The 57671-nt window shown below is 36.8% G+C and carries 60 protein-coding genes and 2 riboswitches (1 of these 62 running past the window's edge); of the genes, 53 read left to right on the forward strand and 7 right to left on the reverse strand.

The window, feature by feature from the left end; translation table 11 throughout:
• From B4D49_RS01015 to ribE, 10 genes are all read left to right on the forward strand, one after another.
• Positions 1 to 541 (forward strand): bifunctional ornithine acetyltransferase/N-acetylglutamate synthase (locus B4D49_RS01015; protein ID WP_286782914.1); only part of this gene is annotated, 541 nt, incomplete at its 5' end.
• A 12-nt stretch (positions 542 to 553) separates the two neighbouring features.
• Entirely contained in the window at positions 554 to 1288 is a 735-nt protein-coding gene (argB, locus tag B4D49_RS01020) for an acetylglutamate kinase (RefSeq protein ID WP_286782915.1), read from the forward strand.
• Between the two features lie 25 nt (positions 1289 to 1313).
• Positions 1314 to 2444 carry an acetylornithine transaminase gene (locus B4D49_RS01025; RefSeq protein ID WP_286782916.1) on the forward strand — a complete coding sequence of 377 codons (1131 nt, stop codon included), beginning with the start codon at positions 1314 to 1316 and terminating at the stop codon, positions 2442 to 2444.
• A 124-nt stretch (positions 2445 to 2568) separates the two neighbouring features.
• Positions 2569 to 3126 (forward strand): NAD(P)H-dependent oxidoreductase, encoded by a 558-nt coding sequence (locus B4D49_RS01030; RefSeq protein WP_286782917.1) that lies wholly within the window; start codon positions 2569 to 2571, stop codon positions 3124 to 3126.
• Between the two features lie 214 nt (positions 3127 to 3340).
• On the forward strand, positions 3341 to 3556 hold the full coding sequence (locus B4D49_RS01035; RefSeq protein WP_286782918.1) for a helix-turn-helix transcriptional regulator: 216 nt from the start codon (positions 3341 to 3343) through the stop codon (positions 3554 to 3556).
• Between the two features lie 114 nt (positions 3557 to 3670).
• Positions 3671 to 4318 (forward strand): DUF3169 family protein, encoded by a 648-nt coding sequence (locus tag B4D49_RS01040; RefSeq protein WP_286782919.1) that lies wholly within the window; start codon positions 3671 to 3673, stop codon positions 4316 to 4318.
• Positions 4319 to 4371: 53 nt separating this feature from the next.
• Positions 4372 to 4625, forward strand: a riboswitch (FMN riboswitch).
• Positions 4626 to 4833: 208 nt separating this feature from the next.
• Positions 4834 to 5889 carry a bifunctional diaminohydroxyphosphoribosylaminopyrimidine deaminase/5-amino-6-(5-phosphoribosylamino)uracil reductase RibD gene (ribD, locus tag B4D49_RS01045; RefSeq protein ID WP_132868934.1) on the forward strand — a complete coding sequence of 352 codons (1056 nt, stop codon included), beginning with the start codon at positions 4834 to 4836 and terminating at the stop codon, positions 5887 to 5889.
• Positions 5889 to 6491 carry a riboflavin synthase gene (locus B4D49_RS01050; protein WP_132868928.1) on the forward strand — a complete coding sequence of 201 codons (603 nt, stop codon included), beginning with the start codon at positions 5889 to 5891 and terminating at the stop codon, positions 6489 to 6491. The genes ribD and B4D49_RS01050 overlap by 1 nt, the downstream gene beginning before the upstream one ends.
• Positions 6492 to 7670, forward strand: coding sequence for a GTP cyclohydrolase II (ribA, locus tag B4D49_RS01055; RefSeq protein WP_132868927.1), 1179 nt, complete (start codon positions 6492 to 6494; stop codon positions 7668 to 7670).
• 11 nt (positions 7671 to 7681) lie between these two features.
• On the forward strand, positions 7682 to 8143 hold the full coding sequence (gene ribE, locus B4D49_RS01060) for a 6,7-dimethyl-8-ribityllumazine synthase (RefSeq protein ID WP_286782920.1): 462 nt from the start codon (positions 7682 to 7684) through the stop codon (positions 8141 to 8143).
• A 69-nt stretch (positions 8144 to 8212) separates the two neighbouring features.
• On the opposite strand, the gene thiT is transcribed toward ribE, so the two are convergent.
• The 4 genes from thiT to nrdH form a co-directional block, all read right to left on the reverse strand.
• Positions 8213 to 8779 carry an energy-coupled thiamine transporter ThiT gene (gene thiT, locus B4D49_RS01065; RefSeq protein WP_286782921.1) on the reverse strand — a complete coding sequence of 189 codons (567 nt, stop codon included), beginning with the start codon at positions 8777 to 8779 and terminating at the stop codon, positions 8213 to 8215.
• Between the two features lie 69 nt (positions 8780 to 8848).
• A riboswitch (TPP riboswitch) is annotated at positions 8849 to 8946 on the reverse strand.
• A gap of 99 nt (positions 8947 to 9045) precedes the next feature.
• The gene (gene nrdF / locus B4D49_RS01070; protein WP_158913385.1) at positions 9046 to 10008 is read right to left on the reverse strand and encodes a class 1b ribonucleoside-diphosphate reductase subunit beta; all 963 of its coding nucleotides are present in this window, start codon (positions 10006 to 10008) and stop codon (positions 9046 to 9048) included.
• A gap of 228 nt (positions 10009 to 10236) precedes the next feature.
• On the reverse strand, positions 10237 to 12396 hold the full coding sequence (gene nrdE, locus B4D49_RS01075; protein ID WP_286782922.1) for a class 1b ribonucleoside-diphosphate reductase subunit alpha: 2160 nt from the start codon (positions 12394 to 12396) through the stop codon (positions 10237 to 10239).
• Positions 12397 to 12465: 69 nt separating this feature from the next.
• Positions 12466 to 12693, reverse strand: coding sequence for a glutaredoxin-like protein NrdH (gene nrdH, locus B4D49_RS01080; protein ID WP_074481950.1), 228 nt, complete (start codon positions 12691 to 12693; stop codon positions 12466 to 12468).
• Between the two features lie 283 nt (positions 12694 to 12976).
• Here nrdH and acnA point away from each other — a divergent pair, with 283 nt between their 5' ends.
• The 8 genes from acnA to B4D49_RS01120 all read left to right on the forward strand — a co-directional run bounded on the left by acnA (position 12977) and on the right by B4D49_RS01120 (position 24678).
• Positions 12977 to 15640 carry an aconitate hydratase AcnA gene (gene acnA, locus B4D49_RS01085; protein ID WP_286782923.1) on the forward strand — a complete coding sequence of 888 codons (2664 nt, stop codon included), beginning with the start codon at positions 12977 to 12979 and terminating at the stop codon, positions 15638 to 15640.
• A gap of 3 nt (positions 15641 to 15643) precedes the next feature.
• Positions 15644 to 16762 carry a citrate synthase gene (locus B4D49_RS01090; RefSeq protein WP_132869353.1) on the forward strand — a complete coding sequence of 373 codons (1119 nt, stop codon included), beginning with the start codon at positions 15644 to 15646 and terminating at the stop codon, positions 16760 to 16762.
• Between the two features lie 30 nt (positions 16763 to 16792).
• Complete coding sequence (gene icd, locus B4D49_RS01095; protein WP_286782924.1) at positions 16793 to 17968, forward strand: NADP-dependent isocitrate dehydrogenase; 1176 nt, start codon at positions 16793 to 16795, stop codon at positions 17966 to 17968.
• 77 nt (positions 17969 to 18045) lie between these two features.
• Entirely contained in the window at positions 18046 to 18846 is an 801-nt protein-coding gene (locus B4D49_RS01100; protein WP_286782925.1) for a putative ABC transporter permease, read from the forward strand.
• Positions 18847 to 19065: 219 nt separating this feature from the next.
• Positions 19066 to 19329, forward strand: a complete 264-nt coding sequence (locus B4D49_RS01105) for a phosphocarrier protein HPr (protein WP_003064009.1) — start codon at positions 19066 to 19068, stop codon at positions 19327 to 19329.
• A 4-nt stretch (positions 19330 to 19333) separates the two neighbouring features.
• Positions 19334 to 21067, forward strand: coding sequence for a phosphoenolpyruvate--protein phosphotransferase (gene ptsP, locus B4D49_RS01110; RefSeq protein ID WP_132869356.1), 1734 nt, complete (start codon positions 19334 to 19336; stop codon positions 21065 to 21067).
• A gap of 351 nt (positions 21068 to 21418) precedes the next feature.
• Entirely contained in the window at positions 21419 to 22849 is a 1431-nt protein-coding gene (locus B4D49_RS01115; RefSeq protein ID WP_132869854.1) for an NADP-dependent glyceraldehyde-3-phosphate dehydrogenase, read from the forward strand.
• A gap of 185 nt (positions 22850 to 23034) precedes the next feature.
• The gene (locus B4D49_RS01120; RefSeq protein ID WP_199544333.1) at positions 23035 to 24678 is read left to right on the forward strand and encodes a phosphoenolpyruvate carboxykinase (ATP); all 1644 of its coding nucleotides are present in this window, start codon (positions 23035 to 23037) and stop codon (positions 24676 to 24678) included.
• 409 nt (positions 24679 to 25087) lie between these two features.
• Here B4D49_RS01120 and B4D49_RS01125 read toward each other — a convergent pair whose 3' ends face one another.
• The gene (locus B4D49_RS01125; RefSeq protein WP_286782926.1) at positions 25088 to 26173 is read right to left on the reverse strand and encodes a DEAD/DEAH box helicase; all 1086 of its coding nucleotides are present in this window, start codon (positions 26171 to 26173) and stop codon (positions 25088 to 25090) included.
• 154 nt (positions 26174 to 26327) lie between these two features.
• On the opposite strand from B4D49_RS01125, the gene udk reads away from it, so the two are divergent.
• The 9 genes from udk (at position 26328) to B4D49_RS01170 (ending at position 34823) form a co-directional block, all read left to right on the forward strand.
• A complete protein-coding gene (gene udk, locus B4D49_RS01130) occupies positions 26328 to 26960 on the forward strand; it encodes a uridine kinase (protein ID WP_074481959.1) in 633 nt (210 codons plus the stop codon).
• Positions 26961 to 27267: 307 nt separating this feature from the next.
• Positions 27268 to 28833, forward strand: coding sequence for a 2-isopropylmalate synthase (locus B4D49_RS01135; RefSeq protein WP_132868959.1), 1566 nt, complete (start codon positions 27268 to 27270; stop codon positions 28831 to 28833).
• A 48-nt stretch (positions 28834 to 28881) separates the two neighbouring features.
• On the forward strand, positions 28882 to 29919 hold the full coding sequence (leuB, locus tag B4D49_RS01140; RefSeq protein ID WP_132868960.1) for a 3-isopropylmalate dehydrogenase: 1038 nt from the start codon (positions 28882 to 28884) through the stop codon (positions 29917 to 29919).
• A complete protein-coding gene (locus B4D49_RS01145; RefSeq protein ID WP_132868961.1) occupies positions 29916 to 30194 on the forward strand; it encodes a DUF1294 domain-containing protein in 279 nt (92 codons plus the stop codon). Before leuB ends, B4D49_RS01145 begins: the two co-directional genes overlap by 4 nt.
• A gap of 37 nt (positions 30195 to 30231) precedes the next feature.
• The gene (gene leuC / locus B4D49_RS01150; RefSeq protein WP_132868962.1) at positions 30232 to 31620 is read left to right on the forward strand and encodes a 3-isopropylmalate dehydratase large subunit; all 1389 of its coding nucleotides are present in this window, start codon (positions 30232 to 30234) and stop codon (positions 31618 to 31620) included.
• Positions 31621 to 31632: 12 nt separating this feature from the next.
• The gene (gene leuD, locus B4D49_RS01155) at positions 31633 to 32223 is read left to right on the forward strand and encodes a 3-isopropylmalate dehydratase small subunit (protein ID WP_132868963.1); all 591 of its coding nucleotides are present in this window, start codon (positions 31633 to 31635) and stop codon (positions 32221 to 32223) included.
• A gap of 140 nt (positions 32224 to 32363) precedes the next feature.
• Complete coding sequence (locus tag B4D49_RS01160) at positions 32364 to 32861, forward strand: GAF domain-containing protein (protein ID WP_132868969.1); 498 nt, start codon at positions 32364 to 32366, stop codon at positions 32859 to 32861.
• A complete protein-coding gene (dnaX, locus tag B4D49_RS01165; RefSeq protein WP_132868964.1) occupies positions 32861 to 34540 on the forward strand; it encodes a DNA polymerase III subunit gamma/tau in 1680 nt (559 codons plus the stop codon). The genes B4D49_RS01160 and dnaX overlap by 1 nt, the downstream gene beginning before the upstream one ends.
• A gap of 88 nt (positions 34541 to 34628) precedes the next feature.
• On the forward strand, positions 34629 to 34823 hold the full coding sequence (locus B4D49_RS01170; RefSeq protein WP_074481966.1) for a DUF3272 family protein: 195 nt from the start codon (positions 34629 to 34631) through the stop codon (positions 34821 to 34823).
• Here the strand turns inward: B4D49_RS01170 and birA are convergent.
• Positions 34804 to 35736 carry a bifunctional biotin--[acetyl-CoA-carboxylase] ligase/biotin operon repressor BirA gene (birA, locus tag B4D49_RS01175; RefSeq protein WP_132868965.1) on the reverse strand — a complete coding sequence of 311 codons (933 nt, stop codon included), beginning with the start codon at positions 35734 to 35736 and terminating at the stop codon, positions 34804 to 34806. The genes B4D49_RS01170 and birA overlap by 20 nt on opposite strands.
• 384 nt (positions 35737 to 36120) lie before the next feature.
• On the opposite strand from birA, the gene metK reads away from it, so the two are divergent.
• From metK to B4D49_RS01195, 4 genes are all read left to right on the forward strand, one after another.
• Positions 36121 to 37311 (forward strand): methionine adenosyltransferase, encoded by a 1191-nt coding sequence (metK, locus tag B4D49_RS01180; protein WP_286782927.1) that lies wholly within the window; start codon positions 36121 to 36123, stop codon positions 37309 to 37311.
• Positions 37312 to 37426: 115 nt separating this feature from the next.
• Positions 37427 to 38266 carry an AraC family transcriptional regulator gene (locus B4D49_RS01185; RefSeq protein WP_286782928.1) on the forward strand — a complete coding sequence of 280 codons (840 nt, stop codon included), beginning with the start codon at positions 37427 to 37429 and terminating at the stop codon, positions 38264 to 38266.
• Between the two features lie 326 nt (positions 38267 to 38592).
• Positions 38593 to 38775: a hypothetical protein gene (locus B4D49_RS01190; protein WP_286782929.1), complete on the forward strand. Its 183-nt coding sequence runs from the start codon at positions 38593 to 38595 to the stop codon at positions 38773 to 38775.
• Between the two features lie 20 nt (positions 38776 to 38795).
• Complete coding sequence (locus B4D49_RS01195; RefSeq protein WP_286782930.1) at positions 38796 to 39290, forward strand: modification methylase Sau96I; 495 nt, start codon at positions 38796 to 38798, stop codon at positions 39288 to 39290.
• 239 nt (positions 39291 to 39529) lie between these two features.
• Here B4D49_RS01195 and B4D49_RS01200 read toward each other — a convergent pair whose 3' ends face one another.
• Complete coding sequence (locus B4D49_RS01200) at positions 39530 to 40000, reverse strand: hypothetical protein (RefSeq protein ID WP_286782931.1); 471 nt, start codon at positions 39998 to 40000, stop codon at positions 39530 to 39532.
• A gap of 158 nt (positions 40001 to 40158) precedes the next feature.
• On the opposite strand from B4D49_RS01200, the gene B4D49_RS01205 reads away from it, so the two are divergent.
• From B4D49_RS01205 to B4D49_RS01310, 22 genes are all read left to right on the forward strand, one after another.
• Positions 40159 to 41655: a primase C-terminal domain-containing protein gene (locus B4D49_RS01205; RefSeq protein WP_286782932.1), complete on the forward strand. Its 1497-nt coding sequence runs from the start codon at positions 40159 to 40161 to the stop codon at positions 41653 to 41655.
• 148 nt (positions 41656 to 41803) lie between these two features.
• The gene (locus B4D49_RS01210) at positions 41804 to 41977 is read left to right on the forward strand and encodes a hypothetical protein (RefSeq protein WP_286782933.1); all 174 of its coding nucleotides are present in this window, start codon (positions 41804 to 41806) and stop codon (positions 41975 to 41977) included.
• A gap of 10 nt (positions 41978 to 41987) precedes the next feature.
• A complete protein-coding gene (locus tag B4D49_RS01215) occupies positions 41988 to 42191 on the forward strand; it encodes a hypothetical protein (RefSeq protein WP_111698748.1) in 204 nt (67 codons plus the stop codon).
• Between the two features lie 182 nt (positions 42192 to 42373).
• Positions 42374 to 42790: a hypothetical protein gene (locus B4D49_RS01220; RefSeq protein ID WP_286782934.1), complete on the forward strand. Its 417-nt coding sequence runs from the start codon at positions 42374 to 42376 to the stop codon at positions 42788 to 42790.
• Positions 42783 to 43211, forward strand: a complete 429-nt coding sequence (locus B4D49_RS01225) for a thioredoxin family protein (protein WP_286782935.1) — start codon at positions 42783 to 42785, stop codon at positions 43209 to 43211. Before B4D49_RS01220 ends, B4D49_RS01225 begins: the two co-directional genes overlap by 8 nt.
• Positions 43204 to 43386 (forward strand): hypothetical protein, encoded by a 183-nt coding sequence (locus B4D49_RS01230; RefSeq protein WP_286782936.1) that lies wholly within the window; start codon positions 43204 to 43206, stop codon positions 43384 to 43386. Before B4D49_RS01225 ends, B4D49_RS01230 begins: the two co-directional genes overlap by 8 nt.
• 14 nt (positions 43387 to 43400) lie before the next feature.
• Positions 43401 to 43676, forward strand: coding sequence for a hypothetical protein (locus B4D49_RS01235; protein ID WP_286782937.1), 276 nt, complete (start codon positions 43401 to 43403; stop codon positions 43674 to 43676).
• 90 nt (positions 43677 to 43766) lie between these two features.
• Positions 43767 to 43946 carry a hypothetical protein gene (locus tag B4D49_RS01240; RefSeq protein WP_286782938.1) on the forward strand — a complete coding sequence of 60 codons (180 nt, stop codon included), beginning with the start codon at positions 43767 to 43769 and terminating at the stop codon, positions 43944 to 43946.
• 15 nt (positions 43947 to 43961) lie between these two features.
• Positions 43962 to 44306: a hypothetical protein gene (locus B4D49_RS01245; RefSeq protein ID WP_074656623.1), complete on the forward strand. Its 345-nt coding sequence runs from the start codon at positions 43962 to 43964 to the stop codon at positions 44304 to 44306.
• A gap of 17 nt (positions 44307 to 44323) precedes the next feature.
• Positions 44324 to 44557 carry a hypothetical protein gene (locus B4D49_RS01250; protein ID WP_041973093.1) on the forward strand — a complete coding sequence of 78 codons (234 nt, stop codon included), beginning with the start codon at positions 44324 to 44326 and terminating at the stop codon, positions 44555 to 44557.
• The gene (locus B4D49_RS01255) at positions 44544 to 44879 is read left to right on the forward strand and encodes a hypothetical protein (RefSeq protein ID WP_286782939.1); all 336 of its coding nucleotides are present in this window, start codon (positions 44544 to 44546) and stop codon (positions 44877 to 44879) included. The genes B4D49_RS01250 and B4D49_RS01255 overlap by 14 nt, the downstream gene beginning before the upstream one ends.
• Before the next feature lie 550 nt (positions 44880 to 45429).
• A complete protein-coding gene (locus B4D49_RS01260) occupies positions 45430 to 46443 on the forward strand; it encodes a hypothetical protein (RefSeq protein WP_286782940.1) in 1014 nt (337 codons plus the stop codon).
• A gap of 23 nt (positions 46444 to 46466) precedes the next feature.
• The gene (locus B4D49_RS01265) at positions 46467 to 47300 is read left to right on the forward strand and encodes a hypothetical protein (RefSeq protein WP_286782941.1); all 834 of its coding nucleotides are present in this window, start codon (positions 46467 to 46469) and stop codon (positions 47298 to 47300) included.
• A 145-nt stretch (positions 47301 to 47445) separates the two neighbouring features.
• Positions 47446 to 47730: a hypothetical protein gene (locus B4D49_RS01270; RefSeq protein WP_286782942.1), complete on the forward strand. Its 285-nt coding sequence runs from the start codon at positions 47446 to 47448 to the stop codon at positions 47728 to 47730.
• 430 nt (positions 47731 to 48160) lie between these two features.
• Complete coding sequence (locus B4D49_RS01275) at positions 48161 to 48499, forward strand: hypothetical protein (RefSeq protein ID WP_286782943.1); 339 nt, start codon at positions 48161 to 48163, stop codon at positions 48497 to 48499.
• Positions 48492 to 48836 (forward strand): hypothetical protein, encoded by a 345-nt coding sequence (locus B4D49_RS01280; RefSeq protein ID WP_286782944.1) that lies wholly within the window; start codon positions 48492 to 48494, stop codon positions 48834 to 48836. Before B4D49_RS01275 ends, B4D49_RS01280 begins: the two co-directional genes overlap by 8 nt.
• A gap of 2 nt (positions 48837 to 48838) precedes the next feature.
• A complete protein-coding gene (locus B4D49_RS01285) occupies positions 48839 to 49624 on the forward strand; it encodes a DNA/RNA non-specific endonuclease (protein WP_286782945.1) in 786 nt (261 codons plus the stop codon).
• Positions 49625 to 49651: 27 nt separating this feature from the next.
• Positions 49652 to 50113 carry a hypothetical protein gene (locus B4D49_RS01290; RefSeq protein WP_286782946.1) on the forward strand — a complete coding sequence of 154 codons (462 nt, stop codon included), beginning with the start codon at positions 49652 to 49654 and terminating at the stop codon, positions 50111 to 50113.
• A 10-nt stretch (positions 50114 to 50123) separates the two neighbouring features.
• Positions 50124 to 50687: a hypothetical protein gene (locus B4D49_RS01295; RefSeq protein WP_286782947.1), complete on the forward strand. Its 564-nt coding sequence runs from the start codon at positions 50124 to 50126 to the stop codon at positions 50685 to 50687.
• Between the two features lie 20 nt (positions 50688 to 50707).
• Entirely contained in the window at positions 50708 to 53074 is a 2367-nt protein-coding gene (mobP2, locus tag B4D49_RS01300; protein ID WP_286782948.1) for a MobP2 family relaxase, read from the forward strand.
• A 120-nt stretch (positions 53075 to 53194) separates the two neighbouring features.
• Positions 53195 to 53458, forward strand: coding sequence for a hypothetical protein (locus B4D49_RS01305; protein WP_286782949.1), 264 nt, complete (start codon positions 53195 to 53197; stop codon positions 53456 to 53458).
• Between the two features lie 15 nt (positions 53459 to 53473).
• Positions 53474 to 57671, forward strand: the 5' portion of a protein-coding gene (locus B4D49_RS01310) for a PBECR4 domain-containing protein (RefSeq protein ID WP_286782950.1). Its footprint extends 1298 nt past the window's final position; only the first 4198 of its 5496 coding nucleotides appear in the window; the start codon lies at positions 53474 to 53476; the stop codon falls past the right edge of the window.

The following is a 57671-nucleotide window of genomic DNA, read 5'->3' on the forward strand; positions in this document are numbered from 1 at the left end:
TGGTGATACATCAACAAATGATATGGTTCTTGTCATGTCAAATGGTTGTACTTTGAACGAAGAAATTTTGCCAAATACACCTGAATTTGATAAATTCTCAGCCATGCTTAATTATGTCATGCAAGAATTGGCTAAAATGATTGCTAAAGATGGTGAAGGGGCAAGCAAACTCATTGAAGTAAAAGTCAAAAATGCTCCAAATGCCCTTGATGCCCGTATGATGGCTAAAAGTGTTGTGGGTTCAAGCCTTGTTAAGACGGCTATTTTTGGTGAAGACCCTAACTGGGGACGTATTCTAGCAGCAGTTGGTTATGCAGGGGTTGATGTTCCTGTTGATAATATTGACATTTTCCTTGGCGATGTTCCAGTCATGCTAAAATCAAGTCCCGTTGAATTTGAAGCAGAAGAAATGCAAGATGTTATGCACGAAGATGAGATTACTATCACGGTTGATTTGCATGCAGGTGAAGCACAAGGAAAAGCATGGGGCTGCGATTTGTCATATGATTATGTGAAAATCAATGCTCTCTATCGTACATAAAAGGATGAGACCATGAAAAATACTATTGTGATTAAAATTGGAGGAGTTGCTAGTCAACACCTTTCACAAGATTTTATTAATCAAGTCAAAGACTGGAAAGATAATGGTAAGAAAGTTGTTATCGTACACGGTGGTGGCTATGCCATTAATAAATTGATGGAAGATAATCATGTTCCAGTTAAAAAAATCAATGGGCTTCGTGTAACAAGTCAAGCTGATATGAGATTAGTTAGCTATGCACTTTTAAATATGGTTGGTCACAATTTGACTAAAAAATTGAACCAATCGTCTGTTGATAGTATTCAACTTTTATCAGGACTTAAGCGTGTGGTTAAAGCTGACTTCCTTGATAAACATACCTATGGCTATGTTGGTGATGTGTCTCATATTCAAACGCCGATTTTAGAGCAAATGCTCGATAATCATATGTTGCCAGTTTTGGCTTCTATTGGTTATTCTGAACAAGGCGAAATGCTCAATATCAACGCTGATTATTTGGCAACGGCAGTCGCTGTAGCTTTGGAAGCTGAGAAATTGGTCCTTATGACTGACGTTAAAGGCGTCTTGGAAAATGGAGCTGTGCTAGATAGTTTAACATCGACAGAATTTCAAGAGAAAATTGATCAAGGCATTATCACTGGTGGCATGATTCCAAAAATTGAATCAGCTGTCAATACCGTTTTAGCAGGTGTTGGTGAAGTATTGATTGGCGACAATCTTGTAACAGGAACTTCAATCATCAGCTGAAACTTAATGTAAATGGGAGAAAGAAATGACGAAACTATTTCAAAATTATAAACGTGCAGCAATTGAATTTGTCAAAGCTGAGGGAAATTATCTTTTTGACCAAGATGGGGAAAAGTATCTAGATTTCTCCACTGGAATTGGAGTCACAAATCTAGGATTTCACCCACAAGTTAAGGCAGCTTTGCAAAAACAATCTGAACAAATCTGGCACACACCTAACTTGTATCTTAATTCTTTACAAGAAGAAGTAGCTGGCAAATTAATCGGCGATAAAGATTATCTCGCCTTCTTTGCCAATAGCGGTGCTGAAGCCAATGAAGCTGCCATTAAAATCGCTCGTAAAGCAACTGGCAAACAAGAAATCATTACTTTTGTCAATTCTTTCCATGGACGTACCTTTGGATCAATGTCAGCAACAGGTCAAGATAAAATCAAAATTGGTTTTGGTGACGGTGTGCCACACTTTAGCTATGCTATTTACAATGATTTAGATAGTGTTAAAAGTATGGTGACTGATGACACAGCAGCTGTCATGTTAGAGTTGGTTCAAGGGGAATCAGGTGTTCGACCTGCTGATAAGGATTTTGTGACAGCTTTGAGCAATTTCTGTCAAGAAACAGGAATTCTTCTAATCGTTGATGAAGTGCAAACTGGTATGGGACGTACTGGTAAGCTCTTCTCATTTGAGCATTATGGTATTGAACCAGATATTTTCACTTTGGCAAAAGGTCTTGGAAATGGTGTGCCAGTGGGTGCGATGATTGCTAAGGAAAAACTCGGTTCAGCTTTCTCATATGGTAGTCACGGGTCAACTTTTGGTGGTAATAAATTAGTCATGTCAGCAGCCTCAAGCGTACTGGATATTATGCTGGCTGACGGTTTCTTACCACAAGCACTTGATAACGGAAACTACTTGCAAGCTGAATTGAAAAAAGCTTTAGCAGGAAATGCTAAAGTGGCTGATATTCGTGGTTTGGGTTACATGATTGGTATTGAAACGACTGAAAATCTTGGTGAATTGGTTGAAAAAGCGCGTGACAAAGGATTAGTTGTTTTAACAGCTGGTACTAATGTTATCCGTCTTTTACCCCCATTGACTTTGACAAAAGAGCAAATTGACCAAGGTGTCGCTATTTTAAAAGATGTTTTTGCTTAAAGAGAAAGAAGCTGAGATAATGAGCTCAGCTTCATTTATTTGTGCTGTCTAGTTAGAAGAGACGTTGGTTGACAAATTATGTTAAAATGTATATAATTTTCTGAAAATAAAAAGAGGTGTAAATATGTCTAAAAAAGTTCTTGTTGTTTCAGGACATCCTGATTTGAAAAATGATTCTTTAGCTAATAAAACTATTTTAAAAGAAATTAAAAAGCTCTACCCAGGAGTTGAATTGGATATTTTGAGTAATTTATATCCTGATTATCAGATTGATGTGGCAGCTGAACAAGACAAACTTCGTTGGGCGGATGTCATTGTCTTTCAATATCCTTTGTACTGGTATATGACACCATCATTGATGAATAAATGGATTGAGAAAGTGTTTGTACACGGTTTTTCTCATGGTTCAAATGGTGATGCATTAAAAGGGAAAGTTTTGATTGCATCATTGACGACAGGAGCTGGTGAAGCGGCCTATAGTGCTGAAGCTGGAACGACAATTGAAGACCTTTTGGCACCGATTCGTTTGACTGCGAAATTGACGCAGCTTAACTTTGTTGGTCATATTGTCACACATGGTGTGTCGTATTCACTACGCGAGGATGCGGATAAAGCACAAGAGTTGATTGAAAAATCACAAGAACATGCTCAAAAATTGGTTGAAATGATTAAAAGTTTGTAGGAAATAAAGACTCGGTTTTATTAACTGAGTCTTTATTTGACAAACATATTATCAATTATGACAAAAATATTTTTATTTTTGACAAATATACTTGTCAAAAATAAAAAACGATGCTATAATCAAATCAACAAAAGGGAAAAGGAGAAAAAAGACTTGATCGGAAGAAGAAATCAAAAAATAAGTAGTAGTGTTAGTTACTAGAATGGAGGGTATTTTGGTCTTAAAGAATCGTCTTAAAGAATTGCGTGCACGTGAGGGGTTAAATCAAACTCAATTAGCGAAACTAGCTAGGGTTTCTAGACAAACCATTAGTCTCCTAGAGCGTAACGAATATACACCGTCAGTGATTATTGCTCTACGCATTGCACACATATTTAATGAACCTGTCGAAAATGTTTTTAGTCTTGATGAAGAGGGAGAAGAAGAATGAAAAAGCAAAACAATTAACAACTAAACAACGTATCCTAATGTACCTCGGAATTGCCATAACGAGTGCACTTGTAGGTGGGCTTACTGGTTTTTTGGTGTTGGTTTTGGTGATAACGTGTTAACGTTTAATTATGATACTTTTATGGTTTTGGCTTATGGGATTACTACTATTTCAATTGTTGTCACATTATGGTTCATGTATCAAGCAAATCATTACCATAATCGTTATGAAAGCATGGGTGATGATGCTGATGAAGATGATAATTATGAGATTTATCGCAAGACATTTAAAAATTTAGAGTTTGCAACAATTTTCTACAATGCCTCAGCAGCCTTAATTCTCCTTTCAATATTTGGTGATGTTTACGGTTTCCATGATAGAATTGTTAGCGGTGCTGCCCTTAATTTTACAGCATATGTAAAAGATATCATTTTCCTAGTTCTGCTAATTATTTTCCAAGTGATGATATTTAAATTAACTCAAAAAATTCGTCACTACAAATTATCAGCTATGCCAACAATTAAAGAAGTAAAAGAATTTGCTTACTCTTATGATGAAGGTGAACTTCAAGCAAATTATGAACAAGCTTTCTTAATTGTTTTCAATCTGAACCAATTTTTACCAATTGTTTATGTGATTCTATACATTTTAGCAATTGTGAGCTCTATTGATGTTATGTCAGGTTTTGTCGTTACGACAGTAATCTATCTCTACATTAACCTTGCGAACATTCGTTTTGTTAATAAATATTTCAGAAAATAAGAAAAATGATTGACAGTGTTTTTAAATCGTGCTAATCTAAGAAAGAATTGAATAGTTTTCTTCGGGGCAGGGTGTGATTCCCGACCGACGGTAATGTTGTCTCGTTGATTGCTATTTGCTTTTATTCATTGTTGACGCCTTTTGCTTAACACCCGTTATGTCTGCGAGGAGTCGCCTAAACTAAAAGCAAATCATCAATCAACTTTGTTTGGTCTGACATGCAGATGAGAGAGCTAAGTCCGTGAGCGCAAGCTGATCTGGTGAGATTCCAGAACCGACAGTATAGTCTGGATGAGAGAAGAAGTTGATAGAGTATCAAAGAGTGAGTCTCTTACTTTTTGGAATACTTTTTTAGTTGTCTTTAATTGCCTCGTAGTGTATTGCTACGAGGTTTTTGATTACAATTATTGTTTTTTGGTGTTGCTTGATGCAACGGTAAAAATGAATTATCCCGATGAAAATTGCTTTAGCTAAGCTTGTTTTTCTTGGGATTTTTTGTTGGAAAGGAGGCTTATATGCACGAAGCTTATATGGCACAAGCAATTGCAGAAGCTAGAAATGGCTTTAGGCAGACCTATACCAATCCTTTGGTTGGTGCGGTCATCGTTAAAGATAATCGTGTGATTGCTCGTGGAGCGCATTTGCAGTATGGTCATGAACATGCTGAGAAAAATGCAATTTTACATTGTGAAGCCCCTGAAGAACTGCTCAATTCAACACTCTATGTAACGTTAGAACCTTGTCATCATCGAGGAAAACAACCGCCTTGTACACAGGCAATCCTGGATTCTGGCATCAAAAAGGTCGTGGTTGGACAACTTGATCCCAATCCTTTGGTTGCTGGAAAGGGGTTGGCCTTTTTAAGAGAACAAGGGATTGAGGTTATTACTGGTATTTTGGAAAATGAGGCACGCGCACTCAATCCGCATTATAATTTCTATCATGAATACAAGCGCCCCTATGTGGTTTTGAAACAAGCGGTGAGCTTGGATGGGAAAATTGCGGTGCTTGGCAAACGAACTGCCTTGACTGATGATGAAACCAACCGTTTTGTTCATGATGAGCGAGATGACTACAAAGCCATTTTGGTTGGTGCTGACACGGTTTTGATTGATAATCCGAGATTACTGGGAGCAGGGACAAGTTTGTATCCGCCAGTACGTGTGATTTTGGATGAAGCAGGACGCATTTTTGACAAACGAGAGTTACAAATTTTTAAAAATCAATCAGCGCCAGTTTACATTTTTAGTAGGCGACAAGTTGCGAATTTGCCTGCGCATATCACGGTCATATCTTTAGATGATTTTTCCATTGCTAACATTTTGCAGGCGCTTTATGAGAAAAAGATTCAGTCTGTTTATGTCGAGGGCGGAGCGCAGGTTCATGATGCGTTTTTAGCGAGCGATTTATGGGATGAACTCATTTCTTACGTGACCCCTAAGGTGATTGGTGGCAATGGCAGAGCTGCTATAGCAAGTTCTCGTCAGGTTGAACAAGTTTACGATTTGCAGGATTTTTCAGTTCAAACAATTGGCACTAATCTGCGTTTGTCAGTCAAAAGGAGGTTGTGATGTTTACAGGATTAATTCAAGAACAAGGGCGCATTAGTCGAATGGTTAAACACCAGCATAATATTAAATTAACTTGCAAAGCATCTCGAAAATTGCTAGCAGATTATAAAATTGGTGATAGTATGGCAATCAATGGTGTCTGTCTAACTTGCGTAGCAAAAGCAGGTGATATGTTTACGGTAGATATCATGCCAGAAACCTTTAGACGAACAATTTTCTCAACTTGTCGTATTGGTGATTTGGTCAATTTAGAGCTGGCAATGTCTGCTAATGCTCGTTTTGAAGGGCACCTTGTGACAGGACATGTTGATAGCGTTGCGACACTTGTTCAAAAAGAAAGTGATGAAAATGCTATTGTACTTAGTTTTGCTTTTCCAAAAGAATTGGAAGGTCAAATCGTGGGTCAGGGGTCAATCGCAGTTAATGGTGTTAGTTTGACGGTGGTCTTTGTCAAGTCAGGACAATTTAGCGTGTCTTTAATTCCACATACAGCTAAAGCAACGAATCTGGCTCAGCTTAAAAAAGGTGATAAGGTCAATATTGAGACAGATATTTTAGCCAAATACATGCAAGCACAAATGGCAAAAATGGGAGGACAATAAATGTTTAAGGATGTTGAAAAAGCACTTGCTGATTTAAAAGCAGGTAAATTAATTGTAGTGGTTGATGATGATGACCGCGAAGCAGAAGGAGACTTGGTCGGTTTAGCAGAATTGGTAACTCCAGAAAATGTGAATTTTATGACAGCGCACGCGCGTGGCTTGATTTGCGCACCAGTATCAAAACGTATTGCTAAGCATTTGGAACTATCTCCAATGTCAGAAGAAACCACTGATGCACACGGCACAGCCTTCACTATTAGTGTCGACCACAAGGAGACATCAACGGGTATTTCAGCATTTGATCGTGCTAAAACTATTCAAGCTTTGGCATCACAAAGTAGTAAAGCTAGCGATTTTCATCGCCCTGGGCATATGTTTCCTTTAGTGGGACGAAGTGGCGGTGTTTTGCAACGTCGAGGGCACACCGAAGCTAGTCTTGATTTGGCGCGTTTAGCTGGTGGTAGTGAGGCAGCCTATATTTGTGAAATTTTAAAAGAAGATGGCACTATGGCCCGTAAGACTGATTTATACACGTATGCTGAGAAATGGAATTTGACCATGATTGAAGTGGGTGATATTGCCCGTTATGTGAGTTTTCAAGACAGCCCAAAGGTAAAGTTGCCATCGGCTTATGGTGATTTTGAGTTGCGCTTGTTTGAAGATGAAGAACATCGTGAGCACGTTTTGTTGTCAAAGGGGGGGTTAACAAGCGATGAGCCACTTTTATTGCGTTTGCACTCAGAATGTTTGACAGGAGATGTTTTTGGTTCTTTACGTTGTGATTGTGGTGAGCAATTACATGCAGCAATGAACCAAATTGATAAAGTTGGGCGCGGAGCTATTTTGTACCTTCGACAAGAGGGACGTGGCATTGGACTTAAAAACAAACTTAAGGCTTACCAGTTGCAAGAAGAAGGTATGGATACCTATGATGCCAACCTTGAACTTGGTTTTGCACCAGATGAGCGCGATTATCAAATTGCGGCAGATATTCTATCATTTTTGAACATTAAGCAAATCAAGTTATTGACTAACAATCCTGACAAGTTAGAGCAACTTGAAAAATCTGGCGTTGAGATTGTTGAACGCTTGCCTTTGCAGATGCCGGCTCATCAAGAAAATCGTGCTTATTTGCAAACCAAACAAGAAAAATTTCATCATTTACTACATATCGTATAAGGAGAAAAATCATGACAACATTTGAAGGAAAATTTATCGGAAAAGACTTAAAAATTGCTATTGTAGTCGCACGTTTTAATGAATTTATCACCTCAAAATTATTGGGAGGTGCCATGGATGGTTTGATTCGCAACGAAGTAGCTGAAGAAGATATTGATGTTTATTGGGTCCCAGGTGCTTTTGAGATTCCATTCATGACCAAAAAAATTGTTGCGACTGGCAAATACGATGGAGTTATCACACTCGGAAGTGTTATCCGTGGGTCAACTAGTCATTATGACCTTGTTTGTAATGAAGTGGCAAAAGGTGTTGGTCAAATCAATCTTACGAGTGATATTCCAGTCATGTTTGGCGTGGTTACGACAGAAGATATCGAACAAGCTATCGAACGCTCAGGTTCAAAAGCTGGAAATAAAGGTAGCGAATGCGCACAAGGTGTACTTGAAATGATTAATTTGGCAAAACAAATTTAATTTAAAGACATGACAAAAGCTAAGGCAAGTAGCCTTAGCTTTTGTAGTGTTACGCTTAAAGAGGAATAGTTATTTTTTTACCAAGAAAAGTTTTCCTTGTGTTGGTATGATAATAGCAAGTGCTAAAATGACGAAAATCAAAGTCAATAGTCCAGCTGTTCCGTTGACGGTAAATGAATACCAGTAGGGAGACATGTCTTTTGGAGCATAGCTTCCCCAGAAGATAAAGCCTGCTACATAATGCCAGAAATAGCGGACGAAAACAGCAAGTATCGCACCGATAGTTGAGTAAATTAAAGCGCGTCCCTTGTTATCTTTAGAAAGAGCATTTTGAAATGGTGCAGATAGAAAACCAGCTAATCCCATCGAGATAAAGGCGATAATGTATTCAATAATAACTTGTGATAAAGCCAAGTACCAAACTTTTCCTAAAATGAAATGAAGTAATCCCCAAATCAAACTAGCCAAAGTTCCATATTTTGGACCACGTCTTAGAGCAAAGAGAACGACAGGGACAGTACCAAATGAAGGGGTGAACCAACTAGCAAAATCTGGGATATAAGATAAGGCCATGGCAAAAGCAGCAACAAGTGCAGTCTCAATTAAAGCAGACAATTGAGAATTCTTTGACGACATAAAAAGCTCCTTCTAATACAAAGGAGCTTTTTACTGATAATATGTTCAATGCGATTTCAAACAAGTTTAAAAAAGTCATGTCACAATCCCTACGCTCGTCCTAACGAGATCAGGTTATCAGGATTTCGCAAATGCGATCTCAGCCAGAGGCACTCCTTTGTGAAATATATTTGCTTATAGTCTAGCATGAACGAAAGTTTCTTGTCAAGACAGTTTGCAATAATTTTTTGAAAATTCTAATTTGTTTTCGAAAATTTTTGAAAATGCTAATCAAGACCATAATTGTAATCATCATCTTGCATAGCTTCGACAGAACCAAGAAGGTAGCCGTTTCCAACCTGACTAAAGAAGTCGTGATTAGAAGTACCAGTTGAGATACCATTCATGACGATTGGATTGACATCATTAGCGGTATCAGGAAATAGCGGATCTTGGCCTAAGTTCATAAGAGCTTTATTAGCGTTGTAGCGTAAGAAAGTCAGAACTTCTTCGGTCCAGCCTACTTCGTCATAGAGTGTTTTAGTATAATTTTCTTCATTTTCATAAAGTTGGTAAAGTAAATCATACATCCAGTCACGCAATTCTTCTTGTTCTTCTTCGGATAATTCATTGAAACCAAGCTGGAATTTATATCCAATGTAAGTGCCATGAACAGATTCATCACGGATAATTAATTTGATAATTTCAGCGACATTTGCCAATTTATTGTTACCAAGATAATAAAGAGGGGTGAAAAATCCAGAATAGAAGAGAAAGGTTTCAAGGAAAGTTGAAGCAACTTTTTTTTGCAGAGCAGTACCATTTTCATAAATATCATTAATGATTTTAGCTTTTTTCTGCAAATATTCGTTGTTATTTGTCCATTCAAAAATGGCTTCAATCTCTGATTTTGTATTCAGGGTTGAAAAAATAGAAGAGTAAGATTTGGCATGGACTGACTCCATGAATTGAATATTGTTGAGAACAGCTTCTTCATGAGGTGTTCTGACATCTGCACGAATAGCTTCAACACCAGATTCTGATTGCATGGTATCAAGAAGAGTTAAGCCACCAAATACCTTACCAACCAAATCTTTTTCTTGGTCTGAGAGTTTACGCCAGTCATCTAAATCATTTGAGAGAGGAATACGCGTATCAAGCCAGAATTGTTCTGTTAATTTTTCCCAAGTTGATTTATCAATGACATCTTCAATCTCATTCCAATTAATGGCTTTATAATATGTAGTCATGTTTCTGATTTCTCCTAAGAGTAGTTATAAGAAAGCTAGCCAGAAGACTGGCGCTTCAATTGAAGTTCTTTAAGTTGTACCGGTTCATGTCGTCACATAGCAGTTATCACACAAAACCAAATGACTCGATACTAGTCATTTGATGAAGTTGGTAAGTGAACTAGGGAATCCGCCATAGCGGTTGCCGTCTTGTTATTAGGTCCTTTAGGACCAATAACAAGTGTTCAGTTAAATCACACAGCTTTCACATTGGTTTGAACCGACTTCTTCACCGTCATCAGTGAAGGTACGGATGTAATAAATAGATTTAAGGCCTTTATTAAAAGCGTAATGACGCAAGATAGACAGGTCACGAGTGGTTTGTTTACTTTGCAATTTCCATTCATAGAGTCCTTCTGGAATATCGCTGCGTAAGAACAAGGTGAGTGATAACCCTTGGTCGACGTGCTCGGTAGCTGCGGCATAAACATCAATGACTTTTCGCATATCCATATCATAAGCAGATGTGTAGTAAGGAATTGTATCTGTCGACAAACCAGCAGCAGGGTAATATATCTTACCAATTTTCTTTTCTTGACGTTCTTCAATACGTTGCGTAATTGGATGAAGTGACGCAGAAACATCATTGATATAAGAAATAGAACCATTTGGAGCAACTGCTAAACGATTTTGGTGATAGAGCCCGTCTGCTATGATAGCATCACGAAGCTCAGCCCAATCTTTACCACTAGGGATAAAATGATCTGCAAAAAGTTCTTTCACGCGATCAGATTTTGGTACAAATTCACCTGTGATGTATTTATCAAAGTAACTTCCGTCCGCGTATTTTGACTTTTCAAATCCTACAAATGTCTGCTTGCGTTCGCGGGCAATCTGATTAGATTCGACTAATGTCCAGTAATTGAGCAACATGAAATAGATGTTTGTAAATTCAATAGATTCCGGACTTCCATAGTGAATATGGTTTTGAGCTAGGTAGGTGTGAAGTCCCATAGCACCAAGTCCAAAGGTATGAGCTTGTTCATTCCCATGCTTGATTGTTGGCACAGCTTCAATTGATGACGTATCTGAAACAAAAGTTAGAGCGCGTGTCATAGCTTTAATAGAGCGACCAAAATCTGGAGAAGTCATCATATTAACGATGTTAGTTGAACCCAAATTACATGAAATATCTGTTCCCATTTTGACAAATTCTTGGGCATCATTGATAATGCTTGGTTTTTGAACCTGAAGAACTTCAGAACATAGGTTTGACATGATGATTTTACCATCGATTGGATTAGTACGGTTAGCTGTGTCAATGTTAATTACATAAGGATAACCAGATTCTTGTTGGAGTTTTGAAATTTCAGTTTCCAAATCACGCGCTTTAATCTTAGTTTTGACAATATTAGGATTTGCAACCATTTTGTCGTATTCTGCTGTGATGTCCACGTAGCTGTAAGGAACACCGTACTCACGCTCAACACTATATGGGCTGAAGAGATACATGTCTTCATTTTTGCGAGCTAGTTCGTAGAATTTATCAGGAACGGTGATTCCAAGTGACAGTGTTTTGACACGCACTTTTTCATCAGCGTTTTCTTTTTTAGTAGATAAGAAAGCCATGATATCTGGGTGGAAAACATCCAGGTAAACCGCACCGGCACCTTGGCGTTGACCAAGTTGGTTAGAATATGAAAAGCTATCTTCAAAGAGTTTCATGACTGGTACCACACCAGATGCTGCACCTTCATATCCTTTAATAGGAGCTCCAGCCTCACGCAAATTTGAAAGGCTAATACCAACACCGCCTCCGATTCTTGATAATTGCAGAGCTGAGTTGATGGAACGTCCAATAGCGTTCATGTCATCAGTAACTGAAATTAGGAAACACGATACAAATTCTCCTCGTCGACTACGGCCTGCATTCAAGAAAGAAGGAGTAGCTGGTTGGTAACGCTGGTTAATCATTTCAGTGGCTAAATCACGAGCTAATGTCTCATTGCCATTGGCAAAATAGAGTGCATTAAAAAGGACACGGTCTTCGATGCTTTCAAGGTATTGACTACCGTCGTTTGTTTTTAATGCATATTGCTGGTAAAACTTGTAGGCTGCCATGAATGATTTGAAGCGGAAATTGTGAGATCTTAATTCTTCAGATAATGATTCAATGAACTCTGGTGAATAGTTACTGATGAATTCAGCTTCAATGTAGTCATTTGTGATTAAGTAGCTGATTTTTTCTGAAATGTTCTTGAAAGTCATTGTATTGGGAATGACATTTTCAGAAAAGAAGGCTTTCAGAGCTTCTTTATCTTTATTTAAGGGGATTTGTCCATTGACTGGACGGTTAATTTCATTATTAAGGCGAAAGTATGATACATCGCCGAGATTTTTAAGACTCATAAAGTAAGATACCAAGCTCGTTTGTCGGGCAAGGTAATTCCTTTCTAATTAAAGATGGAAGTAGTGTAGTTAAACAATTTCTTTTAACTTACTTGGTTGAAAGCCAGAGAATACGATATCGCCGGCTTTGATAACTGGAGCAGCAGTGAAACCAAGGCTTTTAACGTAATCAATCATGTCTGGACGCTCATCGATATTAATTTCTTGGAAATCAGCCCCCTCTTTTTCTAAAAGCTTTTTGGTCATTTTGCATTGCATGCAATTATTTTTTGAAAAAAGTGTAATTTTGTTAGCCATTAGGCTTTCCTCCATAAATCGATATCTTTTTTTAATTCAATGTTTAATTAGAATAACCAAAATTTACCAAAAAAGCAAACAAAAAGGCTTACAAAAACACAACATATAGTACCTTGTTGCTGAAAGCGATACAAAATGTAGTGATATCAAGCGTTTTTGGAAAACGACCAACAAGGTGACAAGTTGTGTCAGAAAACCTAACATATACCTGTAAATTAATGTTGACAAAATTTTCTGAATTTTGTATAATTAAAACACCATAATTATAATCGGGGGTCCGTACATGACAGAGTTCTTATCTAAATTTTCTTTCAAAGAGAATGACTATTCTTACCTTAATCTTGAAGAAGCCGTTTCTCATTATGGAGGAAATATCAAAAGAATCCCTTACACTATTCGTATATTACTTGAAAGTTTACTCAGAAAGTATGATGGAGTAGATGTCACAAAATCTCACATTGAAAATTTAGCAACTTACAATCCTAAAAACATCCAAGGCGAGGTGCCTTTCAAACCAAGTCGTGTTATCCTACAAGATTTCACTGGTGTACCAGTTGTGGTTGACCTTGCCTCAATGCGTGATGCCATTGTCTCAAACGGTGGTGATGCAGAACTTATTAATCCTGAAATTCCTGTTGATTTGGTTATTGACCACAGTGTTCAAGTCGATTTCTTCGGTTGTGACACAGCTTTAGAAGATAACATTAACATGGAATTTAAACGTAACAATGAGCGTTATGAATTTTTGAAATGGGCAGAAAAATCATTTGATAACTATCGCGCTGTTCCACCAGCAACAGGGATTATCCACCAAGTTAATATTGAATATTTAAGCGATGTTGTTATTGAAAAAGATGGCATGCTTTATCCTGATTCAATGTTTGGTACTGATAGTCATACAACAATGATTAATGGTATTGGTGTGCTTGGTTGGGGTGTTGGAGGTATTGAAGCTGAAGCAGCTATGCTTGGTGAAGCGTCATTCTTCCCAATTCCAGAAGTCATCGGTGTCCGTTTGACAGGTAAATTGCCTAAGATTGCGACTGCAACTGACTTGGCACTTAAAGTGACACAAGTCCTTCGTCAAGAAAAAGTTGTCGGCAAATTCGTTGAGTACTTTGGTGATGGTCTTTCAAATCTTAGCCTTGCAGAGCGTGCAACTATCGCTAATATGGCTCCTGAATACGGTGCAACATGTGGTTATTTCCCAATCGATGATGAAACACTTAACTACATGCGTTTGACAAACCGTGATGAAACTCACATCGAATTGACAAAAGAATATGCTAAACGTAACAATCTTTTCTACGATCCAGAACATCAAGCTGAATACACTAAAGTCGTTGAAATTGATTTATCTACTATTTCACCAAGTATCTCTGGACCAAAACGTCCACAAGATTTGATTGATTTGACACAAGCTAAACAAACTTTCCAAGAAAGTTTGGTACGTGAAGCAGGTGTTCAAGGATTTGGTCTAACAGCTGATGAAATTAATAAAACAGCAACTGTTCATTTTGAAGATCAAGATGTTGAGATTAAGACTGGACATGTGGCAATTGCAGCTATCACGTCATGTACGAATACATCAAATCCTTACGTACTCATGTCAGCTGGATTACTTGCTAAAAATGCTGTTGAACGAGGTCTACGCGTAGCTCCGACAGTTAAAACATCACTTGCTCCTGGTTCAAAAGTGGTGACAGGTTATCTTCGAAACTCTGGTTTGCAAACTTATCTAGATACACTTGGCTTTAATATTGTTGGTTATGGTTGTACAACATGTATCGGTAACTCAGGTAGCCTTCGCCCAGAAGTAGCTGAGGCAATTACAGATACTGATTTGTTAGCGTCAGCAGTTTTATCAGGTAACCGTAACTTTGAAGGACGTGTTAACCCACTTGTCAAAGCGAACTTCCTTGCTAGCCCGCCACTTGTTGTGGCTTACGCTCTGGCTGGAAATACTAACATTGATTTGACAACTGAACCACTTGGCTTTGATCAAAATAACGAACCAGTTTATCTTAAAGACATTATGCCAACAAATGATGAAGTGGCAAAATATGTTGACAAATTTGTCACACGCGAATTGTTCGAACACGAGTATGAACATGTCTTTACAGATAGTGAAAAATGGAACCAAATTCCAACAGAAGAAAGTAAAATTTACCATTGGAATGAAGCCTCAACATACATCCAAAACCCACCATACTTTGATAACTTGGGTGATGATTTAGCAATCAAACCACTTAAAAACCTTAAACCATTGGCTAAATTTGGCGATAGTGTTACAACTGACCATATTTCACCAGCAGGTAACATCGCTAAAAACAGTCCAGCTGCTAAATATTTGACAGAACATGGTGTTGATTACCTTGATTTCAACTCATATGGTAGCCGCCGTGGTAACCACGAAGTCATGATGCGCGGAACATTTGCCAACATTCGAATTCAAAACCAATTAGCCGACGGTAAAATTGGTGGTTATACAAAATACAATGGTGAATTAATGCCAATCTATGATGCAGCCATGCATTATAAAGAAGATAAGGTTGATACTTTGGTCATTGCTGGTAAAGACTATGGTATGGGATCAAGTCGTGACTGGGCTGCCAAAGGGTCAAATCTTCTTGGTGTTAAAGCTGTTCTTGCTGAAAGCTTTGAACGTATTCACCGCTCAAACCTTGTCATGATGGGGGTTTTACCATTGCAATTCTTAGAAGGTGATACAGCTGAAAGTCTTGGATTAACAGGTTACGAAACATACGATATTAACCTTTCAGAAAATCCTGGTATTCACGATATTGTTGATGTGATTGCACGTGATGAATCAGGTGAAAAACACTTTAAAGCCATGGTACGTTTTGATGCGGATGCTGACATCCGTTACTACAAAAACGGCGGAATTCTTCCAATGGTTGTTAGAAAGAAATTAGGGGGTGCTTAATATATGACAGGATCAAGTGGATTAAAAGACTTAATCGCCTGTAATACCCGTATTAGCTCGATTATTAATGATAATCTATCTTACGCAGGTTATAATATTTCAGAATTGATGGACAATGACGCAAGTTTCGAAGAAGTGATTTACCTTCTTTGGAACCTTCATTTGCCAAATAAAACACAACTTGATGATTTTGTAAAATTACTTCGTGATAATTACGCTATCAGTGACGCTGTTGTGCAATGTATTATGATTCAATCACGTAATCACTTACATCCAATGAGTGTTCTTCGTTCAACAGTTAGCCTACTCGGAGTTTACAATGTTAATGCGGAAGATAATTCAGAAGAAGCAACTTACGAACAATCTATTCAATTGATGGCAAAAATGCCAACCATCATTGCAACTTTTGCTCGTTTACGTGAAGGAAAAACACCTGTAGCACCACGTAAGGATTTGTGCTTTGCGGCTAATTTCCTTTATATGCTAAATGGTGAAGAACCAACAGAATTGCAAGTTAAAGCTTTAAATCGAGCTTTAGTTCTACATGCTGACCATGAATTAAATGCCTCAACATTTGCCGCACGTGTCTGTGCGTCAACTTTGGCTGATATTTATTCTTGTGTAACAACAGCGATTGGTACCCTTAAAGGACCTCTTCACGGTGGCGCTAATGAACGTGTTTTTGACATGTTGACTGAAATCCGTGAAATGGGTGATACTAAAGCTTATCTAAAAGAAAAACTTGATTCACAAGAAAAAATCATGGGATTTGGCCACCGCGTTTATAAAACACAAGACCCACGTGAAAAATATCTTCGTGAAATGGCTCAAGCTTTAACAGAAGGAACTGAAAATGAAATTTGGTTTGACTTGTCTCGTGAAATTGAAGATTACATGAAACATACTAAAGGTTTGATTCCAAATGTCGATTTCTATTCAGCGACAGTTTATCATGTGCTTGGTATTGATAGTTCAATCTTTACGTTGATTTTTGCCATGAGTCGTGTTGCTGGTTGGATTGCTCATATTCAAGAACAACAAAAACATAATAAATTGATTCGTCCACGTTCTCGTTATAAAGGTGAACTTGGTTTGAAATATGTTCCACTTGAAGATCGTTAAAAAAAGATTACGAAAGGAAAAAGGAAAATTATGGCTGATAAAATCACTTTAGAAAATGGCCAATTGGTCGTTTCTAATCATCCAATTATCCCTTTTATTGAAGGGGACGGTGTTGGACGTGACATTTGGAAAAATGCGCGTGCTGTCTTTGATGCTGCTGTTGAAAAAGCTTATCAAGGTCAAAAGAAAGTTGAATGGGATGAACTTTTAGCTGGTAAAAAAGCGCATGAAGCAACTGGTAAATGGTTACCAGAAGAAACGCTTGATACGATTAAAGAAGATTTGATTGCTATTAAAGGTCCTCTAGAAACACCAGTTGGTGGCGGAATCCGTTCACTAAATGTAACGCTTCGCCAAGAATTGGATTTGTATGCTTGTGTTCGTCCAGTTCGTTATTTTAAAGGAATTGAAAGTCCACTTAAAGAACCAGAAAAAACAAGTATTACTATTTTCCGTGAAAATACTGAAGATATTTACGCTGGTATTGAATGGGAAGCTGGCACACCTGAAGTGAAAAAAGTCATCGAATTCTTGCAAAATGACATGTCTGTCAGCAAGATTCGTTTTCCTGAAACAAGTAGCATTGGTATCAAACCTATCTCAAAAGAAGGTAGTGAACGTTTGATTCGTTCTGCAATTGAATACGCTCTTGCTAATCAACTAACAAATGTCACAATCGTTCACAAAGGAAACATCCAAAAATTCACTGAAGGTGGCTTCCGAAAATGGGGTTATGAATTAGCAGAACGCGAATACGCAGATGAATTGGCAAGTGGAAAATTGGTTATGAATGACATTATTGCCGATAACTTCTTGCAACAAATTTTGCTTAACCCTGAAAAGTTTGATGTTGTGGCTTTGACAAACCTTAATGGTGACTACGCAAGTGATGCTCTTGCTGCTCAAGTTGGTGGTATCGGAATCTCACCTGGTGCTAATATCAATTATGTGACTGGTCATGCTATTTTTGAAGCGACTCATGGAACAGCACCAGATATTGCTGGAAAAGATATTGCTAATCCTTGTTCAGTTCTTTTGTCAGGCTGTATGTTGTTTGATTACATCGGCTGGACAGAAGTTGCTAGCTTGATTTCTCAAGCAATTGAAAAAACATTTGCCAAAGGTCAATTCACAGCAGATTTAGCTCAGGGTGGAAAAGCTTGCTCAACAAGTGAGTTTGCTGCAAAACTTATTGAAAATATGTAAAACCTAACCTAGGACAAGTCTTGTTCTAGGTTTTTTGTTATAATGAGAATAGTTTGAATTTTAGAGGTTAGAGTTTTATGGGCTATTCTGTGACGGATATTATTTTTTTATTTTTTATCTATTCATTCATCGGTTGGCTTTGGGAGACCATCTATTGTTCTATAAAAGATAAAAAGTTTGCTTATCGTGGCTTTTTGGTCGGACCGTATTGCCCAGTTTATGGCTTTGCGGTGACAACTGTTTTGTTAGCAACACAGCCCTTTCAGCATAATCTTTTAGGTCTCTTTGTTAGTGGTATGCTTGTAGCAACGATATTTGAATTTATTGCAGCTTGGTTGCTGGAGACCTTTTTCCACATGAAACTTTGGGATTACACCAATGAAGTTGGAAATATTAAAGGTTGGATTGCCCCAAGAATTTCTCTTTTTTGGGGATTTAGCATTGTTATTCTTGTTAAATTTATTCAGCCTGATGTGATGCGTTTGATAAATCATTTGAATCAATGGATAGCATTAGGTATTGTTTGTCTTATGACAGCTGATTTGATTTGGACAGTCCTTGATACGGTGAAATTCCAACAAGCAGCGCAAGCTTTTGAAAAATATGTTCGTGCAGAGCAAGAAAAATTACGAGAAACGGTTAAAAATGAAGTGGGAGACTTGTCAAAACAAGCCGAAGTCTTCAGTAAGCGTTTGGATAATCTGCGACTTCATATTAATGATACATTAAAAGAAAAAGGAGTACAGCCATTTCGTTTTAACCAACGTCGTATGCTTCGAAACTATAAAAACTTCAGTTTGACTACGGCACCATTCTTCAATGAGCTTCGAAAACAAACAGCGGCTTTGAAAAGAAAAAAGGCTGATAAAAAAGATTAATCAATAAATGGAAGCGAGTTCAACTTGTTTCTATTTATTTTTGAAAAAAACAGGTAATTTTACAGCCCAAAAGTGGCGTTTTTCCTTAATTTTTCAAAAAAGAAGGCGCATACAAGGTGTGTAACTATTGAAATAAAAAAGGGTTTATGCTATAATCATAGCTTGTAAGGGTTATCATAAGGTAATCCGAAAAAACACAAATAAAAGGAGAACCATAATATGGCTTCAAAAGATTTTCACATTGTTGCAGAAACAGGTATTCACGCACGTCCAGCTACTTTGCTTGTTCAAACAGCTAGCAAATTCGCTTCAGACATCACTCTTGACTACAAAGGTAAAGCAGTAAACCTTAAATCAATCATGGGTGTTATGAGTCTTGGTGTTGGTCAAGGTGCTGACGTAACTATCTCTGCTGAAGGTGCTGACGCTGATGACGCACTTGCAGCAATCGAAGAAACAATGACAAAAGAAGGATTGGCTTAAGAAAATGACAGAAATGCTTAAAGGAATTGCCGCATCTGATGGTGTTGCTGTTGCTAAAGCGTATCTACTCGTTCAACCTGATTTGTCATTTGAAACTGTTACAGTTGAAGATACAAGTGCAGAGGAAGCTCGCCTAGATGCCGCATTGAAAGCATCACAAGACGAGCTTTCTATTATACGTGAAAAAGCAGTAGAAACACTTGGCGAAGAAGCAGCTGCCGTATTTGACGCACATTTAATGGTTCTTGCTGACCCAGAAATGATCAGCCAAATTAAAGAAACTATTCGTGCAAAACAAACTAACGCAGAAGCAGGACTTAAAGAAGTGACTGACATGTTCATCACTATCTTTGAAGGAATGGAAGATAACCCATACATGCAAGAACGTGCCGCAGATATCCGCGACGTTGCTAAACGTGTATTGGCTCACCTTATCGGTGCTAAACTTCCAAACCCTGCAACAATTGATGAAGAATCAATCGTTATTGCACACGATTTGACACCTTCTGATACTGCCCAATTGAACAAACAATTCGTTAAAGCCTTTGTTACAAACATTGGAGGACGTACAAGTCACTCAGCTATCATGGCTCGTACACTTGAAATTGCTGCTGTTCTTGGGACAAACGATATCACTAGCCGTGTTAAAGATGGCGATATCGTTGCTGTAAACGGTATCACTGGTGATGTTATCATCAACCCAACAGATGAAGAAATTGCTGAATTTAAAGCTGCTGGTGAAGCGTATGCTAAACAAAAAGCTGAATGGGCTCTTCTTAAAGATGCTGAAACAGTAACAGCAGATGGTAAACACTTCGAATTGGCAGCTAACATTGGTACACCTAAAGACGTTGAAGGTGTTAATGCTAATGGTGCAGAAGCAGTTGGTCTTTACCGTACAGAATTCTTGTACATGGATTCACAAGACTTCCCAACTGAAGATGAACAATATGAAGCATACAAGGCTGTTCTTGAAGGCATGAATGGTAAACCAGTTGTGGTTCGTACAATGGATATCGGTGGGGATAAAGAACTTCCTTACTTCGACCTTCCAAAAGAAATGAACCCATTCCTTGGATTCCGTGCACTTCGTATTTCTATCTCAGAAACAGGAAATGCAATGTTCCGTACACAAATCCGTGCTCTTCTTCGTGCATCTGTACACGGACAACTTCGTATCATGTTCCCAATGGTTGCACTTCTTAAAGAATTCCGTGCTGCTAAAGCAATCTTTGATGAAGAAAAAGCTAACCTTAAAGCTGAAGGCGTTGCCGTTTCAGATGATATTCAAGTTGGTATCATGATCGAAATTCCAGCTGCAGCTATGCTTGCAGACCAATTTGCGAAAGAAGTTGACTTCTTCTCAATCGGAACAAACGACCTTATCCAATACACAATGGCTGCTGACCGTATGAACGAACAAGTTTCATACCTTTACCAACCATATAATCCATCAATCCTTCGTTTGATTAACAACGTTATCAAAGCAGCTCACGCTGAAGGTAAATGGGCTGGTATGTGTGGTGAAATGGCCGGTGACCAAAAAGCTGTTCCACTTCTTGTCGGAATGGGACTTGACGAGTTCTCTATGTCAGCTACATCAATTCTTCGTACACGTAGCTTGATGAAGAAACTTGACACTGCTAAAATGCAAGAATACGCTAACCGTGCTCTTACAGAATGCTCAACAATGGAAGAAGTTCTTGAGCTTAGCAAAGAATATGTTAATGTTGACTAATTAACATGAGGAAGCTTTTAACATTTTGTTAAAAGCTTTTTTTAATGTTAAAATTTTAAAGATTTTACCTAAATCAAATCAAAAGTATAATATTTTTTCTAATGGAAAAATATACAAAAAAATTATAAAAACAAAATTTTAATCAATTGAAAAAATTCTCTAAATTCTGATTATAGCAAAACATATGTAGGAATTAGAGGACTTTTCTCATTTTGTTAGATATTTTATAATTATAACTATTTGACGGTACAAAGTTTTTGTCTAAATTTTCAGACTTTTTTTGTGTTTAAATATTGAAAAAAGTTAAAAAAGTGATAAAATGGAGTTATCACATTTAAAAGGAGATATCACTTGACTAAACAATATAAAAATTACGTCAACGGTGAGTGGAAACTTTCTAAAGAAGAAATCAAAATTTACGCTCCCGCAACTGGTGAAGAACTTGGTTCTGTTCCTGCAATGAGCCAAGAAGAAGTTGACTATGTATATGCATCAGCCAAAGCAGCTCAAAAAGCATGGCGTGCACTTTCATATGTTGAACGTGCTGAATACCTTCACAAAGCAGCTGATATTTTGGTACGTGATGCTGAAAAAATCGGTGCTGTTCTTTCAAAAGAAATTGCTAAAGGTTACAAATCAGCTGTTGGAGAAGTTATCCGTACTGCTGAAATCATTAACTATGCTGCTGAAGAAGGCGTACGTCTTGAAGGTGAAGTTCTTGAAGGTGGAAGCTTTGATCCAGCAAGCAAGAAAAAAATCGCTATTGTTCGTCGCGAACCAGTAGGATTGGTACTTGCTATTTCACCATTTAACTACCCAATCAACCTTGCAGGTTCTAAGATTGCTCCTGCCCTTATTTCAGGGAACGTTGTTGCCCTTAAACCACCTACGCAAGGTTCTATCTCAGGTCTTCTTTTGGCTGAAGCATTTGCTGAAGCTGGACTTCCTGCAGGTGTCTTCAATACAATCACAGGACGTGGTTCAGTTATCGGTGACTACATTGTAGAACATGAAGCTGTTAACTACATTAACTTTACAGGTTCTACACCAGTTGGTGAACACATTGGTCATTTAGCTGGTATGCGTCCAATCATGCTTGAACTTGGTGGTAAAGACTCAGCTATCATCCTTGAAGATGCTGATCTTGACTTGGCTGCTAAAAACATCGTTGCTGGTGCTTATGGATACTCAGGACAACGTTGTACAGCTGTAAAACGTGTTCTTGTTATGGATAGCATTGCTGACAAATTAGTTGAAAAAGTTTCTGCACTTGTTAACAACTTGACTGTTGGTATGCCAGAAGATAACGCTGATATCACTCCACTTATTGATACAAAAGCAGCTGATTACGTTGAAGGTCTTATCAAAGATGCTCAAGAAAAAGGTGCTAAAGAAGTTATTTCATTCAAACGTGAAGGTAACCTTATCAGCCCAGTCTTGTTCGATAACGTTACAACTGATATGCGCTTGGCTTGGGAAGAACCATTTGGTCCAGTCCTTCCATTTATCCGTGTGAACTCAGTTGAAGAAGCTATCGAAATTTCAAACAAATCTGAATACGGTCTTCAAGCTTCTGTATTTACAAACAACTTCCCATTGGCATTCAAGATTGCTGAACAACTTGAAGTGGGTACTGTTCACATTAACAACAAAACACAACGTGGTACAGATAACTTCCCATTCCTTGGTGCTAAAAAATCTGGTGCTGGAACACAAGGTGTGAAATATTCAATTGAAGCTATGACAACTGTCAAATCTACTGTATTTGATATTGCCAAATAATAGATAAAAGGTTAGAACATTGTTCTAGCCTTTTTGTTTTTTCAGAAATAGAAGGAAGGGAAGTTGTTCTTTTTTTGAAAATTTTTAGAAATTATTTCTTTTTTCTAATATTTTCACACTTTTAATTATGAAAACGCATACTTTTTTGGTAGAATGAAATTAACCATACAAATAGGAGGTAGAAAATGGTAACACGTAATCAATTTTCAACTTTAGAAATGCGCAAATCAAGTCCGTATTTTTCTGCATTAAAAACTATTGTCGAAACAGCATTTTATGAAAACCAGGTTCACCCAATTAAAACCTTAGAAGAGGCATATCAACTGGCTTCAAATGCTGCAGGTACAGTGATTTTAGACATGCCTGTCATTCATACTAAGGAATTGGGACTGCCTTCCTATGCTCGTGTGTTGTTAACAAATTCTGGTGCTGTGGTTGGACGAACAGCTAAAGCACGCCGTATTTTTGGTCAAGACGAAGATGAAGATGAACGTCTCTTGTCTATTGTCAGAAGTGCAGTTTATCAAGCGCACCGTCGTCAATTTTACAAAGCTGATGCTATTGTAGGGTTAGATGAAGAATTTATGGTACGTGCTCATTTGATGGTACCAGAAGAAGAGATTAACAATCTTTATTCATGGTTATTGAATTTCCAAATTTTGGATGAAGAGTTTAAGAATCGCTTGAAAGTCTCTAAATCTTACGATGAAGATGATATTTTTGTTTTCTTTGATCCTAAATGGTCTCATCCAGCTTATCCAGATGGTCTAGTTTATTTTGATACTAACCATAACTGTGTTGCTATTCTGGGGCTTAATTATTTTGGTGAGTTGAAAAAAGCTACTTTGACACTTGCTTGGGGGACAGCGGCTCGTAATGGCTATGTTTCTTGCCATGGTGGTTTGAAGATTTTCCAAGGTAAGGAAGATGGAAATGACTATGTGGCATCATTCTTTGGTTTATCTGGTTCAGGAAAATCTACTCTAACTCATGCTAAGCACAATGGTAAATATGATATCAAAGTTTTGCATGATGATGCTTTTGTTATTTCAGAAAAAGATGGTTCATCTATTGCATTGGAACCTTCATATTTTGATAAAACTAATGATTATCCAACTGGACACCCAGAACAAGATTTCTTTGTAACAGTACAAAATTGTGGGGTTACTTTGGATGAAAATGGTCGTAAGAAATTGATGACAGAAGACATTCGAAACGGTAATGGTCGAACGGTTAAGTCTCGTTTCGCAACGCCAAATCGTGTCGATCATATTGAAGAGCCAATTAATGCTATCTTCTGGATTATGAAAGACGATTCACTACCTCCATTGATTAAGATTAATGATCCTCTGATGGCAGCTACGATGGGTTGTACCTTAATGACCAAACGTTCAAGTGCAGAAAACATCGAAGGCAATAAACAAACACTTGTCATTGAACCATTTGCTAATCCATTTAGAGTTTATCCTTTGGTTGAGGATTATCAAAAATTCCGTTCATTATTTGAAGGAGATGTTGATTGTTATATCATTAATACCGGAACTTATATGGGACAAAGTATTCCAAAAGAAGTTTCTCTTGGCATAATTGAAAAAATTGTCGATGGCAATACAGAATTTAAAGATTTTGGTCCAATTGAAGGATTTGAGTATTTAGATTTATCTGAATATCCTATTCACGATTTTGATAATAAATACAAACAACTCATCCGTTCACGTATGCAATTCCGTTTGAATTATTTGTTATCTTTCAATCAAAATAATCCAAAACTTGCCTTGCCAGTTGAAGCTATTTCACGTTTGGAAAGAGTTATTAATAATTTGAAATAAGAAAGGGAGTGAGACAAATAAAGTCTCCAGTGGAGATTTTATTCATGAGCCTAAAAATTAAAAAGCGAATTAGTAATTTCGTAGAAATTCGATTCCTCAGCAAGTCTTAATTTCTTGTTGCTGACCTAAAACGGTCTATTCCCAGACCGTTTTTGACACTTACTCCGTAAGTTTTATTTCCCGATTAAAAAGGTTCACCGAACCTTTTTAACTCACCCCCGCATGGCTCAAAAGGTTTGGGAAACCTTTTGAGGTTGGAAATGAAGTCAAGCGTAGCTTGATGTCAAAAGGGTTGTAAAGGCTGATTTATAAGCGTATTAGAACCCACTCAACTACTGCGTCTTGTAAACAATAACTATATAAATAAAGAAGCTGAGGACTTTTGTCTCAGCTTCTTTAGCTTACTATTTTATTTTTTTAAATGAATTTCTTGTTTCTTGAGGTAAACTTCTGAGACAGGAGCGTATTTTTTCAGTTTTTTCAATTCTTCTTTGTGTGTGATAAAGGTAATCACGACACCAGCTTTCCCCATACGTCCTGTTCGTCCAGCACGGTGTGTGTAAGTTTCTTTGTCACGAGCAAGGTCGAAGTTGATAACATATTCAAGGTTTTCAATGTCAATGCCGCGTGCGACAAGATCAGTAGCAAGAAGTAATGAGAGTTCGTGGTTTTTGAATTTTTCAAGAATAACTTTACGGAACTTCACGTTAATATCAGAAGCCAGTGAAACAGCTTGAACATTGTTAAATTGAAGACGTTCCTCAGCAGCTCCTAAATCAGATAAGCTGTTGAAGAAGACTAAACCGCGAAATTCTGGAATATTTGAGAATTTACGAAGTAATTCTAGACGATCACGCTTATCAACAGAGATGTAGTAGTGAGCAATTTGATCTAATGTTTGATCAGAAAGGTCAATGGTTAAAGTATTTTCAGCAAGAACCTCAGGATCAACTTTATCTGTTGCACTCATGTAAATCATTTGATGGTCACGTGGAACACGGTGAATGATGTTTTCAACAAAGTGGTACTGTGAATCACTAAGTAATTCGTCAAATTCATCTAAGATGATGGTATCAACATTCATCATCTTAATTTTTTTGAGTTTAACTAATTCAAAGACGCGACCTGGTGTTCCGATAAGAATTTCAGGACCTTTTTTCAAACGTTCGATTTGACGTTTTTGACTAGAACCAGAGATGAAGAGTTGAGTTGACAGATTGAGAGGTTCAGCCCATGTTTTTGTAACCTCAAAAATTTGCCCAGCTAACTCTGTATTTGGAGCTAAAATTAGCAATTGTTGAGACTTTTTAGGTTTTAGTTTTAATAATGCTGGAAATAGATAAGCCAAGGTTTTACCAGTCCCTGTTGGACTGATGCCAAGTAGATTATCTCCTTGTGAAATGGGTTCAAAAACTTGTTTTTGAATGTCTGTTAATTTTGTAAAGCCAGCATTTTTTAGTTGGTCTTGCCAGACAGATGGAAATTGTGAAATCATAGTTTTCCTTTTCTATGTTTTAAATCTTTATTTCATTATAACATAGAAAAAGCGAAGTTTTTTTATTTAAAGGGAAAGTAAGGGATTTCAATGTTTGAAAAATTTGGAAAAAGTAGTAGAATAGATAGGAAATATTTTTTATTTGGAGTAATAAATGCGTAAAAAACCTATTATTATTGGTGTGACTGGTGGTTCTGGAGGCGGAAAAACCAGCGTTTCTAAAGCAATTTTGGCAAATTTCCAAGATCAAAAAATTGCTATGATTCAACACGATTCTTACTATAAAGATCAAAGCCACTTGACTTTTGAAGAACGTGTATCAACTAACTATGACCACCCACTTGCTTTTGATACTGATTTGATGATTGAACACATCAATGAATTGATTGCAGGTCGCCCAGTAGATATTCCAATTTACGACTACACACTACACACTCGTAGTGAAAAAACATATCGTCAAGAACCTCAAGATGTTATCATCGTTGAAGGTATCTTGGTTCTTGAAGACAAACGTCTTCGTGATTTGATGGATATTAAACTTTTTGTTGATACTGATGATGATATCCGTATTATCCGTCGTATCAAACGTGATATGGAAGAACGTGGACGTAGCCTTGATAGTGTTATCGAACAATATACATCAGTGGTTAAACCAATGTTCCATCAATTCATCGAACCAACAAAACGTTATGCAGACATCATCATCCCAGAAGGTGCTTCAAATGTTGTCGCAATCGACCTTATCAATACTAAAATTGCTGCAATTTTGAAAGATAACGAAGAATAAGTGAAGGGCTGGAAAACCAGCTCTTTTACTTTTTTGAAATTATTTTCAGAAAATTTATTTTATTGAGATTATTCTGTTGACTTTTAGCTTAGAAAGGGGTATTATGTTAAAAAATGAAAAACATCGAAGGGAAAATAAGTCAATGACATTCGCAACAATGACAGTCTTGCTATTGCGTAATGAGGGCTAGTGCAGAAAAAGCATTAGTCCTGTTTGGCTTACCAAGCGGGATAAAAACATCTCGCTTGACCGTGAGATGTTTTTATTTTTATATTAATGTTTTTGCTAGAATTAGAAAGAGGTTACTATGCGTAAAGTTGAATTTCTTGATACCACTCTTCGTGACGGTGAACAAACGCCTGGCGTGAATTTCTCTGTTAAAGAAAAAGTTGCGATTGCTAAGCAACTTGAAAAATGGGGCATTGCTTCTATTGAAGCAGGATTCCCAGCTGCTAGTCCAGATTCTTTTGAAGCTGTCCGTCAAATTTCAGAAGCTATGACAACAACAGCGGTATCAGGTTTGGCACGTTCTGTGAAATCTGATATTGATGCTTGTTATGAAGCCTTGAAAGATGCTAAATACCCACAATGTCACGTTTTCATCGCTACAAGTCCAATTCACCGTGAATATAAACTGAAAAAAACAAAAGAAGAGATTCTTGAAATTATCAAGGAACATGTTACTTATGCGCGTAGTAAATTTGATGTGGTAGAGTTTTCTCCTGAAGATGCCACTCGTACGGAGCTTGATTATTTGCTTGAAGTTGTTCAAACAGCAGTAGATGCAGGTGCTACATATATCAATATTCCAGATACTGTAGGATTTACAACACCTGAAGAATTCGGTAATATTTTTAAATACCTTATTGAAAATGTAAAATCTGACCGTGATATTATTTTCAGTCCACACTGTCATGATGACCTTGGTATGGCTACTGCTAATACCCTTGCAGCTATTAAAAATGGTGCAGGCCGTGTAGAAGGTACTGTTAATGGCATTGGTGAACGTGCTGGTAACGTTGCTCTTGAAGAAATCGCAGTGGCTCTTAACATTCGTGAAGATTACTACCAAGCAACATCAGATATTGTTCTTAATGAAACAGTTAATACGTCAGAATTGATTTCTCGTTTCTCAGGTATTCCAATTCCTAAAAACAAAGCAGTTGTCGGTGGTAATGCCTTCTCACACGAATCTGGTATTCACCAAGATGGTGTGCTTAAAAATCCGCTTACTTATGAAATCATCACTCCAGAACTTGTCGGTGTTAAGCATAATTCACTACCACTTGGTAAACTTTCAGGTCGTCATGCCTTTGTTGAAAAACTAAAAGAATTGGAAATTGCTTTTGAAGAAACTGAAATCAAACCACTCTTTAGCAAATTCAAAAAATTGGCTGATAAGAAAACAGAAATTACAGATGCTGATATTCGTGCCTTGGTTGCGGGTACAGAAATTGAAAATCCTGAAGGTTTCCACTTTGGTGATTTGAAATTAACTTCTAATCCAGATGAAACAGTGACTGCTGAAGTGGTGATGATTAATGCTGAGGATGAAGAAGTTGATGTAACAGCAGATGGTAAGGGTTCTGTGGAGGCTATTTATAATGCAGTTGATAAATTCTTCAATCAAAAAGTTCGTCTTCTCAGCTACACTATGGATGCTGTAACAGATGGTATTGATTCACAAGCTCGTGTATCAGTTTCTATTGAAAATATTGATACTGGTACTATTTTCAATGCATCAGGTATTGATTTTGATGTTCTAAAAGCTGGTGCCATTGCGTATGTTAATGCCAATGCTTTAGTACAAAAAGAAAATGCGGGAGAAATTGGAAAAGCTGTTTCATTCCGCGATGTGCCTACAAATGATTAAGAAAGGATAGGGCGTGAAGAACAGTTTGTTTTCCCGCAAGTGATGACTATGACTAAAAAGATTGTGACCTTAGCTGGTGATGGTATTGGACCAGAAATTATGGCAGCAGGCTTAGAAGTTCTTGAAGCTGTTGCTGATAAAATTGGATTTGATTATGATATTGATGCTAAACCTTTTGGTGGGGCAGGGATTGACGCTTGTGGACATCCACTACCAAAAGATACTTTAGATGCTGCTAAAGCTGCAGATGCTATTTTGCTAGCAGCTATTGGTGGACCGAAATACGATAATGCAACAGTTCGTCCTGAACAAGGGTTGCTTGCTATTCGTAAAGAATTGAACTTATTTGCTAATATTCGTCCAGTTCGTATCTTTGATGCCCTTAAACACCTATCACCATTGAAACCTGAACGTATTGAAGGGGTTGATTTTGTGGTGGTTCGTGAATTAACTGGCGGTATCTATTTTGGTGAACATAAGCTGGAAGACGAAGCGGCGCGTGATATTAATGATTATTCAGCTCAAGAAATTCGTCGTATCATTCGTAAAGCCTTTGAATTGGCTCAAGTTCGTGGTAAAAAAGTAACTAGTATTGATAAACAAAATGTTCTAGCAACTTCAAAATTGTGGCGAAAAGTGGCTGAAGAAGTAGCTCTAGAATTTCCAGATGTCACTTTGGAGCACCAATTAGTGGATAGTGCAGCTATGATTATGATTACAAATCCATCACGTTTTGATGTTGTGGTGACTGAAAATCTATTTGGTGATATTCTCTCTGATGAGTCAAGTGTTCTTCCTGGTACTCTTGGGGTTATGCCTTCAGCTAGTCATTCAGAAAATGGACCAAGTTTGTATGAACCAATTCATGGTTCAGCGCCTGATATTGCTGGAAAAGGGATTGCTAACCCAGTTAGTATGATTTTGTCAGTTGCTATGATGCTTCGTGAAAGTTTTGGTGAGCTTGCTGGAGCCGAAATGATTGAAGAAGCTGTTGATAAAACCTTTAATCAAGGTATCTTGACACGTGATTTAGGTGGTCAAGCCTCAACAGCAGAAATGACAGCAGCAATTATTGCAAATCTATGAGTTTAAAAGATTATACAGTCCTTGTTTTTATTCTATGGAATGTCTTTGTCTTTATCACTTATGGTGTTGATAAACAAAAGGCAAAGTCTGGCCATTGGCGAATTCCAGAAAAGACATTATTGTGGGAAAGTATTTTACTTGGTGGAGTGGGAGCTTTACTTGGCGGTAAATTTTTTCACCATAAAACCTTAAAATGGTATTTTAAAGTATGTTGGTATTTAGGGATTATTATTGACATTGCTTTTGTTTATTGGCTTTTAGTCATATGGCATTGATGGTTAAGGAATAAATAAGAAGACAGTGGAGGAAAATATGAGCGGAAAATCAATTTTTGATAAGCTTTGGGAACGTCACGTGATTACTGGTGAAGAAGGCGAACCTCAGCTTATGTATGTGGATCAGCATTATATTCATGAAGTAACAAGTCCGCAGGCTTTTCAAGGCCTTAGAGATGCTGGTCGCAAGGTGCGTCGTCCAGAGTTAACATTCGGAACAACTGACCATAATGTTCCAACGGTTGATATTTTCAACATTCGTGACTTGATTTCAAAAAATCAAATTGATACTCTTGCACGAAATGTTGAGGAGTTTGGCATTGATGCAGCAACACATGGTACAGAACGTCAAGGAATTGTTCATATGGTTGGTCCAGAAACAGGACGCAGTCAACCCGGTAAATTTATTGTCTGCGGGGACAGCCATACAGCAACACACGGCGCTTTTGGAGCGATTGCTTTTGGTATTGGAACATCAGAAGTTGAACATGTATTTGCTACACAATGTATTTGGCAAGTTAAACCGAAAAAAATGAAGGTTGAATTTGTCGGAAAACCACAAAAAGGTGTGTACTCAAAAGACTTTATCCTTGCTCTGATTGCTCAATATGGCGTTGATGCTGGTGTTGGTTATGCGGTTGAGTATTGTGGTGAAGCTATTGATGCTCTTTCAATGGATGAACGCATGACTATTGCTAATATGTCTATCGAATTTGGTGCCAAGATGGGCTTGATGAATCCAGACCAAAAGACTTTTGATTATGTTAAAGGTCGTGAAGCTGCACCAAAAGGTGACAAATTTGAGCAAGCTGTAGAAGATTGGAAGACATTGGTTTCTGATCCTGATGCTGAATATGACAAAGTCATTACCATTGATGTTTCTGAATTAGCACCGATGGTGACTTGGGGAACAAACCCAGAAATGGGTGTTGAGTTTGGTAAACCGTTCCCAGAAATTAAAGACATGAATGACGAGCGCGCTTATCATTATATGGACATTAAGCCTGGTGATAAAGCTGAAGATATTGATTTGGGTTATGTTTTCATTGGTTCTTGTACCAATGCGCGCCTATCAGACCTTGAGTTAGCAGCTAAGATTGTCAAGGGCAAACATATTTCACCGAATCTAACAGCAATTGTTGTTCCAGGTTCGCGTCCAGTTAAGAAAGAGGCAGAGCGTCTTGGCCTTGATAAAATTTTTATGGATGCTGGTTTTGAATGGCGTGAGCCAGGATGCTCAATGTGTCTTGGAATGAACCCAGACCACGTGCCAGAGGGGGTTCATTGTGCCTCAACAAGTAACCGTAACTTTGAAGGTCGTCAAGGTTTTGGAGCAAGAACTCACCTTTGTAGCCCAGCTATGGCAGCAGCGGCAGCTATTGCAGGTAAGTTCGTTGATGTTCGTCAACTATCTGAAGTTCAGTAAAGGAGAGAGATAATGGAAAAATTTACTGTTTACACAGGGAAATCTGTCCCTTTGATGAATGATAACATTGATACTGACCAACTCATTCCTAAGCAATTCCTAAAAGCAGTTGATAAAAAAGGTTTTGGTAAGAATCTTTTGTTTGAGTGGCGTTATCTTAATGATAATTATGATGAAAATCCTGACTTTATCTTTAATCAACCTGAATATCGTGATGCAACTATCCTAATTTCTGGAGATAACTTTGGGTCAGGGTCATCGCGTGAGCATGCGGCTTGGGCTTTGGAAGATTATGGTTTTCGCTGTGTCATTGCTGGGTCATTTTCAGATATTCATTATAATAACGAATTGAAAAATGGAATGCTTCCAATTGTTCAACCTTTGGAAGTTCGTCAGAAATTAGCTGCGCTACCAGCTGGTGAAGAAATCACCATTGATTTGCCAAATCAAGTCATCAAATCTTCAGCTGGAGAATTTCCATTTGATATTGATAGTGAGTGGAAACGTAAGTTGGTTCTTGGCCTTGATGATATTGGAATTACCCTTCAATACGAAGATTTAATTTCAGCCTACGAAAACAATCGACCAAGTTACTGGCAATAAGTTAAAAATCAGTAGGTAAACAAACGAAGCAGTCATTTTAATATAAATTGAGTTGAGATGCCATTGTCTCAGCTCTTTTTTACTCAAATATCATTTTTCAAAGTATGACGAAGTGGCGTTTTTTTGCTATAATTAACCTTATGGAAAATACTAAGAAAATTGAGAATTATGAAATCATGTTAGCGCAAGCAAATGCTTTATTTGCTAACGAGAAGAACTTGTTGTCAAACCTTTCAAATGCCAGTGCGCTCTTGAAAATGACTTTGCCAAATTCTGTTTTTACAGGATTTTATCTTTACAATGGTGAAGAGTTGCTTTTAGGACCATTCCAAGGTGGTGTATCTTGTGTGCACATTAAGCTTGGTAAAGGTGTTTGTGGGGAATCAGCTGCTAATCGTGAAACAATGATTGTCGCAGATGTCACAAAACACGCTAATTATATCGCTTGTGATTCAGCTGCCATGAGTGAAATTGTTGTTCCTATGGTCAAAGACGGTAAATTGGTTGGTGTTTTAGATTTGGATTCACGTTTAACAGATGATTACGATGCTATTGACCAAGAATACCTTGAAAAATTTGCAGCGATTCTTGTTGAAAAATCATATTGGAATTTAGATATGTTTGGAGTTGAAAAATAATGTATCAAGCCCTCTATCGAAAATACCGTAGTCAAACCTTTGATGAAATGGTTGGGCAAACGGTTATTTCAACGACCTTAAAGCAAGCTGTATCTTCTGGAAAAATTAGTCACGCTTACTTGTTTTCAGGTCCACGAGGAACTGGTAAAACCAGTGCCGCTAAAATTTTTGCTAAGGCTATGAACTGTCCTCACCAAGTTAATGGCGAACCATGTAATCAATGTGATATTTGTCGTGATATCACTAATGGTAGTCTTGAAGACGTCATTGAAATTGATGCGGCCTCTAATAATGGTGTTGATGAAATTCGTGAAATTCGTGATAAATCAACCTATGCCCCAAGTCGTGCTACCTATAAAGTTTACATCATTGATGAAGTGCATATGTTATCAACTGGAGCTTTTAATGCACTTTTGAAAACTTTGGAAGAGCCAACTGAAAATGTTGTCTTTATTTTAGCAACGACAGAACTGCATAAAATTCCTGCGACAATTTTGTCACGTGTTCAACGTTTTGAGTTTAAAGCTATTAAATTAGCAGCTATCCGTGATCATTTGGCTAGTATTTTAGACAAAGAAGGTATTTCTTATGAAGAAGACGCCTTGACCTTGATTGCACGCTGTGCAGAAGGTGGAATGCGTGATGCACTTTCTATTCTTGATCAGGCATTGAGCTTGACAGCTGATAGTCACGTATCATTAGCTATTGCAGAAGAAATCACTGGCAGCATTTCAATGACGGCTTTAGATGATTTTGTGGCAAATGTTTTAGCGAATCAAACTAGTCAAGCATTGGCAAATCTTGAAACGATTTTCGATAGCGGTAAGAGTATGAGTCGTTTTGCAACGGATTTATTGAATTATCTTCGTGATTTATTGGTTGTTCAAAGTGGTGGTGAAAATACTCACACTAGTCAAACCTTCCAAGAAAATCTAGCTGGCCTTCAACAAGAACGCATTTTTGCTATGATTGACCTTGTGACTAAAGCCTTACCTGAAATTAAAAATGGTGTTCAGCCTAAAATTTATGCTGAAATGTTAACCATTCAATTATCAGAATCAGGTAAACAAGCAGCTCTAGCCCAAGTACCAGAAGGTTTATCAGATGAACTTGCAAGACTACAGTCAGAAATCAAGGACTTGAAAGATGAACTAGCTAAACTAGATAGCTCTGCAATTTCACAAAAGGCGCCAAACCGTAAAAAATCTAGGGCAAGTTATCAATACAAGGTTGATCGCGTTAAGATTTTGACGATTATGGAAGAGACGATCGTAGATAGTCAGAAATCAAGAGAGTATCTTGAAGCTCTTAAAGGAGCTTGGAACGAAATCTTAGATAGTATTTCTGCTCAAGATCGTGCTCTTTTACTTGGTTCAGAACCTGTTCTTGCCAATAGTGAGAATGCAATTTTGGCCTTTGATGCAGCTTTCAATGCTGAGCAAGCTATGAAGCGCACTGATTTAAATGATATGTTTGGGAACATCATGAGTAAAGCTGCTGGCTTTTCACCAAATATTTTGGCTGTCCCGCGAAAAGACTTTAACAGTATCCGAACAGAATTTGCTCAAAATTTGAAAAAACAAAAACAAGCACCCGTTCAAGAAGAAGTTAAAGATGATTCCTTTATTCCAGAAGGGTTTGACTTTCTAGCAGATAAAATTAATAAAGTAGAAGATTAAAAAGAATCCGAGTCATGACTCGGATTCTTTTGCTACTGAAAGCAGGATAATAACTGATAAAAGCAAGTATCTATGCTATAATAAACCTATGACTAAGAGACGTTTTATATTAATGGCACTGATGTGTGCTTTTGAAACTTACTTTTTTAATGAATGTTTATTTGATGGTGACTATTTCTTTGCTTTCTTTTGGGGGCTATTGTTACTTCGTGATATTCAGCGTGCTTACACAGTTGATAAACTGTTGCAGACCTTGACCTCAACTACCAAGAAGAAAGACTAATCTCACCACTGCGGAGTAATTTCTCTTGACCATCGTCAAGTTTAACAATCAGGTGTCCTTGGTTTGTAATATCTTGGGCAAGGCCTGTATATAGACAATCATTTTCCATAAAGGTCACTTGTTTGTTGAGAACAAGTGATTTTTCTTTATAGACTTTGATTAAATCCTTTTCTGGAATGGTAAAGAAGAGATTCCAGATTTCGGTAATGAGTTGGTTGCGTGTAATACTTGGTTGAGTAGAAAAAAGTGAGCCGGCTTTTTCAGAAATATCAGCTGGAAAGTCTGTGATGTGGAAATTGATGCCAACTCCAATAATAACATCGGTAATTAATCCTGTTTCAACAGATGAAATAGCTTCAGTTAAAATGCCAGCGATTTTTTTACCATTATAGTAGATATCGTTAACCCACTTGATTTCTGTTTCGATGCCTGTTAGTCGAGAAATGGCTTTTACGATACTTGAAGCAACCATGAGAGTATATGGTTTGACGTCTTCAAATGGAACATTTGGTTTGAGGTGGAGGGACATGTAAATGCCACCTTGTTTTGAAGCAAAAAATTGTCTCCCAAAGCGCCCTTTAGCTTGTTCTTGGCTTGGAGCTAAGTAGAGGTGCGCTTCTTTATCTTCATCTAAATGATTTTTAGCATCTAATTGAGTTGATTGACTTTTTTCGTTGAGACTAACAGCTATCTTTAAATCTTTAGAAATGATTTCTGGAAGTAGCAAGTCACCTGAGAGAATTTTATAGCCACGTTTTTTAACAGAATCAATCTGAACGCCTTTTTCTTCTAAAGTCTTGATGGCTTTCCAAATTGCGGTGCGTGACAGTTCGAATTCATTTGCCAAAGTTTCTCCGCTAATATAATCATTTTGGTTTTGTAAATAATGATAAATTTTTTCGTAGGTTTTCATACCAATAGTATAATATATTTTTTCTAAATATTCTTAATGAAAAATGAATTTGTTACGAAATGGTAAGATATTTTCTATAGGCAATTTAGGCAAAATGTGATACACTATTCTAGTCAATGAGTCCCGATAAGACAATCTGGCGGTTTAATAGTGTGTTCATCTTCGTTAGCTCATCTTGATATTCTTCAGTATTATTTGTGATTTCGCTGCCTTGACTAACACGCTATTAACCGCGCCATCTCTTTTTAGATGATTTAGATTGGTACTTTGTAACTCATTAGAAATGTCTGTTTTTGATGCAGGGATTTCGAGAGGGAAAATTCCCGACATTTTAATGCTTAGAGGTATTGAAATGAAAAATTAATGATATGGGGGGACATTTTTATGTCAGAACGTAAACTTTTCACGTCTGAATCAGTTTCTGAGGGGCATCCAGATAAGATTGCAGACCAAATTTCAGATGCTATTTTAGATGCTGTGTTGGAACAAGATCCTGATGCACACGTTGCAGCAGAAACAGCTGTATACACTGGGTCAGTCCATGTTTTTGGAGAAATTTCAACAACAGCTTATGTTGATATTAACCGTATTGTTCGCGATACTATCGCAGAAATCGGTTATACAAATGCTGAGTATGGCTTCGCTGCTGAATCAGTTGGGGTTCATCCATCATTGGTTGAACAATCACCTGATATTGCACAAGGGGTTAACGAAGCATTAGAGGTTCGTGGAAATGCTGATCAAGATCCACTTGACTTGATTGGTGCTGGTGACCAAGGTTTGATGTTTGGTTTTGCTGTTGATGAAACGCCAGAATTGATGCCGTTACCAATTTCACTTTCTCATAAATTGGTTAAAAAATTGGCAGATTTGCGTAAGTCTGGTGAAATTTCATATCTTCGTCCAGATGCCAAATCGCAAGTAACTGTTGAATACGATGAAAATGATAAACCAGCTCGTGTGGATACTGTTGTTATTTCAACACAACATGATCCAGAAGCAACAAATGAACAAATTCACCATGATGTGATTGAAAAAGTTATCAAAGCAGTTATCCCTGCTAAATATCTTGATGACAAGACTAAATTCTTTATCAATCCAACAGGACGTTTTGTTATCGGTGGTCCTCAAGGGGATTCTGGTCTAACAGGACGTAAAATCATCGTTGATACTTATGGTGGTTATGCTCGCCATGGTGGTGGTGCTTTCTCTGGTAAAGACGCTACAAAAGTTGACCGTTCTGCATCATACGCTGCACGTTACATCGCTAAAAATATTGTTGCTGCTGGTTTTGCAACAAAAGTCGAAGTTCAATTGGCTTACGCAATTGGTGTAGCACATCCTGTATCAGTTCGTGTTGATACTTTTGGGACAAATACTGTACCAGAAAGTAAATTGGAAGCTGCTGTACGTCAAGTCTTTGACCTACGCCCAGCAGGTATCATTCAAATGCTTGATTTGAAACGTCCAATTTATCGTCAAACAGCTGCATACGGACACATGGGACGTACAGATATTGATCTCCCATGGGAAAAACTTGATAAAGTTGATGCTTTGAAAGAAGCTGTAAAATAGAAATTGAATCGTTGTACTATTGGTACAGCGATTTTTTTATCTTAGATTTTTTGTTTCTAAAATCTAGGGTGAGTTTTCCTCAATTTTGATAAACTATAAATAGGAGGTGACTTCCATGATCAATCGATTTAACCAAACCTTGACTTACCTTGAAAGTGTTCTGGACTCAGAAATTGATAAGAAGAAAATTCAACAGCTGTCTGGCTATTCCTATTCTATGTTTTCTCGCTTGTTCTCTGTTTTAGCGGAGATGACTTTGTCGGAGTATTTACGCAAGCGTAGATTATCAGGAGCGGTGCATGATTTAAAACAAAATTCTGATAAAATTATTGATATTGCAATGAAATATGGTTATGATTCAGCTGATAGTTTTAGTACAGCTTTTAAAAAATTTCATGGAGCAACGCCATCTGAGGTTAGAAATGGTGTGCCCTATAAGGTTTTTCCAAAAATTGAGCTATCCCTAAAAATTAGCGGAGGAAAGAAGATGAATGTTACTATTGAAAAGAAAGCAGCTTTTGCTGTTGCAGGTGTACTGGAAGCAGGAATTAAAAGCGAGGATTGTCCAAAAGTTTGGGATAAATTGTACGCTACTTATGATTCTAACTGCTTGAAGAAACTAGGAAATGCTCAGCTATTTGGAGTTTCTTCAGAGCTCTCAGAAGGCGAAGGAATTAGTTATTTAGCTGGGGTTGACGTTACTGATAAAGAAGCAGCACAAAAATTGGGATTGACCATCTTAGAAGTAGAAGAAGCAGAGTACGCTGTTATACCAGTACGAGGGAATGTGCCTGATTCTATTCATGAAGCGTGGAAGTATGTCCTTGAAGTTTTCTTTCCAGAAAATGGTTATCGTCATTCAGGTGCTCCTGATTTCGAAGTTTATGCTGAAGGCGATATCCATGCTGATGACTATGAAATGGCATTATGGATACCAATTGTAAAAGAAGACTAATCATAAATTTTGTTGAGGACTACTTATTTTTAATAAAATCTATAAATCTGTTATATTTGCCACAAAATCGACATTAAACTAGTCAGAGTTACTGATTTCAAGGGATTTTTACTGAAAAAGTTTGAGAAATAAAAGTAATACTTTGAAGCTATAATATTCAAATCTAAAAAAATATGACAAAATCTTAACAAAGTGTCAAAATATTTACCATGTAAGTGGTAAGAGTTTTTAGAATCAAAAATAATTTAAAATAAAAATATAGAGAACGGAGAAATCTGTTCTCTTTTTTGTTCGCTTAAAATTTTTATGAAAGGAGAATTTTTTACATGAATGGTTTAGAAATTGTCATGGATATTGAAACGTTAGAAATTTTTGAAGTAATTGATCACGATGGAAAAGATGATGAAATAGTAGAGTTTCAAAGTTCTGATTTTTCTGATAAACGAGATTCAAATGTCGTTGTCCAGTTGAATTTATTTGAATCAATGTTTGCTGAAAACTCAACTTAATCTATAGGAGAGTGAAACTAATGAAAAAGAATCATTTATATGAAGAATTACTCAACAGCGAGCCGCTTGGCTTTATTGATCCCTTTACCGATCTTGGGGAGTTTGATGTCGTTCAGATGAAGTTCAAAGAGCCTGTGCATCAGTTAAGAAATAAATACTCAGATCAGCCGTATTCTAAAAAATGGCAATTAAAAATTGAAGAGATGCGAAAACTGTATATTCAATATCAACTTAGTTTGCAAGAAGACAATAGAAAAGATAGATATTCCAGACGACCAAAGACTAAAGTCTCTAAAGAACACATAGATGAGATTGTAACGAATTATTTAAAATTGGGATTTAGTTTTCGTGATATTGAAAAAAGAGTGTCGATTGCCTATCAAACTTTGAGGAATCATTGGAATCGAAGCGACTATATTCAGACAGTAGAGACTGAGTTTTATTTAAAGTCAGATTTAAGAGACGGTTATTACTCACCTGGAGCATCACTTCCTAAAAGTATGAAGATTAAGTAACGAAGAAATATTTAAATGAGGAGGTATTTTGAATCAAATGATCAGAAATTTAATTTTAGATATAATATCACTTTTGGATAAAGAACATCTCACGAGAGATATATTACTTATATTTCTTATTGATGGCTTACTCTGGCTTAGGTTGAAGAAGATAAAAAGTCAAAAAGAAGAATATTTAACAGGAAAACGTTTGGGACCTTTTGAGAATTCAATAGATAACTATTATAGTGATTCGGGAATTACAATTTTTGGCATAGCTCTATCAACCATTCTAATTGGAATTTTGTTATACCTTCAGTTATCCATGTAGTTTTAAGAATTAGTAATGCAGCCATCATAACAAAGGCAACTATAATACTCCATCTATCATCTTTTTGCCACACTTTTGTTATTCCACGACATATAAATACAACAATGTTTTGAATGAAAGCATATAAAGCAATGCAATAAACAAGGAATATAAGACCGTTTTCCAAAGGTGGAATAATAATTCTTCTGAAATAGAGACAAGTAAATAGATAAATATATTGAGCAAACTCGTTAATATTCCATGTGATTTGATAGGTTGTTGAGTCAATAGATACAAAATTTTTTATTAATTCAATAATGAAAAATACTACTGCTGAAAGGATATACAAGTAAATAAATAGCTTAAATGAAAATTGAGGCAGACTGATATTTTCTAAGCCAAAAGTTATTAGTTCATTCATTGTCCTAGGGCATAACAGATAAGCTAATAGTAAAAATAGAAGGTAATTATTGATTTTATACAGATTAAGAAAACTGGATTTTATGAGTTCAAACATAATAAACGCCTTTCTGATTTATGATTTTTCTTCATTATAACATAGTGAAAATAGGAGAACTTATGGATATTGAAACGATTTATAGTCTTATTCTAAAGGATGGATTGAGACAGACAAAATTTAAAAATAGTCATTTAAAACCAGTTTCTTCAGCTGAAGAAGAAGGGAATAAAGGTGCTATCTTTGGATTTTGCACGAAAGCAAACATGACCAAGGCTCGAGGTGTAGTTTTAACATCACTTGAAGCTGTTTTAGAAAACCAGAATAACTTTACACACTGGACGCCGAATGTTTATCGATACGGAACGTATAGTGATGACTACCGCCAATTTACTAAAGGTCATGCTGAAGATAATCTGAGACAGGTTAATACATTTTATATTGATTTTGATATTCATTCTTCAGCCGAAGCAATGACAAGTAGTGATATTTTAACCGCTGCGATTGATTTGGGTTTTATGCCAACGCTGATTTTAAAATCGGATAAAGGCTACCAAGCCTACTTTATTTTATCAGAGCCTGCCTATGTGACAGCTCATTCAAATTTTAAAGTGATCAAAGTTGCTAAAGCAATTTCTCAAAACTTGAGACAGTATTTCGTACAGACATTACCAGTTGATATGACTTGCAATCATTTTGGAATTGCACGTATGCCACGAACGGACAATGTGGAGTTCTTTCACAAGGATTACACTTATTCATTCCAAGAATGGCTTGATTGGTCAATGAAGCAATCTGAGCTTCCGTTTCCAAGCAAGAAACCCAATTTAACCGTGATTGCTGGAACTGAAGGGATTAAACAGATTGATGAACCCTGGTATCAACTATTACTGAACGAATCAAATATCAAGGGTGCTAAAGCGTTAATGGGAAGAAACAATGTTCTCTTTACGTTAGCCCTGGCAAATTTCTCAAGTGGTGTCTCTCAGACCGATTGTGAGCTCGTTTTAGATGATTTTAATGGACGATTGGACGAACCGCTCGCTTCAAGCGAAGTTCTGAAGCTCATCAATAGTGCTTATTCAGGAAAATACGAAGCGGCTAGTCGTGATTATATCACGTTGCTTTGCAGAGCATGGGTTGATCAAAAACTAAAGGCTTCAGATTTATTTGTTAAGCAACGCTGGTACAAGTTTAAGAAGAAACGTTCAGAGCGCAAGAAAAGTCACCTTTACGAATGGAAAGCGGACGTCATGGCCTATTTAGAAGGTTTCTATGAGACACAAGATCCATTTATTCAAACAACAAAGAAAGCAATCAGAGAAGAGCTCCATATTCCAGAACGCTCACTTGATCGTGTATTAAAAACCTTAAAAGCCGAACAAAAGATTTTCTTTAAAATCAAATCTGGTCGAGGTGGCGGTATTCGTATTGCTTCCGTTAAAGCGATTATCTTATCACTTATTCAAGTGAAAAAGGAACGTCAAGAGGCGTATTTTGCAAATATTGCACGTTTCTTTGAAGACAGTCTCAACTATACCAAAACAGTTATTGAAGGAGTAAAACATGAGCTTAAACACGTTAAACAGCTATCATTATTTGAACAGGATATTGGTTAATCACCGTAAAAAATAAAACCCGCCAACTGCCTTTACATTTATATCTATGATAATGAGAGGCAGAGCGAGAGGCAACTAAAATAGTAATTATAAATATTAGTATTAAAATACTAAGTTATAAAAAAGAAACAGAGGGAGAAGAAGGAAAATGAAAATCTTATTAGTTGTTATCAGTATTATATTTGTTTTGTTTGTTGTTCTAACAATAGGTATTTTAAAAGTAAATCATAGGATTAGATATGCAAATGGGTATGATAGTGAGTTAGAAAATGACTATCAAACCATGATTGAGTTGTATGGTCATGCTGAAAAAAGAAAGTGAGGAGAAAAGGATGAAGTACATTATTTTTAGTTTTGAAGAAGGAGATTATCTCTATGATGACAATGGGAAACTCTTAATCTTTGAGAGTCAAGGCTTAGCGTTTCAGTATATGCAGACTCATTATCATCAACCATTACCAAAGCATAAGACGAAGAAAATTATGAACTACCCAAAATATTACCAGGCACCATTTAGGTGTCACAAAGTTTGCTAGGAGGACCGCTGATGAAAAACGATAATGATTTGGTTACTAATTTGTTCTTATTTGGTTTGCTACTGTTTGGAGAACAGTGCTAGTGTTTTTCAAGCAGATTGAAGCTGCTATTTATACTAATACGCTAGTGATAGCGATTAGAGCGTTATTACTACAAGAGGATAAGTGAAAGGAGATTTAGCATGTCAGAAGCGTTTAAAATTGTTCGTGGTTATTATTTAACAGCACTCGGTCAAGAACCACTCGCTTATTATTTTAAAGTACCGCAAGATCATCCAGATTTTGAGCTAATAGAAGCAGGACAAGTGGCCTTAACCTTTTATCAAAATGGTGAAGCGATTACGAGTCTTCCAGCATTAATTCGAGTGGATGGCGTGATTACCAATGATAAAGTCGTGTCAGACTATTTAGCAAGTGAACAAAGAGATCATTTTCCTATGTTACCAATCGTTGAAATTTCCGATGTCTTTGATCCTCTCGTTTTTAATCAGATGTCTAAGACCTTTGATGGACTGCGTCAAGAATTAAAAGAACTGGCACAGGTTCACTATATTCAAGGAGATTTATTTGAATTTTTTAAGGAGGAAAATGATGAGTAGAAAGCCCTATATTCTTACCCTTGCTCTTGTAATAATAGATTTGATGTTTTTAGGTGTCAGTTTTCCTATTGTAAAAGACTTTGTTTTTGATTATAACTATGAGTTAACAGCTGATGTCTACGTGGATACAGCTATCAATCAAAATGTTAACCTGGTCTTTTATAAAACAGGTTGTCCTTATTGTAAGGCAGGTAAGAAAGCCGTTGTGACCGCTGCGAAAGAAAGTGCTTATCCAACTTTTTACATCGACGTTGAGTCAGATAAAGGACAACAATTGGTGAAACAATACCAGGTTGAAAAAGCAGCAACCATCATCACGTTAAGAGATGGTGAGTCACAGCTTTACCTCTATGCTAAAAAAACACAAGCAGGTAAAATTACGGCTAATACGAAGAATATCAAGGAGGCGTTTAATGACTAATATTATCAGTGCCCTTGCTCATGGTATCTTTATGTTTGCCTTATTATTCGTTTGGTTCTTTCCACTTTGTCGAGTAAGCATTAGAACGAAAAAGAAAAGCCGTGAGCTAAAACTGTCACTAGCATTAACGATGCTAGCTAAGATTTTAAAACCTGACAGCCAGTTGAATGGGTGAATTGGAGGTAATCAATGACCTTATCCGTTATCTTGAACATCATTATGATTGCAATAGGGGTTATCATACATATGATTGGTTTTGGGTATCTATTTTTTAACCGATCAATCCACATTTCCTCTCGTGGTCGTGTGTCAATTTGTTTTACAGGAAAATATTCTGATTTGATGACAGCCTTATGGATTATTGGATCAATCATTATGATTATTGGTGGTACCATGCTTGTAAATGCATTGATATTTTTAAAATTTAGAGTGGAGGAAAATAGATGGAACAAACTACAATTGTGAAAAAAATTTTATACTTAACTGCAATTTTACTATCTCTAGCAATGATTTGGTACTTTATTTGGTCTTGGCTAACGATTGTTAATATTGCCATTGGATTATTCTACGGCTCTAACTACTAGTGATAAAGCAGCTGTGTTGGAAGTTAGACCGCATTTCTATTTGCCATATCTTGGCATCTTAATCCAATTTAGTTTAGGTTTTGGATACGTTGTTGATTGGTTAACTCGTGCCATTATTGGTTTTAAAAATAGTTTAAAGAAGCGGTCTTAATTGGAGGAAATAAAAATGTTAACACCAGAGGAATTAAAGCAACGTCGCGCTACTTTAATAAAGGAATTGAGAGAACTAGATAATCAAATTCAGCAAGCAGAAAGTACCTTAAAAGGGCTCAAAAAGACGACTACCAAGCAACGGTTTAAGCAACTATTAGGAGGTTTGTTGAAACTAATGATTTGGCTCAGTTTCTTCTTAGCAAGAACAGCTTTCTTTTATTACTTCTTGCACAGTGTGATACGATGGTCGCTAGTTGCCCTGCTTTATGCTATTTGGCTAGCCTGTGGTTCAGACTTTCTTTATACAGCAGGTAGAGACTGGATCCAAGAAAAATGGTTTTTGCGGAAAAGGAGATGAATCCAAAGGAGGTACTGGTGAGTTTAATATATGGAGAATCTTTCCCACCTAAAAGAATTGAGGATAATTGCTCTCAATTTGAAAAGGAAAAATATAAGGATTGGAACACTATTCAGATTCTTAGACAGATGTTTTTATCTGGTAATCAAAAGGTAACGATAGAAGAGATAAAGCATTTTGAGGAGTATTTTGAAAAAAGATATGGAGAAACAGTTGACGACTATAAAGGGGATAAAAATGAAACTATTTAAACGTAAACATCCTATTAAGCAGGAGTTAAAACCAGAAATAGATGTAGAAAATCTTATTGGTATCGGCTATGTGAGACATCCTAATTTTGATGATATGTATCGCCAATATACTTCTGAACAGTTGGAAGAAGTGATTGCTTCTTTAAAAGAGACGATTCGGTTCTTAGAATACCAAAAATCCCTTTCTGTTGCTTTGCATGAAGGGCAAACTCAAGAAGTGCAACATCTTCTAGAAAACAAAATAGAAGGTAACTTATCCTCCCTACAAAGAGATGGGGGTTGGTTACTAGGTATTTGGGATATAGAAAATAAGCATCAATAGTTTCCAGGTTATTTCTAATGGCATAATCTACCCTATGATTACCATCTACAACAAAATTAATAAAGTAAAAAGTTGGGAAGAGAATAACAATTGGTTCTTCTTTAACAGTATCATAACTTTCCTCAAGAGCATATCCAATAAGATCTCGATTCTGTAAGAGAAGTTTTCTATTAAATGAGTTATTGATAATAAAATGCTTTGTTGAAAGAGTTTGGATAGGTAACTTAAAATAATTTATTGCTTTCAGTATCTTTTTAATATTAAATTGGATATCTATTGATTTATGATTAGGTAGTGTCAGCGGAATGCAAAACGTTTCTCCCTTGTAATTTTTGATTTCATTAGGTAAGGGATTTGTATAAACGTTAGCGAATAAATTAATCCAGGAGCTTTGATATTCTTCAAGAATTGTTGGATTCTGAAAACTAAGCTTGTTACTAGTATAAATTTTTATAAAACTTGAAATTTCATTAGGTAGCATAGGTATTTCCTCATTTCCTTTTTCTTATTTTACCATTTATTTTGATACTAAAGAAAGGACACACTACGTATGATTAATACAATAAAAAACTGGATTGAGAAGATTAAATCCAGCTCAATCGCAAAACCATTTATCGCCACTAAAAACTGGCTTCACGAAAATGTTATTAAGCGAAAATTAATTATTTTTTCTGCTTTATTAACGATTTGGCTAAGCTTATTATTAGGTGCGATTTATTCACCACAACGTCAAACTTATAGTGATGAAGAGCTCAAAACTAAACAAACTTACACGAATGGTACAGGTGAAATTAAACTCACTAGCCAAACTTATTCAGCTAAAACAGGTATCATTGTCTTGCAGTTTGAAACGAAGGATGAGACCTCTTCCGTTGATCGAGGAATTGATACCAAACGCCTTAACTGGAAACTTTACGCACAGCATAAAACGGCTGATACGGTCATGGAAGTTGTGCCAATTATTGATAATAAAATCTCTGTTATTATCCAAAATGTTCCTGAAGATTTTGGTGCTTATGCGATTGATATTACCAATAAAACGGTCGCAACTAGTTCGATTGATGTCGACATTGCCTCGTCATCTGATGATGAAGAAACGTCAGCCAGTCAAACACAATCAAGCGATGATGATGACGATAATGTGGTGCAATTTATGATCACCACTCAAAATAGTCAACTTAAAAAAGAAACGATTAAGGAGGTCTCTCGTGAAGAATTTACCTTATCCGAAATCAAAAAAGAAGAAACGTTCCAAAATAATCAAATTAAAAAATTGAACAAATCAATTGCTCAATTGAAAGCTTCTATTGAAGATGATGAGTCTCGAAAAGCGAGCTTATCAACCGAAAGTCAATACCTCACAGGCGACGATTTAGAAGCTAATCAAAAAGATATTGCAACCATTGATAGTAATATTGAATCGAAAAATCAGTCCATTGAAACAGCTAACACTAACATCGAAAAACTGGAGGAAAAGTTAGAAACGTTAGCGAAGAAAAAAGCAGCTGTCAAAGATGGGACATTTGAATTTTCAAACCCAATTGAAACGATTGAAATGGATTAAAACATAAAAAAAGGAGACAAAAAATGACTTTTAAAACATTAAAACGGACCAAAAAAGAACGCCAACTAATCTTACTAAGCATTGCCAATTGGTTGTTAGAAACAGTAAATAAATGGCAATTTTCTCTCTTGTCAGCACTTATTTTAGGAATAGCGACACAAGCTTTTTCGCAAGATATGGAAGCCGTCCAATTCTTTATGTTAGTTTTGATTATGGCTCATGCTTTCTCACGCTTTTCGTTTGATATTAGTAATTACCTAAGAGCTCTATTTCAGTTAGTTAAAGGTACAATTTGGTATGTTGTCTTTATGCTTGGTTATAGTGAGATTTCAAACGAACAAGTAGCTAATTCCTTATTGAAAGCTTGGGTTATTTCAGCTAGTTTTTATCTCATTATTCGCTATGTTTATCCTAAATTATTTAGACACTATCTGTTCAAAAAGGTACTCAATAAACCATATCTGGCTATCCGAAAAGAAGGTGATTCACTACCACCTAAAGATAACTTTTTTGAAGATGTTAAACTGGAAAATGCAACCGATAGAATGCAATTCATTAATCAAAAAGCAATTCAAACAGACTATCAAAATGTGATTGATTTATCGTTTATCAATAGCGCTAAAAAGACAGGATTACACTATTTTACTGATGTGCATACTCAAGAAACACAGCGAGAATTTGCGGATGTTGACTCTAACCATTTACTAGTTTTCAAACTTTATCCCTTTGGTTTTGCGACACCAAATGCCAGTTATTTTCATTGGACGTTATTAAAATTAGAGCTATCACAACAGGAAGCTTTTACAAGAAAAGTTGAAGGCATTCAGTCATTAAAATTGTCTTCTAAAGGTGACTAAACAGAACAATTTTTGAAAAAATAAGGGTTCTCTAACAGTTGTTGGAGAACTTTTTTGGTTACTTTGAACCCAACTGTACCTATAGAGCACGTTTTTTAATTATCACTTATACTAAACGTAATTTCAAAAAGGAGGCTATATCTGTATGGCAAAAAAAGACTTATGTAAAATCGATTTAGCACTTGAAGAAGCAAAGAAAAAAGTTGCTTCATTGGAAAATGAACGCAAACTTGCAGAAGAAAAACTTCAAAAAAATATCGGCAAATTATTTGTTCAAATTCAACTCAAAAAAGACAAAACATTATCATATGAAACGATCCAATCGAACTTAAAAAAAGAATTAGCAGAGCTCAAAAAAGTTGAAAAAGAACAACGTCTTGCTGAGAAAAAAGAGCAAAATGAATCACATCAAATGGTCCAAAACGGATAACTTTTTCAGTTGAAAAGTGATCTGAAATACTTAAAAATTTTTGTTAAAACTAAGTGAGTTGATGTAGGTATTTTTGTAAGTGTTTGTAAGTAAAAACAGGTAGGTTAGGTGCTTACTTAGTAAGCAGATGTAAGTAATGGTGTAAGTAAAAGTAGGTGAAACCGAGAAAATTGGGGACACAGGAAACGTTGATACTATCAACTCCACACGGAACGTGGGGACAGTTTCCCTTATGCTCTTTTCAAGCACTGACACCCTAAATTGGCATTAGCCATAAAGGGTGGTGTGAGTGTGCAGAAAAACCACATAAGTCGAAAACTTGTTTTCGTAACGTTGTGAGGTTGAGGTTTTCTGTTTTGCTTCTTTTATCTTTGACCTCGTTAAAAGATAAAAGAAGGGCGCCAATTTTTGACAGGAAGGGAGATTAAAAATGGTATCAAAAAATCAAACAGTAGAAATAAAAATTAGAGGACTGTCACGTGATGAAGTTAATTATTTAAAAGCATTAGCAGAAAAAAATAAAGCTAAATCATTTAATGAATTTTTACTATCGGTACTCCGTGAAAAAATTGAATACGGTCAATTTAATCGGGCACAGGATTTGTATTTAGCTTATCTTGAAAACATGAAAGAGACGACCAAACATATTTTAAATCAAACGCAAAAACAAGCAGACATTCTAGCAACGTTTGAAGGCAAAATAGATCGTTATGGGGATCATATTTCTCGTTGGTTGGAGTATGAAGGTGAGGTGGAAAGTGATGACTAAAGAAATTAAAGTTCGAAACATTTCGGACGATATATTTGAACAACTACATACCATTTCTAAAAAATATAATTATGCTAGTTTCAATGAATTTATGTTGTCCCAAATTGAAAATATTGTGATGAATGATGGTCTTAATTTGTACGGTAATCAGTTTGCGGAAACACTGTCAACTATCAAAGAACAGCAAGCGCAAATTTTAGAGTTGTTACTTAAAAATGAAATTTCACTCACAGCTTTTAGTGCTAAACAAGATATTGTGGAAGACCTCACCTTACATTGGTTACGGTTTATGGATGATGTGGATGCACTTGAGGCAGAAAGACGAGCAGGTGGTTGACCATGAAGAAAAATAAATCGGTATTAGTAGCCTTATTATTTTTAACAATCTTTCTAATTCAACCTAGAAACATTCAACGTATTGTTACTGTTTTTTCGCAAAATGATATTGCGACCCAATTAAATATTGCTGATTCGGCTGAAGAAAAAAAATCGACATCAAGTAGTGCTTATCAAGCTCAAAATGAAGCGTTAAAAGCAAAAACATATGACGGAAAACAAGTGATTACCGTTAATGATAAAGCGCAATTTACCAGTGAAGAATTAAGTTTGGAAAATGGCTCTTGGGAACGCTATTCTGATTTAGATTTTTTAAATCGTGTTGGAGTTGCTGAAGCAATGTTGGGACAAGAATTAATGCCAACTAAAAAACGTGAAGACATTTCAAACGTTACACCAACTGGCTGGAAAAATAAAAAAATTACCTTTAATGGCAAGTCTGATTATCTGTATAATCGGTCCCACTTAATTGCTTTTGAGTTAAGTGGTGAAAACGCTAATGTTAAAAATTTATTTACAGGCACTCGAGCACTAAATGCTAATTTTGATGATGAGCCATCATCAATGGTTTATTATGAAAATGTAATTGCTAATTATATCAAAGAAACTAATCATCATGTCCGTTATCGAGTGACACCACTATTTAAAAATGTGGAGTTAGTTTGTCGAGGGGTCAGACTCGAAGCGCAAAGTGTCGAAGATGATACCATCTCATTTGATGTTTATATTTTTAATGTTCAACCAGGTTATGACATTAATTACCTAACAGGCAGTTCACAAAAAAAGTAGTTAAAGAAGAAAATAAAGGAGAAGAAAATGAAGAAAAAACCAAGTCGTATGACCATCTACTTTTCACCAGAGGAGCGTCAATTTTTTGATGACATAAAACAGTATTTTGAAAATTTCAATGACCTAGAGAAGGAGATGAGTAGCTCATCGATCTTTGTGTTATTAGTTAGAACATTTCATGAATTATTTTTAGAGAATACTACGACGGAAGATTTTGGCTTACGCATGAAGCAACTAAATGACATTAAGGATGATCAACTGGAAAAAATTAATGGTGATTTAAGCACCATCAAACGTCAATTAGATCGCATGTTCTATTTAGAACTCACTAATTTTCATGCTATTACCAAAGGTGAGCAATTTGATATTCAAAATTTAGAATCCATTCGCTCCCAATTTGATCCTGAACAACATGAATTGATGGCACGTATTGAAGATGTTATCAAAGAAGATGTTAGCCGAGGGCAAACCATAAAACATTCCCATTAAGGAGTTTCCGATGAGTGATGATATTGTTGAGTTGTATTTAGCAACAGGAGATTTTCACGAGGCCGTTAAGCAGTCGGGTCTGCCTACTCACATTGCCCATTTGAAATTAATTAAAAGTGGGTGTTTAACCATACAAGATAAAATTCAATACGGCTCACGAAGTGCCAGATTAGGTGGACTAGCAGAAGAATTATTTCAAAAGTATGTGCCTGAAGCAACGGATGCCAATAAATATTTTCAGAAGAATAATCCCATTTATGATTTTTGGTTTGATGGACTGACGATTGATGTGAAGTACAGTTCGGTATATTCCAAAAAGAATAGCCAGTCTTATCATTGGCACTTTCGGACGAAAGGTGATCAAGATTTTATTGTCGCTTTTTTGGAACGTAAGCCAGGTTCTGAATTAGAACGTCCGTTTATTTTACTTATTCCCATGCAGTTTTTAACGGATAAAAATGACTTACACGTCTCACCATCTGGTAGATGGTTTAATGAATTTCAAATTGAAGCCGAAGAACTGCAACCCCTCTTAAGCGATTATGCTCAATTGCGAAAAGATGGTCTATTTTAAGGAAAAAGGAGCTGGAAACAATGAGTGACTCATCAAGTCCAAACATTACCTTTATGTTGCAATACACCGAAGCTAATAGTGCCTATGTTGATTATACGAATCGTGATGAGGCCGTCCAAATGGATAATGACCTTGACTTAGAAACTCACCGACAATCTGTCGAAGGGATGACTGAAAGTCAGCTTCAAAAAATTCAAACAGAGGTCCCAGAAACCACACTTAACTTTCAAGAATATATTGATTATATGAATCGGTCTTATGCGACTGAAAAACAAACAGATGACCTGACGGCTATTTTTACTCAGGATGCCAATTATTTGCAGCGGGAAAAAGTAACCGAGCTCAAACAAAAGCTAGAACAAGCTCACGAAAATGGCTCCTTACTTTGGCAAGGCGTTATCTCATTTGATAATGAGTTTTTAGCAGCTCAAGGATTATATGATCGTGCAACAGGTCGTGTTGACCAGCAAGCCATCAAAATGGTTATGCGAGATGTGATTCCCAAAATGATTGCCAAAGAAGGATTGTCAGAGTCGGCTTTTTGGTGGGGCAACATTCATTTAAATACCGATAATATCCATGTACACTTTGGGCTTTCTGAGATAGAATCAAAGCGAGAAAAGTTTTTTTATCAACCTCGCCACCGAATGGAATATCGTGGTAATTTTTCGCAAAAAACGATTCAAAAATGTAAAAGTGACGTTTTTCATGGCCTCATTAATGACAAAACACGTTCTGCCCTATTACGAAAGGAACAAATTTTAGCGAACCTAAAAGCTAATCTCATTGACCAAGTTGTTCAAGAAAACAGAGTGGTTCGTTCAACTGAAAAAAATTTTTTGGAACAGGCTTATAATCACTTGCCATTTCAAAAGAAGTGGCGCTATGGATCGAATGCTAAAGATTTTGCGGTGAGTAAATTCTTCTTAGATAAATACCTGGACTCTTATTTTGCACATGATGGCAAGGGCCTTTATCAAGAATTTTTGCAAGAAACCCGTGACTTTTTACAAACATATGAGGGTGCTTATTCAGCTGAAAAAAATCAGACCTATGAAAAATTGAGAAAAATAGATGGTCAAGTTATTCGGATCCAAAGAGTCTCTAAAGGATACGATTTAGACCACTTAGTGGCTCGTCGAGAAGCAGAACTAAGAGAACGGTTAGCCAATCGTATTTTCCGTTCCTTTCGAGAAACACCACCTAAGTTTCAAAATCCCTTTGAGGCCAACTTGACTCATTTTTCAACGTTGAATCAACAACGGATTCTTGAACAGTTACCAGAAGCAAGTGTTTTAAAATCGTTAGAGGCTTGGCAAAAATTAGGTTATCAATTAACCCCTAATGCCAAAGCTGTTACGATTATCAAACCTGTTTATGACAGCTATGACAAATATGGTAATGGCGTTGGCAAGCCTGATTTCCACCAAGACCAGGTTTATGACATCAGTCAAGTGGAAGAGAATCTGTTAGCTAAACAATTAACTTTGAAAGACCTATCGTTCTTCTCATCTGACGAATTAAAAGAATTGGTGGACTTAGCAAAACAAAAACCCAATCGAACCTTGAAAGAGCGTCAAGAACTTGGCACCTTTCGCTATGCACTAAAGCTTAGTCGACTAGAAGAAAAACAAAAAGAGCTCCTAGTAACTCAGAAGCTCCTACAACAAGTTCAGCCCTTAGCAACTGACCAAGCCTTTGTAGACTTTAAACGACAAGCAATAGCTCAAGAACTTAAGCTCATTGAATGGCAATTAACCCCAAATTATAAACTCAAACCAGAGGCCATCACTGCTAAGAAGCTGCTTGCCCAACAATTTCAAGATAGTATTTCCCTGCCCGTTTCAAAAGCATCGGGAGAGAACATTCAGATACCAGTCAAACAGCTGCAAGAAGAATTACAAGCTCTTTCAACGCTTCAAGATCAAAGTATCTTATCCTTGTTAAGAGGACAAGATGTTACTAAACAGGAGTATGCTGAGGCGTTACAGACTCACCTGTCTATTTTTCAGGTGAAACATGATATCTATCAAAATAATCAAGTGATGGCAGTATCATCAGATGATGAACAAGTCAAAGCGTTGAAACGATTAAATGCGCAACATTTTTCAACACTTAAACAACTCTACAGTAAACTATTACCTGAAGAGGAGAGTCAACAAAAAACGCAGATCCAACAAGCAATTGCAAAGCAAATGCAGGCTCAAAAACAGTCACATCGCCAAAATTTGCAACAAGCACACGGTAAAGCAACGATAGACACTAGTTTTATGCGGCAGTTAACAGCTTCACTCTCAAAAGCCCAGCGGGCAGACCACCGAGCACTTACAGAAAGAGCTCGTAGTGATGAACGAGAAGAGCAAGAAGAATACCGCCAAAATCGTTAATTTAAAAAGATACTGATCGTTAATCAGTATCTTTTTTTGGAATTGACTTGTCCCTTTACAGCACGATTTTAGCTTATCGCTTACGATAAAAGTAATCGTATAAAGAAAGGAGTAATGCATATGGAACTGAATTTTCCAGATGTTGCGCCAGAACAGTTTGATGTGGCTGCAGATTGGTTAGTCAAAACGATGGATGATCAAACGTTACTAGTTACTTTTGAAGGTCAAGGTAAAAATGCAGATTTAGAGGTTTGTTTAGATTATCAACATAATCCCAAACAGTATGCCTTATTATCTGTTGGGGACTTGATTCATTTACCAATAGAACTGTTTATCACCCCAGATGATAATAAGCCTTATCATCCTCAGTACGAGTGCTTTTAATGAAAGGAGCGTATGATGCCAGAAAAGGAAACACGTGCTAAGAGCAGAAGAGAGCGGATTGAACTTGCTCGCTCACGAGATATTTTAGATGTTGCTAATGAGTTAAATATGGAACTCGTTCAATCAGGACGAGATTATCGCTGGAAAGAACATGATAGTCTCGTGATTTCACCTGATAAGAATTTGTGGAAATGGTTCTCACGCAATTTGGGAGGAGATGTCATTTCTCTTGTTGAGACTATTAAAGAGACTGATTTTAATCAATCTGTCGATTTTTTGAATGATGGAGAGTTTAAGGCTTTTCAAAGGGTTGAACGCAGTGAGGAACCCTTTAACTATTATCTGAAACCTTATGAGCAACCATTTAATGAAGCCAGAATCTATCTTAGAGAAAAACGAGGGTTATCAGATGATACTATTGATTTCTTTTTAGATAAAGGCGTACTAGCACAAGCGAATGCGAAATTAAACAATAGTATTGAACCTGTTGTTGTTTTTAAGACACTATCATCTTCAGGTGCGGTAGTTGGTGCTAATTTGCAAGGGATTGAAGAAAACTGGGAGAAGTGGTCAGAACGTGGTTATGCCAAGAGCATTGCTAGAAATTCAGATGGGATGAATGGGTTACATGTGGATATTGGAATACCAAACCGTTTAATCTTTACGGAAAGTCCGATTGACCTCATGTCTTATTATGAACTCCATAAGGATAATCTTCAAGATGTGCGCTTGGTATCAATGGATGGCTTAAAAGAAGCAACTATTGGTCGTCATTTAGTTGAATTACAAGCAGAGCGTTCAGGACGAGACCTACGCTGGAGTAATGAAGAACTTGCTAATGGTTTAACAACTGCTGTTGACAGTAACTATTTTACAGAGGGCAAGAATGCGGATGTGATCACACTTGCGGTTGATAATGATGAGGCTGGTCGAAACTTTATCGCCTCTCTCCAAAGCAAAGGTGTCGGTTTGACAGTAGATATTCCAGACTTACCAGAAGGGCAAGAAAAAGCAGATTGGAATAGTTATTTACAACAGGAGAATAAAGAGGAGCAAGATTTTCAAAATCAATTTGATAGACAGTCGTTTGCGGAGGCTATGGGGCTCATGCAAAAATACAGCCCCGAAGAGGTCTTAAATGAATCAAATAGCTATCACGATGACATACGTTATCAATCGTTGCTCATTGACCTTGAAAAAGTTAAGACGGATCCGATGTATCGCTTCATTGAGCGCTATATAAACCGTGATATTGATCGAGAAGCCTTGAGTCAATTTTCTGCTCAGGATTTTATTACCATCGCTAAAGAACATAGTCTCCTTAATGAAGAACCATCAGTCGAACCATGGGAAGCCCTCACGGTCACTCAACCAGTCAACAGTTATACGGTTTCTACTGATAGCCTCTCAAAAGAGTTTGACAATGTTTCAGACCTATACCAATTTGTAGAGGAGAGCCTAAAGCGTCCGCAACGTCAAGAGTTATCTTCCCTTTTGTCCGAACCTGACCGAGGAACACCGTTAGATATCCTAATGGCAATTGATTCTGCAGCAGGTGGAGATTTTAATGTCGAAGTGAATGGGCAAAGTATCCTTGATCTTTTTCCTGATGGGATTAACGAAGAAGCTACCGAAATATATAGTAGGTCATCTGCCGAAATTGAAGGGACTACTATGGAGCCTTTGCCAGTTGAAAATGGAGAAGAGGTAGAAACACCAGAAATAGAAAAACGTTTACTTTCTGATATTCAGGAAAGCTTATCAACTGAAGCTGATTTAATTAGTACCATTGCAAGTGATGATAGTGTTCTTTATACGAATACAGTCAATTTTGACCAAGAATATAGTCTTAATTTAGAGGTCCACAGTCCTGAAGAAGTAGATAATCTTTCAGATATTAAAGCCCCTTGGACGCTTGAAGTTACACGAGACAATCACTCACTAGGTTATCTAGCTTATGGCGAGGATTGGGGAAATAATTTTAATGTCGAAGAGGAGCTGGTCAATCTTGATAGCTGGGTAACAAGGAATCAAGTGGAAAATCATTTGTATTCTCAAGAAGAAGTGAATAGCTTTTTGGAGCCTCTAACAGCTGAAAAAGAAGCCGTTGGTGAATTGAAGTCTTACGGTACTTTCATTATTGATGATGACTATCTTGAACGTCGTTATGGTTCCGTGGAACACGATAACAGTATCAGAACGGCTATTGAACAACTAAGTAATCTTATTGGTTTTGATAACATGCCTACTAATGACCAGGAAACGGAGTGGGTACATACTAAGAAGGTTGATTTTGAAGGAACTCAATTAATTTTAGATGTTTACTCATCAAGTGAAGACAAAATCTTTGAAGGTAAGAATCAAAAAAACAACTGGTCAATAGCTGTCTTAGGGGAAAATGGTCCCTTAGGTTTTCTAACTTATGGTGAAGCTTGGCTTGATGACATTAATCCTGGAACGAGTCTCAGAGACAAACTGACTGATTTACAAACTTGGATAACAGAAGGTTCAATTGGTAAACACCTTTATACCCAACAAGATTATAATCAATTTAGTGCTTCTCTAAAAGAAAAAGCTCTTAGCCAAAGCCAAGAGCTTAACACTGGGGGCGAATTGTTTAATCGCAGTTCCAGTTCTTTAGGAGATGATTCTCCAGGGGCAGCACCGAAGCCCGTTGAGTACGAAACTCAACCTAATTTTCCTACCAATGTTCCCTTACATTTTAACATTGATAGGAATATAAAGTCAAATTATAGGTTACATCAAGGCTATTCTTACCCTAAAAATAGGGACATTCGCAATATGAATGCCTATGCTGAAGGAATTCAAAAATCTGCTAATTGGTATCTAAATGAATTAGCCAACTCGACGGTCACTTATTTTTATGCTGATGGTGAAGAGCCAAAAGCCTTACAAGTGGAATTTAAAAAGCGTCATTGGATGCACTTGACTGGATTATCACCGATTTACTTAGATAGGTTAGATTCTGTATCAGAAACTTTTATTGACGAGATTGCTTCTGGGAAAACAACTTTTTCAAATATTGCTGTTGGAACTGGTTTTTTAGATAAAATCCAAGTTCTGCCAATACTTCCAGAAATTTTAGAAACGGACTCTTTTGTTTTTGATGATTTATCGTCCATTGAAAAATTTGGTCGATTAGATGCCTCAGCAGCTATCCGCTCAGACGATAAAAATATGGTCTTAGCCTTTCAAGTTGATGATAAAGATGAAATGTTTCCAGCTTCTCTTATGAAACCTGGAAAAAAGCTCAACTTGGAAATGGATACATTATCTCAAGAAAAAACAATACTAGGAGTCATTGTTGAGAAAGATGGTAGAACTAAAGTTCACCGTGTTAATGAAAATTATATCAAAGATAACGGTGAGGAAATGAGAGTAATTGTCGAAAATAGACAGTTTGAAGAAGTTGAAACACCAGAGCCAACCCAACATGAAGTGACGCCAGAAGCTTTTACTAGCGTCTTAGATGCGGTTTATCACAATGGATCACAAATTGGTAGAGATAACAGAGAAAATATTCCAGAAGCTCTTTATCCAGCCTGGGACAAGTATTATGACTATGTCGAACAACACGACGATAATTTAAGGAAAATTATGGAAGTTGCTGACAACGATAAATTGCTTGATAAGACCTCAGATTTTTATCGGGAATGGTCTCAAGATGATATTTATGACAATCATTATCATGTCCGCCTCCAGGACTTATCAGACGAAACCTCGTTACCATTTCAGGTAACTGACTTCATTGATTACCAAGTTTTTGCTAAAGAACTCTATCACCAAAATCAACGTTCTCAAGCAGGTGATGAAGTAACTGATGCAATCGTTAACTTTGCGATTTATGCGCCTGGTGGAGAACTCGTTAAAGAAGGGGTCAGCTATCATATTGGTGAGGAAAGCAAACCAATCTCGCAATTGCTAGGGCTTGGTTATCGTCGTTTAGCAGGTTATCAGGACTTAGCAAAAATGGATGATGACGTTCTTTCTCAGCTGGAAAATCAAGTATTGAACCAAACGATAGCAGAAGATATGGCTGAAGGCGTACCAACTACTTCTCGTGAGACAAGACAAGAAGTGACGGCGTCACATAATGAAGCTAAAACAATCACGTCAGAAAGAGAAGTGTTAAGAAATCATTTTCAACGTCGGGTGGAAGAAATTTTAAACGAGTCTCCTGTTCAAAACCAGG

Origin of the sequence: Streptococcus sp. UBA4344 (genome assembly GCF_002393675.1) — a bacterium.
Lineage (GTDB): Bacteria > Bacillota > Bacilli > Lactobacillales > Streptococcaceae > Streptococcus > Streptococcus vicugnae.

Excerpts from the sequence above, each read along its gene's own strand:
- B4D49_RS01185 (WP_286782928.1), top strand. The coding sequence starts at position 37,427 with ATGATCAATCGATTTAACCAAACCTTGACTTACCTTGAAAGTGTTCTG.
- B4D49_RS01190 (WP_286782929.1), top strand. The coding sequence starts at position 38,593 with ATGAATGGTTTAGAAATTGTCATGGATATTGAAACGTTAGAAATTTTT.
- B4D49_RS01265 (WP_286782941.1), top strand. The coding sequence starts at position 46,467 with ATGACTTTTAAAACATTAAAACGGACCAAAAAAGAACGCCAACTAATC.
- B4D49_RS01260 (WP_286782940.1), top strand. The coding sequence starts at position 45,430 with ATGATTAATACAATAAAAAACTGGATTGAGAAGATTAAATCCAGCTCA.
- B4D49_RS01200 (WP_286782931.1), bottom strand. The coding sequence starts at position 40,000 with ATGAATGAACTAATAACTTTTGGCTTAGAAAATATCAGTCTGCCTCAA.
- B4D49_RS01170 (WP_074481966.1), top strand. The coding sequence starts at position 34,629 with ATGACTAAGAGACGTTTTATATTAATGGCACTGATGTGTGCTTTTGAA.
- ptsP (WP_132869356.1), top strand. The coding sequence starts at position 19,334 with ATGACAGAAATGCTTAAAGGAATTGCCGCATCTGATGGTGTTGCTGTT.
- B4D49_RS01220 (WP_286782934.1), top strand. The coding sequence starts at position 42,374 with ATGTCAGAAGCGTTTAAAATTGTTCGTGGTTATTATTTAACAGCACTC.
- B4D49_RS01290 (WP_286782946.1), top strand. The coding sequence starts at position 49,652 with ATGAAGAAAAAACCAAGTCGTATGACCATCTACTTTTCACCAGAGGAG.
- B4D49_RS01135 (WP_132868959.1), top strand. The coding sequence starts at position 27,268 with ATGCGTAAAGTTGAATTTCTTGATACCACTCTTCGTGACGGTGAACAA.
- B4D49_RS01145 (WP_132868961.1), top strand. The coding sequence starts at position 29,916 with ATGAGTTTAAAAGATTATACAGTCCTTGTTTTTATTCTATGGAATGTC.
- B4D49_RS01305 (WP_286782949.1), top strand. The coding sequence starts at position 53,195 with ATGGAACTGAATTTTCCAGATGTTGCGCCAGAACAGTTTGATGTGGCT.
- ribE (WP_286782920.1), top strand. The coding sequence starts at position 7,682 with ATGACAACATTTGAAGGAAAATTTATCGGAAAAGACTTAAAAATTGCT.
- B4D49_RS01280 (WP_286782944.1), top strand. The coding sequence starts at position 48,492 with ATGACTAAAGAAATTAAAGTTCGAAACATTTCGGACGATATATTTGAA.
- B4D49_RS01025 (WP_286782916.1), top strand. The coding sequence starts at position 1,314 with ATGACGAAACTATTTCAAAATTATAAACGTGCAGCAATTGAATTTGTC.
- B4D49_RS01105 (WP_003064009.1), top strand. The coding sequence starts at position 19,066 with ATGGCTTCAAAAGATTTTCACATTGTTGCAGAAACAGGTATTCACGCA.
- B4D49_RS01235 (WP_286782937.1), top strand. The coding sequence starts at position 43,401 with ATGACCTTATCCGTTATCTTGAACATCATTATGATTGCAATAGGGGTT.
- argB (WP_286782915.1), top strand. The coding sequence starts at position 554 with ATGAAAAATACTATTGTGATTAAAATTGGAGGAGTTGCTAGTCAACAC.
- thiT (WP_286782921.1), bottom strand. The coding sequence starts at position 8,779 with ATGTCGTCAAAGAATTCTCAATTGTCTGCTTTAATTGAGACTGCACTT.
- icd (WP_286782924.1), top strand. The coding sequence starts at position 16,793 with ATGGCTGATAAAATCACTTTAGAAAATGGCCAATTGGTCGTTTCTAAT.
- nrdE (WP_286782922.1), bottom strand. The coding sequence starts at position 12,396 with ATGAGTCTTAAAAATCTCGGCGATGTATCATACTTTCGCCTTAATAAT.
- B4D49_RS01225 (WP_286782935.1), top strand. The coding sequence starts at position 42,783 with ATGAGTAGAAAGCCCTATATTCTTACCCTTGCTCTTGTAATAATAGAT.
- B4D49_RS01160 (WP_132868969.1), top strand. The coding sequence starts at position 32,364 with ATGGAAAATACTAAGAAAATTGAGAATTATGAAATCATGTTAGCGCAA.
- B4D49_RS01205 (WP_286782932.1), top strand. The coding sequence starts at position 40,159 with ATGGATATTGAAACGATTTATAGTCTTATTCTAAAGGATGGATTGAGA.
- B4D49_RS01090 (WP_132869353.1), top strand. The coding sequence starts at position 15,644 with ATGACAGGATCAAGTGGATTAAAAGACTTAATCGCCTGTAATACCCGT.
- B4D49_RS01285 (WP_286782945.1), top strand. The coding sequence starts at position 48,839 with ATGAAGAAAAATAAATCGGTATTAGTAGCCTTATTATTTTTAACAATC.
- B4D49_RS01295 (WP_286782947.1), top strand. The coding sequence starts at position 50,124 with ATGAGTGATGATATTGTTGAGTTGTATTTAGCAACAGGAGATTTTCAC.
- acnA (WP_286782923.1), top strand. The coding sequence starts at position 12,977 with ATGACAGAGTTCTTATCTAAATTTTCTTTCAAAGAGAATGACTATTCT.
- udk (WP_074481959.1), top strand. The coding sequence starts at position 26,328 with ATGCGTAAAAAACCTATTATTATTGGTGTGACTGGTGGTTCTGGAGGC.
- birA (WP_132868965.1), bottom strand. The coding sequence starts at position 35,736 with ATGAAAACCTACGAAAAAATTTATCATTATTTACAAAACCAAAATGAT.
- B4D49_RS01210 (WP_286782933.1), top strand. The coding sequence starts at position 41,804 with ATGAAAATCTTATTAGTTGTTATCAGTATTATATTTGTTTTGTTTGTT.
- B4D49_RS01120 (WP_199544333.1), top strand. The coding sequence starts at position 23,035 with ATGGTAACACGTAATCAATTTTCAACTTTAGAAATGCGCAAATCAAGT.
- leuD (WP_132868963.1), top strand. The coding sequence starts at position 31,633 with ATGGAAAAATTTACTGTTTACACAGGGAAATCTGTCCCTTTGATGAAT.
- B4D49_RS01030 (WP_286782917.1), top strand. The coding sequence starts at position 2,569 with ATGTCTAAAAAAGTTCTTGTTGTTTCAGGACATCCTGATTTGAAAAAT.
- B4D49_RS01270 (WP_286782942.1), top strand. The coding sequence starts at position 47,446 with ATGGCAAAAAAAGACTTATGTAAAATCGATTTAGCACTTGAAGAAGCA.
- leuC (WP_132868962.1), top strand. The coding sequence starts at position 30,232 with ATGAGCGGAAAATCAATTTTTGATAAGCTTTGGGAACGTCACGTGATT.
- ribA (WP_132868927.1), top strand. The coding sequence starts at position 6,492 with ATGTTTAAGGATGTTGAAAAAGCACTTGCTGATTTAAAAGCAGGTAAA.
- B4D49_RS01100 (WP_286782925.1), top strand. The coding sequence starts at position 18,046 with ATGGGCTATTCTGTGACGGATATTATTTTTTTATTTTTTATCTATTCA.
- B4D49_RS01195 (WP_286782930.1), top strand. The coding sequence starts at position 38,796 with ATGAAAAAGAATCATTTATATGAAGAATTACTCAACAGCGAGCCGCTT.
- B4D49_RS01275 (WP_286782943.1), top strand. The coding sequence starts at position 48,161 with ATGGTATCAAAAAATCAAACAGTAGAAATAAAAATTAGAGGACTGTCA.
- leuB (WP_132868960.1), top strand. The coding sequence starts at position 28,882 with ATGACTAAAAAGATTGTGACCTTAGCTGGTGATGGTATTGGACCAGAA.
- ribD (WP_132868934.1), top strand. The coding sequence starts at position 4,834 with ATGCACGAAGCTTATATGGCACAAGCAATTGCAGAAGCTAGAAATGGC.
- B4D49_RS01125 (WP_286782926.1), bottom strand. The coding sequence starts at position 26,173 with ATGATTTCACAATTTCCATCTGTCTGGCAAGACCAACTAAAAAATGCT.
- B4D49_RS01215 (WP_111698748.1), top strand. The coding sequence starts at position 41,988 with ATGAAGTACATTATTTTTAGTTTTGAAGAAGGAGATTATCTCTATGAT.
- dnaX (WP_132868964.1), top strand. The coding sequence starts at position 32,861 with ATGTATCAAGCCCTCTATCGAAAATACCGTAGTCAAACCTTTGATGAA.
- mobP2 (WP_286782948.1), top strand. The coding sequence starts at position 50,708 with ATGAGTGACTCATCAAGTCCAAACATTACCTTTATGTTGCAATACACC.
- B4D49_RS01050 (WP_132868928.1), top strand. The coding sequence starts at position 5,889 with ATGTTTACAGGATTAATTCAAGAACAAGGGCGCATTAGTCGAATGGTT.
- metK (WP_286782927.1), top strand. The coding sequence starts at position 36,121 with ATGTCAGAACGTAAACTTTTCACGTCTGAATCAGTTTCTGAGGGGCAT.
- nrdF (WP_158913385.1), bottom strand. The coding sequence starts at position 10,008 with ATGACTACATATTATAAAGCCATTAATTGGAATGAGATTGAAGATGTC.
- B4D49_RS01245 (WP_074656623.1), top strand. The coding sequence starts at position 43,962 with ATGTTAACACCAGAGGAATTAAAGCAACGTCGCGCTACTTTAATAAAG.
- B4D49_RS01230 (WP_286782936.1), top strand. The coding sequence starts at position 43,204 with ATGACTAATATTATCAGTGCCCTTGCTCATGGTATCTTTATGTTTGCC.
- nrdH (WP_074481950.1), bottom strand. The coding sequence starts at position 12,693 with ATGGCTAACAAAATTACACTTTTTTCAAAAAATAATTGCATGCAATGC.
- B4D49_RS01255 (WP_286782939.1), top strand. The coding sequence starts at position 44,544 with ATGAAACTATTTAAACGTAAACATCCTATTAAGCAGGAGTTAAAACCA.